General features: G+C 69.7%; 43 protein-coding genes and 2 riboswitches (1 of these 45 only partly in view). Of the genes, 26 read left to right on the forward strand and 17 right to left on the reverse strand.

Translation table 11 applies throughout. The annotated features are described in order from the left end of the window. A protein-coding gene (locus ACFC1K_RS18450; RefSeq protein WP_310291936.1) for a patatin-like phospholipase family protein crosses the window boundary here: on the reverse strand, positions 1-650 show its 5' portion. It extends 127 nt beyond the left edge of the window; only the first 650 of its 777 coding nucleotides appear in the window; the start codon lies at positions 648-650; its stop codon lies off the left edge, out of view. Between the two features lie 154 nt (positions 651-804). On the opposite strand from ACFC1K_RS18450, the gene ACFC1K_RS18455 reads away from it, so the two are divergent. Next, positions 805-1989: an aminotransferase class I/II-fold pyridoxal phosphate-dependent enzyme gene (locus ACFC1K_RS18455; protein WP_375872723.1), complete on the forward strand. Its 1185-nt coding sequence runs from the start codon at positions 805-807 to the stop codon at positions 1987-1989. 28 nt (positions 1990-2017) lie between these two features. Here the strand turns inward: ACFC1K_RS18455 and ACFC1K_RS18460 are convergent, their stop codons facing one another. Both ACFC1K_RS18460 and ACFC1K_RS18465 read right to left on the reverse strand, forming a co-directional pair. Then, entirely contained in the window at positions 2018-2770 is a 753-nt protein-coding gene (locus ACFC1K_RS18460) for an EI24 domain-containing protein (RefSeq protein ID WP_310291930.1), read from the reverse strand. Between the two features lie 147 nt (positions 2771-2917). Continuing rightward, the gene (locus ACFC1K_RS18465; RefSeq protein WP_375872724.1) at positions 2918-3397 is read right to left on the reverse strand and encodes a MarR family winged helix-turn-helix transcriptional regulator; all 480 of its coding nucleotides are present in this window, start codon (positions 3395-3397) and stop codon (positions 2918-2920) included. Positions 3398-3614: 217 nt separating this feature from the next. Here ACFC1K_RS18465 and ACFC1K_RS18470 point away from each other — a divergent pair, with 217 nt between their 5' ends. The 3 genes from ACFC1K_RS18470 to ACFC1K_RS18480 all read left to right on the forward strand — a co-directional run bounded on the left by ACFC1K_RS18470 (position 3615) and on the right by ACFC1K_RS18480 (position 5174). Then, on the forward strand, positions 3615-4454 hold the full coding sequence (locus tag ACFC1K_RS18470; RefSeq protein ID WP_375872725.1) for a DNA-formamidopyrimidine glycosylase family protein: 840 nt from the start codon (positions 3615-3617) through the stop codon (positions 4452-4454). 61 nt (positions 4455-4515) lie between these two features. After that, on the forward strand, positions 4516-4638 hold the full coding sequence (locus ACFC1K_RS18475) for a hypothetical protein (protein ID WP_375872726.1): 123 nt from the start codon (positions 4516-4518) through the stop codon (positions 4636-4638). Between the two features lie 32 nt (positions 4639-4670). Continuing rightward, positions 4671-5174, forward strand: a complete 504-nt coding sequence (locus ACFC1K_RS18480; RefSeq protein WP_375872727.1) for a hypothetical protein — start codon at positions 4671-4673, stop codon at positions 5172-5174. Here the strand turns inward: ACFC1K_RS18480 and ACFC1K_RS18485 are convergent. From ACFC1K_RS18485 to ACFC1K_RS18495, 3 genes are all read right to left on the reverse strand, one after another. Next, positions 5161-5763, reverse strand: a complete 603-nt coding sequence (locus ACFC1K_RS18485; RefSeq protein WP_310291917.1) for a carboxymuconolactone decarboxylase family protein — start codon at positions 5761-5763, stop codon at positions 5161-5163. The two genes, ACFC1K_RS18480 and ACFC1K_RS18485, sit on opposite strands and share 14 nt — an antisense overlap. A gap of 91 nt (positions 5764-5854) precedes the next feature. Continuing rightward, positions 5855-7384 (reverse strand): MDR family MFS transporter, encoded by a 1530-nt coding sequence (locus ACFC1K_RS18490; RefSeq protein WP_375872728.1) that lies wholly within the window; start codon positions 7382-7384, stop codon positions 5855-5857. Positions 7385-7518: 134 nt separating this feature from the next. Beyond that, entirely contained in the window at positions 7519-7728 is a 210-nt protein-coding gene (locus ACFC1K_RS18495; protein WP_375872729.1) for a hypothetical protein, read from the reverse strand. 47 nt (positions 7729-7775) lie between these two features. Here ACFC1K_RS18495 and ACFC1K_RS18500 point away from each other — a divergent pair, with 47 nt between their 5' ends. Further along, positions 7776-9788 (forward strand): ABC transporter ATP-binding protein, encoded by a 2013-nt coding sequence (locus ACFC1K_RS18500; RefSeq protein ID WP_375872759.1) that lies wholly within the window; start codon positions 7776-7778, stop codon positions 9786-9788. Between the two features lie 27 nt (positions 9789-9815). Here ACFC1K_RS18500 and ACFC1K_RS18505 read toward each other — a convergent pair whose 3' ends face one another. The 6 genes from ACFC1K_RS18505 to ACFC1K_RS18530 are packed head-to-tail and all read right to left on the reverse strand — an operon-like array spanning position 9816 to position 16732. Continuing rightward, positions 9816-10769 (reverse strand): glycosyltransferase family 2 protein, encoded by a 954-nt coding sequence (locus ACFC1K_RS18505; protein ID WP_375872730.1) that lies wholly within the window; start codon positions 10767-10769, stop codon positions 9816-9818. A gap of 43 nt (positions 10770-10812) precedes the next feature. Then, positions 10813-11967 carry a cysteine desulfurase family protein gene (locus tag ACFC1K_RS18510; protein WP_375872760.1) on the reverse strand — a complete coding sequence of 385 codons (1155 nt, stop codon included), beginning with the start codon at positions 11965-11967 and terminating at the stop codon, positions 10813-10815. A 24-nt stretch (positions 11968-11991) separates the two neighbouring features. Next, entirely contained in the window at positions 11992-12849 is an 858-nt protein-coding gene (gene nadC / locus ACFC1K_RS18515) for a carboxylating nicotinate-nucleotide diphosphorylase (protein ID WP_045296789.1), read from the reverse strand. Beyond that, positions 12843-14645, reverse strand: a complete 1803-nt coding sequence (locus tag ACFC1K_RS18520; RefSeq protein WP_375872731.1) for an L-aspartate oxidase — start codon at positions 14643-14645, stop codon at positions 12843-12845. The genes nadC and ACFC1K_RS18520 overlap by 7 nt, the downstream gene beginning before the upstream one ends. Further along, complete coding sequence (gene nadA, locus ACFC1K_RS18525; protein ID WP_375872732.1) at positions 14642-15994, reverse strand: quinolinate synthase NadA; 1353 nt, start codon at positions 15992-15994, stop codon at positions 14642-14644. The genes ACFC1K_RS18520 and nadA overlap by 4 nt, the downstream gene beginning before the upstream one ends. Positions 15995-16015: 21 nt before the next feature. Beyond that, complete coding sequence (locus ACFC1K_RS18530) at positions 16016-16732, reverse strand: NUDIX domain-containing protein (protein ID WP_310291901.1); 717 nt, start codon at positions 16730-16732, stop codon at positions 16016-16018. A 261-nt stretch (positions 16733-16993) separates the two neighbouring features. Here ACFC1K_RS18530 and ACFC1K_RS18535 point away from each other — a divergent pair, with 261 nt between their 5' ends. The 9 genes from ACFC1K_RS18535 (at position 16994) to gcvP (ending at position 28497) form a co-directional block, all read left to right on the forward strand. Next, a complete protein-coding gene (locus ACFC1K_RS18535; RefSeq protein ID WP_375872733.1) occupies positions 16994-18670 on the forward strand; it encodes an ABC transporter substrate-binding protein in 1677 nt (558 codons plus the stop codon). 43 nt (positions 18671-18713) lie between these two features. Continuing rightward, on the forward strand, positions 18714-19709 hold the full coding sequence (locus ACFC1K_RS18540) for an ABC transporter permease (protein ID WP_056367942.1): 996 nt from the start codon (positions 18714-18716) through the stop codon (positions 19707-19709). Positions 19710-19806: 97 nt separating this feature from the next. After that, positions 19807-20790, forward strand: coding sequence for an ABC transporter permease (locus ACFC1K_RS18545; protein WP_375872761.1), 984 nt, complete (start codon positions 19807-19809; stop codon positions 20788-20790). Continuing rightward, positions 20787-21674 (forward strand): ABC transporter ATP-binding protein, encoded by an 888-nt coding sequence (locus ACFC1K_RS18550; protein WP_375872734.1) that lies wholly within the window; start codon positions 20787-20789, stop codon positions 21672-21674. The genes ACFC1K_RS18545 and ACFC1K_RS18550 overlap by 4 nt, the downstream gene beginning before the upstream one ends. Next, complete coding sequence (locus ACFC1K_RS18555) at positions 21671-22537, forward strand: ATP-binding cassette domain-containing protein (RefSeq protein WP_310291896.1); 867 nt, start codon at positions 21671-21673, stop codon at positions 22535-22537. Before ACFC1K_RS18550 ends, ACFC1K_RS18555 begins: the two co-directional genes overlap by 4 nt. Before the next feature lie 109 nt (positions 22538-22646). Then, positions 22647-23819, forward strand: a complete 1173-nt coding sequence (locus ACFC1K_RS18560; RefSeq protein ID WP_375872735.1) for a MarP family serine protease — start codon at positions 22647-22649, stop codon at positions 23817-23819. Positions 23820-23862: 43 nt separating this feature from the next. After that, positions 23863-23959: riboswitch (glycine riboswitch) on the forward strand. After that, positions 23960-24064: riboswitch (glycine riboswitch) on the forward strand. A gap of 46 nt (positions 24065-24110) precedes the next feature. After that, positions 24111-25229 (forward strand): glycine cleavage system aminomethyltransferase GcvT, encoded by a 1119-nt coding sequence (gene gcvT, locus ACFC1K_RS18565; RefSeq protein WP_375872736.1) that lies wholly within the window; start codon positions 24111-24113, stop codon positions 25227-25229. Continuing rightward, positions 25226-25609, forward strand: coding sequence for a glycine cleavage system protein GcvH (gcvH, locus tag ACFC1K_RS18570; RefSeq protein WP_375872737.1), 384 nt, complete (start codon positions 25226-25228; stop codon positions 25607-25609). The genes gcvT and gcvH overlap by 4 nt, the downstream gene beginning before the upstream one ends. Beyond that, positions 25606-28497: an aminomethyl-transferring glycine dehydrogenase gene (gene gcvP, locus ACFC1K_RS18575; protein ID WP_375872738.1), complete on the forward strand. Its 2892-nt coding sequence runs from the start codon at positions 25606-25608 to the stop codon at positions 28495-28497. Before gcvH ends, gcvP begins: the two co-directional genes overlap by 4 nt. Before the next feature lie 274 nt (positions 28498-28771). Here the strand turns inward: gcvP and ACFC1K_RS18580 are convergent, their stop codons facing one another. Beyond that, positions 28772-29734 carry a hypothetical protein gene (locus ACFC1K_RS18580; RefSeq protein ID WP_375872739.1) on the reverse strand — a complete coding sequence of 321 codons (963 nt, stop codon included), beginning with the start codon at positions 29732-29734 and terminating at the stop codon, positions 28772-28774. A 348-nt stretch (positions 29735-30082) separates the two neighbouring features. Then, the gene (locus ACFC1K_RS18585) at positions 30083-30940 is read right to left on the reverse strand and encodes a CPBP family intramembrane glutamic endopeptidase (RefSeq protein ID WP_375872740.1); all 858 of its coding nucleotides are present in this window, start codon (positions 30938-30940) and stop codon (positions 30083-30085) included. Positions 30941-31103: 163 nt separating this feature from the next. On the opposite strand from ACFC1K_RS18585, the gene ACFC1K_RS18590 reads away from it, so the two are divergent. From ACFC1K_RS18590 to ACFC1K_RS18600, 3 genes are all read left to right on the forward strand, one after another. Further along, positions 31104-32882, forward strand: coding sequence for an ABC transporter family substrate-binding protein (locus ACFC1K_RS18590; RefSeq protein WP_310291878.1), 1779 nt, complete (start codon positions 31104-31106; stop codon positions 32880-32882). 160 nt (positions 32883-33042) lie between these two features. Next, positions 33043-34578, forward strand: a complete 1536-nt coding sequence (locus ACFC1K_RS18595) for an ABC transporter permease (protein ID WP_375872741.1) — start codon at positions 33043-33045, stop codon at positions 34576-34578. After that, entirely contained in the window at positions 34578-35732 is a 1155-nt protein-coding gene (locus tag ACFC1K_RS18600; protein WP_375872742.1) for an ABC transporter permease, read from the forward strand. The genes ACFC1K_RS18595 and ACFC1K_RS18600 overlap by 1 nt, the downstream gene beginning before the upstream one ends. A gap of 14 nt (positions 35733-35746) precedes the next feature. Here the strand turns inward: ACFC1K_RS18600 and ACFC1K_RS18605 are convergent, their stop codons facing one another. After that, positions 35747-36352, reverse strand: coding sequence for a PH domain-containing protein (locus ACFC1K_RS18605; protein WP_375872743.1), 606 nt, complete (start codon positions 36350-36352; stop codon positions 35747-35749). Positions 36353-36390: 38 nt separating this feature from the next. On the opposite strand from ACFC1K_RS18605, the gene ACFC1K_RS18610 reads away from it, so the two are divergent. From ACFC1K_RS18610 to ACFC1K_RS18645, 8 genes are all read left to right on the forward strand, one after another. Next, positions 36391-38148 carry an ABC transporter ATP-binding protein gene (locus ACFC1K_RS18610; protein WP_375872744.1) on the forward strand — a complete coding sequence of 586 codons (1758 nt, stop codon included), beginning with the start codon at positions 36391-36393 and terminating at the stop codon, positions 38146-38148. Between the two features lie 89 nt (positions 38149-38237). Then, on the forward strand, positions 38238-40151 hold the full coding sequence (typA, locus tag ACFC1K_RS18615; RefSeq protein WP_310291862.1) for a translational GTPase TypA: 1914 nt from the start codon (positions 38238-38240) through the stop codon (positions 40149-40151). Positions 40152-40912: 761 nt separating this feature from the next. Further along, entirely contained in the window at positions 40913-41674 is a 762-nt protein-coding gene (locus ACFC1K_RS18620) for an AzlC family ABC transporter permease (protein WP_310291858.1), read from the forward strand. Next, positions 41671-41985: an AzlD domain-containing protein gene (locus ACFC1K_RS18625; RefSeq protein WP_375872745.1), complete on the forward strand. Its 315-nt coding sequence runs from the start codon at positions 41671-41673 to the stop codon at positions 41983-41985. The genes ACFC1K_RS18620 and ACFC1K_RS18625 overlap by 4 nt, the downstream gene beginning before the upstream one ends. A gap of 68 nt (positions 41986-42053) precedes the next feature. Continuing rightward, positions 42054-42419, forward strand: a complete 366-nt coding sequence (locus tag ACFC1K_RS18630; RefSeq protein WP_375872746.1) for a DUF6113 family protein — start codon at positions 42054-42056, stop codon at positions 42417-42419. A 49-nt stretch (positions 42420-42468) separates the two neighbouring features. Further along, on the forward strand, positions 42469-42789 hold the full coding sequence (gene fdxA / locus ACFC1K_RS18635) for a ferredoxin (protein ID WP_018170155.1): 321 nt from the start codon (positions 42469-42471) through the stop codon (positions 42787-42789). A gap of 1 nt (position 42790) precedes the next feature. After that, entirely contained in the window at positions 42791-43912 is a 1122-nt protein-coding gene (gene dapC / locus ACFC1K_RS18640; RefSeq protein ID WP_375872747.1) for a succinyldiaminopimelate transaminase, read from the forward strand. 188 nt (positions 43913-44100) lie between these two features. Beyond that, the gene (locus ACFC1K_RS18645) at positions 44101-45399 is read left to right on the forward strand and encodes a citrate synthase (protein WP_310291849.1); all 1299 of its coding nucleotides are present in this window, start codon (positions 44101-44103) and stop codon (positions 45397-45399) included. A 78-nt stretch (positions 45400-45477) separates the two neighbouring features. On the opposite strand, the gene ACFC1K_RS18650 is transcribed toward ACFC1K_RS18645, so the two are convergent. Beyond that, complete coding sequence (locus ACFC1K_RS18650; protein ID WP_375872748.1) at positions 45478-46917, reverse strand: MFS transporter; 1440 nt, start codon at positions 46915-46917, stop codon at positions 45478-45480. 171 nt (positions 46918-47088) lie between these two features. Between ACFC1K_RS18650 and ACFC1K_RS18655 the strand changes: the two genes are divergently transcribed. Next, entirely contained in the window at positions 47089-47658 is a 570-nt protein-coding gene (locus ACFC1K_RS18655) for a TetR/AcrR family transcriptional regulator (RefSeq protein WP_375872749.1), read from the forward strand. Positions 47659-47753: 95 nt separating this feature from the next. Here the strand turns inward: ACFC1K_RS18655 and dapD are convergent, their stop codons facing one another. Beyond that, the gene (gene dapD / locus ACFC1K_RS18660; RefSeq protein ID WP_310291841.1) at positions 47754-48710 is read right to left on the reverse strand and encodes a 2,3,4,5-tetrahydropyridine-2,6-dicarboxylate N-succinyltransferase; all 957 of its coding nucleotides are present in this window, start codon (positions 48708-48710) and stop codon (positions 47754-47756) included. Positions 48711-49181 lie beyond the last annotated feature (471 nt).

The following is a 49181-nucleotide window of genomic DNA, read 5'->3' on the forward strand; positions in this document are numbered from 1 at the left end:
GCCATGCCCTCCATCTCGGGCTGGATCAGCACGACGGACGGGTCGGCGACGAGATCCGCGGTGCGGGTGACGGTGCGCATCATGCGCACGTTCTCCCACTTCGCGTGCAGCCGCACCACGATCACACGCGTGGCGCCGAGGGCGCGCGCCGCGGCGACCGGCACGTTGTCGATCATCCCGCCGTCCGCGAGCAGCGCATCGCCGCGGCGGATCGGGGGGAGAAGGCCCGGCACCGCGACCGTCGCGCGGAGGGCGGCGCTCAGCGGTCCCTCGTCGAGGATGATCCCGCGGCGCGTGCGCAGATCGGTGGCGTACGCGGCGAAGCGCCGGGGCAGATGCTCGATGCGAGGGTCCTCGCCGAGGGCACGCGGGACGGCGTCGACGATGGCGGTGGTGTCGAGCAGACCCCAGCGTGGCGTCATCGACCAGCGTGCGATCGCGCTCCAGCGGAAAGCGCGTGCGGCGCGCTCGATGGCGTGCGGCTCCAGGCCGGCGGCGTACGCGGCCGCGACGAGGGCGCCCGAACTCGTTCCGGTCGCGATGCCGGGACGGATGCCTCGCTCGGCGAGCACCTGCAGCACACCGACGTGGGCGGCGCCGAAGGCGCCACCACCACCGAGTACGAGCCCCAGCTCAGGGTCGTCGATCATCCGTCCTCCACTTGTCGCGCCCGGGCGAAGGTAGCACTGCGCGGTTGGGGAACGCCTGTGACGCGTGCCGATCGCGGAGGCGATTGACGCGCCACCTGTCAGTTGGGATCCTGGGCGGGATCACGGATCGGCACTGGGGCGAGAGGTGACTGCCATGGCGATGTCGACACGGGCGACGGCGGCGAAGGCGGCGGTGGATGTCGTCGGTTCCTACTTCTCCCGCATGCGGGTCGTCGCGTCCGACCCGGAGGCGCTGGTCTTCGCGTTCGGCAACCCGCACGAGATGGCGCTGCCCGGCCTCCCGGCGGCCATTCGCAGGAACGCCGAGCCGCGGACCGTCGACTGGTTCGCGTACAAGAGCAGTGAGCGTTCCGCGCAGGAGGTCGTGGCCGGCGCGCTGTCGGGAGAGCTGGGACTCGACTTCGAACCCGAAGACATCGCCATGACGCAGGGCGCCTTCGGTGCGATCTCGCTCGCGTTCGCTCTGCTGGCCGATGCCGGGGACGAGGTGGTGATCCCGGTGCCCGGCTGGTTCTGCTACGCGCCGATGCTGCACGCCGCGGACCTCGTCCCGGTCGGCGTGGACCTCGCCCCCGAGACATTCGACCTCGATGTCGACGCGATCGCCCGCGCGATCACCCCTCGCACGAGGATCGTCGTCGTCAACTCGCCCGCGAACCCCACCGGTCGCGTCTACCCGCCGTCGACATGGGAGGAGCTCGCCGCGGTGCTCGAGAAGGCGTCGCGTGCCCAGGGACGCCGGATCTGGCTGCTGTCGGACGAGCCGTACCGCCGCATCCGCTTCGACGGCGTCGCGTTCACGAGCCCCGCCGCCTACTACCCGTGGACGGTGATCGACTACAGCTACGGCAAGGTGCTGCTCGCGCCCGGGGCGCGGCTCGGCTACCTCGCGCTGTCGCCCCGGATCCCCATGGCGGAGCGGGAGGAGCTGCGCGCCGGGCTCTTCCCCCTGGGGCTGGCCATCGGCTGGGGGTTCCCAGACGCCGTCATGCAGTACTCGGTGCCGGAGCTCGAGACCCTGTCGCTCGACACGGCCGAGCTGACGCGCAAGCGCGACCGGATGTACGGCGCGCTCACCGATGCCGGCTACGAGGTCACCCGGCCGGAGGGCACCTTCTACCTGTGGGGCAAGGCGCCGGGCGGTGACGCCCAAGCGTTCTGCGACACCCTCGAGGAGCGGGGCGTGTACGTCATGCCCGGGTCGCTGTTCGAGCAGCCGCATCACTTCCGGATCTCGTTGACGGCGACCATGACGATGATCGACCGCGCGATCCCGCACCTCCTCGAAGCGGCCTCGGATCACGCCGGGTCTGATTGACTCGGATGCCGCGTCGCCCGCGTTCAGATCAGGCCCGAGTGTGCGCAGTCGGAGGGGTGGGATCGAGCAGCGACCGCGCGAGCAGCGTCGCCCCCGCCACGGCTGCCGGCATGGTGGCCACGGCGCCGAGCGGCACCAGGAAGCACAGCTGCGTCGCGACACCGAACCCCAGCACGCGGAAGCGTCTGCGGCGCAGCAACTTCTTTCGGTCGCGCCTCGTCAGTCCGCGGGCGGTCAGCGCGCGCGAGCTCAGCTCGTCGGCGATCAGCCATCCGGTGAAGACCACCGCGAAGATGGTGCTCGCCACGGCGCCGATCACCGGGATGAGGCCGATCAGCGCGGCGACCAGTGCGATGCCGACGCCGCGTGCGATGAGCGACAGCCCGTCCGCGACCGAGCGCCAGAACCCGTAGTCGCCCTCGAGCTGCGGGGTGCCGGCGTCTGCCTCGACCGCTCTCCAGATCCGCTCGTAGAACGGCTCGCCCACCAGCAGTGTGAGTGCCGTGAACGTGACGGCGACCAGCACGAGGGCGGCCCCGAGGAGTGCGGTACCGACCGCGATGCGGAAGACGGTCGCCCACACACCTGGCCAGCTGTCGGCGAACGGCGTCATCGCCTCGGTGAGCGCCGGCAGCGAGGCGCTGAGTGCGATGAGCCCGCCGAGGAACAGCAGGCCGACGATCGCCGCAGGAACGAGGCCGAGTGCCATGAGACCGGGCCTCTGCCGCCATTGCGCGAAGCCACGGCCGAGCAGCCCGACCCCTCCGAAGAACTCCCGCATCGGCATCAGCCTAAGACGCCCTCGGCGGCGCAGCGCCGCACTCAGATCGCGCGCCCGCCGTCAAGCCCCTCTTCCCGGGGTCTTTCGGCGACGCACTCGAGCAGATCGCAGAGCGACTCGCGCCCGTGGTGCTCTGACGCGGCGCCGTCAGTTCGCGGGGCTCGCAGTCCCCGAGACCATCGCCAGGACGTCCTCGAGGAAGCTGGCGACGACGCGCGCGTCGCGCGCCGGCAATCCGGACGCGAGACCGCGCAGCTTCATCGTGAGCGGGTCGAGGTGGTCCGGGTCGATGTTGCGATCCACGGGGCGGACGATCTTCTTGCGACGGTCGTGCGGGTGTCCTTCGACGACGACGAGTCCGCGTGCGACCAGACGATCGATGAGTGCGGTACCCGAGGCGGGGGAGAGGTGGAGTGCCCTCACGATCATGGAGGGGGTGATCTCCGCCGCGTCGACGCGCTCCAGGAGGTAGCGCATCGCTGCGCGGTCCGTCTCGTTCATGCCGGTCTGCTGCTCGCGCCGCCGGGCGAGCTTCGCTTCGGCCAGCCGCAGTCGTTCGAGCACGCCGGCCACATCGGGTCGGTCACCGTCGGTCGTCGCGGTGGACGGCATCGCTGTCTCCGTCACGAACTCACTCCCTCGTCCGTCCCCTCGCCCGAAACCGGCGAAGGGATTCATTTCAATCGATAACAAAACTCTCGAAAGCGAAACCTTCCGTCACCGAACTTCAATGTGCTGAACATTTGATGATGAACATCACACTATTTGAAAGTGCGATATCGAACTATCACGAGACAGCCTGCGCCACGGCCCGCGTGTCGGGGCTCGGTGGCAGGATGGGGCCATGCCTGAGTCGCCGGAGGTCGAGGCTCTCGCGCGGTTCCTCGCTGACGAGGCATCCGGGCGGGAGATCCGCGGAGTCGATGTGCTCGAGTTCCGCACGGTCAAGACCCGTGCCACGCCCCCGGCGAGCATCACCGGACGCACGATCACCGGTGCCCGCCGCCACGGCAAGCATGTGGAGCTCGTCCTCGACGGGGCGAGCCTCGTCGTCTCGCTGGGGCGCCATGGGTGGATCCGGTGGCTCGACGTCGCGCCCGACGACGAACCCGCCCCGCTCTCGGTGGACGCGCCGCCGGCCCTGGCGAGCCTCGAGCTGTCAGGCGACCGCAGTCTGGAGGTGACGGATGCCGGCAGCTGGGTGTCGCTCGGACTGTTCGTCGTCGGCGACGCCGGTGAGGTTCCCGCGATCGCGAAGCTCGGGCCCGATCCCGCCGACGCGGCCTTCACGCGCGACCAGTTCGACAGCGCGCTGGGCGGCCGCCGCAAGCAGATCAAGGCCATCCTGCAAGAGCAGGAATCGCTCGCCGGCATCGGCAACGCCTACTCCGACGAGATCCTGCACCTCGCCAAGGTATCGCCCGTGACCCACGCCGCCGTGCTCGACTCCGGCGCGGCGGACCGGCTGTTCGACGCGACGCTGACGACTGTGCGTGGCGCGATCGATGCCCGGCTCGGCGTCCCCATCGACCAGCTCAAGGCGCACAAGGTGGCCGCGATGCGCGTGCACGGGCGCACGGGCGAAGCCTGCCCGGCGTGCGGCGACACCATTCGCGATCTGACGTTCTCCGGCACGTCGGCGCAGTACTGCCCGACGTGCCAGAACGGGGGAGTGCCGCTCTGAGTCGGAGCCCTCAGCGACTCGGGCGGCCGACGTCGCTGTTCCCGTGGGTAGCATGGTCGCTATGACGACTTCGCAGCAGCCCGCCCCGATCACCCTCGCACCCATCGCCGACGAGAAGAACCTCCTCACGGTGGTCGAGTCCGCAGGTTCGTGCTGCGGCGGCGGCAGCTGCAGCATCGACTGACCCGCCTCCGTCCACTTCACGACGCGCCGGCGATGACCGACGAACAGCTTCACATCACCCCGCGGGTCGGCCGCATCCTCATGTCGGAGGAGGCGATCTACGGACTGATCCTCGTGTCGGGCATGATCGTCGTCTCGGCGCGGGGCACCTCGTGGGAGGCGTTCGCCACCGTCGCGGTCACGGTGATCGTGTTCTTCGCTGCTCACGTGTTCGCCGGCACTCTGGGTCGCCTGGCCGCCACCGATGGTCATGCCGGGCTCCGCGCCAGTCTCCGCGCGTCCGCGCATCAATCGGGCGGCATGCTCCTCGCTTCCGTGCCGCCGCTCATCATCCTGCTGCTCGGAGCGACGCGCGTCATCGAAGACTCCGCCGCGTTGTGGTCAGCGCTCATCACCAACACCGTGTTGCTCGGCGCGTTGGGGTGGATCGCCGTGGCGCGCTGGAGCACGCACTGGCTGCCGCGTATTCTGAGCGCCCTCATCACCGCCGCTTTCGGCGGAGTGCTCATCCTCCTGAAGGCAGTCATCCACCACTGACGTTGCCGCGGGCGGCCTGCGCCGGCGCGAGCAGGGCGGCGACCAGTGTGGGGCTGAGGCCCGGCACGTCGTCCACGGGCACCGCCAGGGCCAGCAGCGCCCGGCTGAAGTAGTTCCGCACGGCGGCGGCGAGCGTGATGTCGACGATCTGCCGATCGGTGAACCCGAGATCGCGAAGGCGCTGCGTGTCGGCGTCGGTCATGGTCGCGGCATCCGTCGAGAGCTTCTCGGCGTACGCGACCACCGCCATGTCCGTCCCATCGAGGCCGGCGTCCGCGCCCTCGCGTGCAAGCCGGGCGAGCTCGTCCTCATCGAGGAGGCCTGCGCGCAGGCTCTTTCGGCCGTGCGCGAGGAGGCAGTGATCCGACCCGATCGCGCGGGCGGCGCCGAGCGTGGCGAGTTCGTAGTTGCGCAGGCCGATCGACGGCACGATGCTGCGGATCAGTGTCTCGAAGGCCGCATGGGCCTCGGGGTTGATCGCCATCGCGCGCGTATGCCCGAAGACGAACCCGTCGCTGCGGAGGTCGCCGTCGTACATCTCGGCGACGTGGCCGGTGGCGCCGTCGAGGTCCGGAGTGCTCACGATCATGGTGCTGCCTTCCCGTCGGGTTTCGGGCGCATCCAGAATCGCGGATGCCCCACCCCTTGTCGAGGGGCGGGGCATCCGGGTGATACCTCGGTCAGTGACCGGCGGGCGCGCCCATCGGTGCGTCGGCCGGCTTGCGGATGAGGAACGCGCCGACCAGCAGCGGCAGCGACAGGAACGCCGCCGTGAGGAACGCGGCGTGCGTGCCGGCGGCTCCGGCGGCGACGGTGTCGGCACCCGACGACGTCGCCGCCGACGATGCCGCCGCCATGACGCCGAACATCAGAGCGATGCCCGCGGCGCCGGCGACCTGCTGGGCGGTGCCGACGACAGCGGAGCCGTAGGAGTAGAACTTCGGCTGGAGCGAGCCGAGCGACGCCGTGAAGAGCGGCGTGAACGACAGCGCCAGGCCGAACGACAGGATCGTCTGCGCCACGGCGATCAGCCACACCGGCGTCTCGGCGCCGAAGGTCGTGTAGAACCACAGCATGGCGCTCGTGATCACCGCGCCGGGAACCAGGAGCACGGTCGTGCCCCAGCGGTCGTAGATGCGGCCGATGACGGGGCCTGCGAGGCCCATCGCGAGAGCGCCGGGGAGCACGACGAGACCCGTGGTGAGCGGGTCGACGCCCACGACGTCCTGAAGGTACAGCGGCACCACGGTGATCGCACCGAAGAACGCCATCGACATGACCGACATCTGCGCGATCGACAGCGAGAAGTTCGCGCTGCGGAACACGCGCAGGTCGAGCAGCGCGTCATCCTTCCGCTGGAGCACGACCTGGCGCCAGCCGAAGAGGCCGAGCGCGACGACGCCGACAGCCAGGGACACGATGAGGGTCGTGGTCGAGGCGGCGCTCGCGGCCGCGGCATCCGCTCCGCTCCCGTGTCCGCCGGCGCCCAGCTGGCTGAGGCCGAAGACCAGGCCGCCGAAGCCGAGGGCCGAGAGGATGACCGACAGCACGTCGATCGGTGCGCGCGTGGTCTCGCCGAGGTTGTGGATCCAGCGCGCGCCGACGACGAGCGCCACAATCGCGATCGGCAGCACGATGCCGAAGATCCAGCGCCACTCGAAGTTGTTGAGGATCGCACCCGCGAGGGTCGGCCCGATCGCCGGGGCGAGCGACATCACGATGCTGACGCGCCCCATCATGCGGCCGCGGATGGCGGCGGGCACGACGGTCATGAGCGTCGTCATCAGCAGCGGCATCATGATCGCGGTGCCGGACGCCTGCACGACGCGTGCGGCGAGCAGCATCGGGAAGCCGGGCGACAGGAAGGCGATGAGCGTTCCCAGCGAGAACAGCCCCATCGCCGCGATGAACATCGCCCGCGTCGTGAAGCGACGCAGCAGGAAGCCGGTGATCGGGATGACCACCGCCATCGTCAGCATGAACGCGGTCGTCAGCCACTGCGCGGACAGCGCGGTGATGCCGAGGTCGGTGATGAGGTGCGGGATCGCCACGCCCATCGTCGTCTCGTTGAGGATGGCGACGAAGGCGGCCGCCAGCAGCAGCCAGATGACGCGGCTCTCTTCGGGGCGCAGCTTGGGCGCCGCACCCGCGGCGCTGCTCGGAACAGCGGGGAGGCTGCCGGTTCCGGGGGTCGTTTCGATGGCGGCCATAGGGCGTCTCCTCGAGGCTCGGATGGACAGCGATGTGCCACCCGAGGATGGCAAGCCTTCAAGATAACCACAGGTTCCGACATCCCATTCCCGCATGTCGGGACGGGATGCCGGAGATCAGGCGACCCGCGGGGTCAGTTGTCGGAGCGCTCGGGCTCCGCGTCGCCCCACTTCTCGGAGCCGATCGCGTCGGTCGGCTCGGCCTCGGGCTCGCGCTCTTCGAGGTTCTTCGGGAGGGGGTTCACGATCTCTTCGTGCGGGATGGCCTGGAGGGCGTCGATCTCTTCGCGGAGCTCCGCGAGGTCGCTGCCGTCGTGTGCGGGGAGGTCGGGCGTCGAGGTCATGGCACGAGCCTAGCGTCGGCGGCGCTGGTTAGGCTGGCCACGTGAGCATGCGCGGCGGTGGGGGCGGGGGCGGACACCCCGGCTTCCGCCCGGTCGACACCGAGGCCCAGCGGCGCGCGAACGCCGAGGCGCCCCAGATCCCGAATCTGGGGCGGCGGGTGGTCGCCCTCTTCCGGCCGTACAAGTGGTCGATCGCCATCACCGGCATCCTGGTGGTGGTCGGCGCCGGCATCGCGGTCATCCCGCCGCTGCTCGTGGAGCGGGTGTTCGACGACGCACTCTTCCCCGTCGACGGCTCGCCCCCGGACCTCTCGCTGCTGTGGAAGCTCGTGCTCGCGATGATCGCGCTCTTCCTGCTGTCCGCCGCGGTCGGCGTGGTGCAGACGTGGTTCACCTCCACCGTCGGCAACCGGGTCACCGGCGACCTCCGGGTGAAGCTGTTCGATCACCTGCAGTCGATGGAGCTGGGCTTCTTCACCCGCACCAAGACCGGCGTCATCCAATCGCGCCTGCAGAACGACGTGGGCGGCGTCTCGGGCGTGCTCACGAACACCGTGACGAGCATCCTCGGCAACACGGTCACGGTCGTCGCCTCGCTCGTCGCGATGATCCTCATCGACTGGCGGCTCACGATCATCGCCGTCGTGCTCATGCCGTTCCTCATCCTGGTGCAGCGCCGCGTCGGCCAGGTGCGGGCGCGCATCGCGGGCGAGACGCAGGAGTCGCTGTCGGAGCTGACCGCCATCACACAGGAGACGCTGAGCGTCTCGGGCATCCTGCTCTCGAAGTCGTTCAACCGCCAGCGCACCGAGTCGACGCGCTACGCCGACGAGAACGTCAATCAGGTGCGGCTGCAGGTGCGGCGCGCGATGAGCGGCCAGGGCTTCTTCGCCGTGGTCCAGGTCATCATGGCGAGCGTCCCCGCCATCATCTACCTCGTCTCGGGCTACCTCATCGGCGGCGGCACCGACGCCATCACGGCGGGCACGATCGTCGCGTTCACCACGGTGCAGGCGCGACTCCTCATGCCCCTCATGGGGCTCATGCGCGTCTCACTCGACCTGCAGACCTCGTCGGCGCTGTTCGCCCGCATCTTCGAGTACCTCGACCTCGTGCCGGCCATCCGCGAGGCCCCCGACGCCATCGCCGTCGCCGACGCCCCCGGCCCTCTCGGGCGCATCGAGTTCCGCGACGTGGAGTTCCGCTATCCGGATGCCGCCGCCGACACCCGCGCGACGCTGCAGGGCGTGTCGTTCACGGCCGAGCCCGGTCAGCACGTCGCGTTCGTCGGGCCCTCCGGTGCGGGCAAGACGACCGTGCTGTACCTGACGCCGCGGCTGTACGAGGCATCCGGCGGCTCCGTCCTCTTCGCCGGTGAGGACGTGCGGCGCCTCACGCAGGAGTCGATCATCGACAACGTGGGCATCGTGTCGCAGGAGACGTACCTGTTCCACGCCACGATCCGCGAGAACCTGCGGTATGCGAAGCCTGACGCGACGGATGCCGAGGTCGAGGCCGCGTGCCGCGCCGCGAACATTCATCACGTGATCGAGCGTTTCGAGAAGGGCTATGACACCGTCGTCGGCGAACGCGGTTATCGACTCTCGGGCGGGGAGAAGCAGCGGATCGCCATCGCGCGGGTGCTCCTGAAGGACCCGCCCGTGCTGCTCCTCGACGAGGCGACGTCGGCCCTCGACACCGTGTCGGAGCGGGTCGTCCAGGAGGCGCTGGATGCGGCGGCGCGGGGCCGCACGACGCTGTCGATCGCGCACCGCCTGTCCACGGTGATCGCGGCCGATGTCATCCACGTCGTCGAGGCCGGGCGCATCGTCGAGTCCGGGACGCATGCCTCGCTGCTCGCGGAGGGCGGGCTGTATGCCGAACTCGCGGCTCAGCAGCTCGCGACGACGCGGATCCTCGAGGCGGAGGACGCCGAGGCGCCTGCCGACCATCCCGAGCGGCGAGCCGACAGCCCGCCCGACGCGCCCGTCCTCACCTCGGAAGAGGTGATGGCCGCCGGTCGCGGCAGCGTCGGTGACCCGGAGTGGCGCGAGGACTGAGCTCCCGCACGGCAGGCGGTGGCGTCGTCACCAGAGCCGCGCGGCGGCCAGCGCCGTCGCGGCCGGCTCCGACAGCACGACCCCGTCCGCGCGTGACCCCAGCGTCCGTGCGAACGCGCCGAGCTCCCGCCGGTAGGCGTCGTCGGCGTGATCGCGGGCGAGGTCGACCAGGGGCGGCAGGTCCATCGCGAGGATGAGACGCACACGGGATGCCGCGGCCCGCGGCTGGCCCGCCGCATCCAGCACCGCGAGGCCGCCCGTGAGCGCCTCGAGGTAGTCGCGGAGCACGGGGAGCTCGCCCTTGTGCTGGGTGATCGAGGACCCGTCGGCGCGCTCGCGCCACTGGACGACGACGTCGGGGATGACGTCGAACGCGCGGGCGCGCGTGTACATCTGCTGTGCGACGATCTGGTCCTCGTAGGCCTTGCCCTCGGGGAACCGCAGACCGGTGCGCCGCCACAGATCGGTGCGGCTCACCTTCGACCACGCGACGATGTTGCCGGATGCCTCGGGGTGCTGGTCGAGGGTGACGCCGACGCGTGCGGGATCCGTCGCAGCCGCGACCCAGGGCTGCACGCTGCCGGCCTCGTACCCGCCGGCGCTGTCGGGGCGCAGGCGCACATATGCGCCGAGCGCGAAGTCGCTGCCGCTGTCGGCGACCGTGCCGACGAGCCGTTCGAGCGCGGTCGGGGTGAGGCGGTCGTCGGCGTCGAGGAACCCCAGGAACGGGGTGCGGACGAGGTCGAGGGCGGCGTTGCGCGCGGCACCGAGCCCGCTCTGCGCATCGTGGTGCACGACCTGGAACCGCTCGTCCGCCGCCGCGGCGGCGTCGAACAGCCGCCCGGTGGAGTCGGTCGACGCGTCGTCGACGAGGATCGCGACCCAGTCCTCGCGTGTCTGCGCGCGCAGGGAGTCGAGCGCCTCGGCGGCATAGAGAGCCACGTCGTAGCCCGGGACGATGACGGTCACGGCGGGGGTCACGTCCCGATCCTACGGGCGCTCCGCAGGGCCGGGCTCCGCTGTGTCAGTGCGGTGAACCGTTGACGGCGGCGACGGATGCCTCGACCGCGTCGGCGACGGCATCCAGCGGCGCGTTCAGCCAGCGCGGGAAGGTGAAGCGCACCGCGGTCTGCGCGACCTCCGGGGCGATGCCCATCGCGAGCAGCACGTGGGAGGGCTCGTCGCTGCCGGCCGCGCACGCCGAGCCGCTCGACGACACCACTCCGCGGCGCTCGAGCTCGAGCAGCACGGCCTCGCCGCTCGTCCCGGCGAACGTGAAGCTCGCGGTGCCGGCGAGGCGGTGCACCGCGTCGCCCGTGAGACGCGCCGACGGGATCCGCTCGAGCACGCGGGCGATGAAGCGGTCGCGGATGGCGGACACGCGAGCGGACGCCTCGACCCGTTCGGCTTCGGCGAGCTCCAGCGCGGTCGCGAAGCCGACGGCGCCGGCGACGTCCTCGGTGCCGCTGCGACGGCCGCGCTCCTGGCCGCCGCCGTGCATGAGGGGCTCCAGCGGGATCCTCCCGCGGACGCCCAGCGCCCCCGTGCCCTTCGGCGCGCCGAGCTTGTGCCCGGCGAGCGATATCGCGTCGTACCCGAGCTCGTCGGCCGACAGCGTGAGCCAGCCCGCCGCCTGGACGCCGTCCAGGTGCAGCGGGACGCGCCGTTCGCGGGCGACGACCGCCAGGGCCGCAGCATCCTGCACCGTCCCGACCTCGTTGTTCGCGTACCCGATGCTCACGAGCGCCGTGTCATCGCGAAGGCTCTGTGCGACAGCATCCGTCGACAGGCGCGCGTGGTCGTCGACGGGCACGCGCGTCGCCGCGAAGCCGTGCACGCGCTCGAGATAGTCGACCGATTCGAGCACCGACTCGTGCTCGATCGGCGTCGTGATGACGTGCGCGTGACGATCATCGCGCTGCTGGGCCGCCGCGATCGCGATGCCCTTGATCGCCAGATTGTTGGCCTCGGTGCCGCCGGACGTGAAGACGACGTCGCCGGCGCGGAGGCCGAGCACGCGCGCCACGCGCGCCCGGGCGTCGGCGAGGGCGTCGGCGGCCGCCTCGCCCACGGTGTGGTGGCTCGAGGCGTTGCCGTACCAGCGGGTCAGGTACGGCATCATCGCCTCGAGCACCTCTGGTCGCACCGGCGTGGTCGCGGCATTGTCGAGGTACAGCATGCTCATCGGATGCTCCCGGGTGGATCAGGCGGCGTCGATGCGCACGTCGAGCCCGAGATCGAGAGCGCGTGCCGAGTGTGTGAGGGCGCCGACCGAGATCACGTCGACGCCGGTCTCGGCGATCGCGCGCACCGTCTCGAGCGACACCCCGCCGGATGCCTCGACCGTCGCCCGGCCCGCGACCTGGGCGACCCCCGTCCGGAGGTCGGCGAGGGAGAAGTTGTCGAGCATGATCGTGCCGATGCCGGCGGCGAGCACGGGCTCGATCTGCTCCAGCCGGTCGACCTCGACCTCGATGTGCGCCGTGTGGGGGAGCAGGTCCTTCGCGGCGAGGAGCGCCGCCGTCGGCGAGACGCCCTTCTGCGCGAGGACCGCGAGGTGGTTGTCCTTCGCCATGACCGCGTCCGACAGCGAGTGGCGGTGGTTGCGGCCGCCGCCGTCGCGCACGGCCTTGCGCTCGAAGGCACGGAGGCCCGGGGTGGTCTTGCGCGTGTCGGCGATCCGCGTGCCGGTGTGCGCGACCTCGGCCACATAGGTGCCGGTGAGGGTCGCGATCCCCGACATCCGCTGCACGAAGTTGAGGCCGATCCGCTCGGCCGTGAGCACGCCGCGCGCCGGACCGGTGACGACCGCCAGCACGGCGCCGGGTTCGAACCACTCGCCGTCCTCGACGACGAGCTCGACGTCGATCGCCGGGTCGGTGAGCCGGAATGCCGCCTCGAACACCTCGCCACCCGAGAACACGCCGCGTTCGCGCGCGACGAGATCGGCGCGGGCGACCGCGTTCTCGGGGATCAGCGCTTCGCTGGTGAGATCGCCCCACGGCGCGTCCTCGTCGAGGGCGGCGGCGACGGCACGGTCGATCACGGCGCGGGTCAGCATGCGACGGGCTCCTTCGGATGGGCGGCAGAACTCCACGGATCTGGATCGGATGCTGTCGTTCGTACGACCTCCGCGTCGATCGCATCGCGATCCCGTGGAGTTTCGCCGGCGACGGCGCCGGCATCCGACCGGAAGTGCGCGCCGACCGACTCCCGGCGTGCGAGGGCGGCCGCGACGAGGTGCTCCGCGACGAGCAGCAGGTTCTCGTCCTCGAAGTCGTGCTCGGTGACCGGGGTGCGCTGCTGCACGCGCCAGGTCGAGATGACGGATGCTGCGTGCCCGAGGCCTGCTTCATCCCGCACGAGTCCGGCATCCGCCCACAGGAGTTCCTGCAGCGCCGCGCGGGAGAACGCCGGCCCCTCGACGCCTGCCGTCGGCTGCGGCATCCCGATGCTCTGCTGCTCACCTGTCACGACCTGCGGCGCGGATCGGCGCTTCGCGACAGGTGAGCCGTTTCTGTCGGCGGGGAAATGGGGAGTCGCGAAGGTTGGCCAGGAACCGGATGCTGCGTCCTCGGCGATGACGTCACCCGCACGCGCGCCGAACACGGCGCCCTCCAGCAGTGAGTTCGAGGCCAGGCGGTTCGCGCCGTGCACACCGGTGCGCGCGACCTCGCCCACGGCGTAGAGGCCGGGCAGGGTGGTGCGGCCGAACAGATCGGTGCCGACGCCGCCCATCAGATAGTGCGCGGCCGGCGTCACGGGGATCGGCTCGCGGGCCCAGTCGAGACCCCGCTCGCGCACGGCGCGGTCGATCGTGGGGAAGCGGCGCGCGAGGAACGCCGCGCGCTCAGCGGCGTCTTCCGAGTGGATGTGGGTCGCGTCGAGGAACACCGGGCGCCCGCCCTGGAGCTCCATCTGCCTCGCGATCGCGCGGGCGACCACGTCGCGAGGGGCCAGTTCGCCGTCCGGGTGCGCGTCGAACGCGAACCGGCGCGCGTGCTCGTCGATCAGCGTCGCACCCTCGCCCCGCACCGCCTCCGAGACGAGGAACGAGTCGCCGGTGCCGATGATCGTCGGGTGGAACTGGAAGAACTCGAGGTCGCGTACGTCTGCTCCGGCCCGGATCGCCGCAGCGATGCCGTCGCCGGTCGCCACCTCGGGGTTCGTCGAGTGGGCGTACAGCTCACCCGCGCCGCCGGTCGCCAGCACGACCGCGTCGGCCGTGACGATCTCGCGACGGCCGGCGTCAGCTGGGCCCACGCGCCCGGAGGCTCCGCGCAGCGCGCCAGCGGTGCGTGGAGAAGGCGTGGGGATCGTCTCCCCGACGATCAGTTCGACGCCGCTGACGCGACCGTCCGTCACCACCAGGTCGACGAGGAACGCGTGCTCGATCACCGCGACGTCGCTGGCGCGCAGCCGTGCGACAAGCGCCTTCTCGATGGCCGTGCCGGTGGCGTCGCCGCCGGCGTGGAGGATGCGCGGGTAGGAGTGCGCGGCCTCGAGGCCCTTCACGAAACCGCCGGTGTCGTCGCGGTCGAACGCGACGCCGAGCGCGATGAGCTCGCGGATCCGCGCGGGGCCCTCGTCGACGAGCACGCGCACCGCGGCCGGATCGCTGAGACCGGCGCCGGCGACCAGCGTGTCGCGCACGTGGTCGTCGGCGCGGTCGTCGTCGAACATCACACCCGCGATCCCGCCCTGTGCGAAGCGGGTGTTGGCGTGCTCGAGCACGTCCTTCGTCACGAGCGTGACGCGGCAGCCGTGCTCGACCGCGTGAAGGGCGGTGAGCAGCCCGGCGATGCCCGAGCCCACCACGATGGCACCCGGCCCGCCTTCGGTTTCGTGCACCGTCATGATGCGTTCTCCCACGCGGCCGCGGGTGCTGCCGGCGGCTTGGCCGCCAGCATCCGCTCCAGCGCCACGCGTGCCGGAGCCGCGACGGAGTCGGGAACGGTGATGCGGTTGCGCACCTCGCCCGCGACGAGTCCCTCGAGCACCCACGCGAGGTAGCCGGGGTGGATGCGGTACATCGTCGAGCAGGGGCACACGACCGGGTCGAGGCAGAAGATGGTGTGCTGCGGGTGGTCGGCGGCCAGTCGCTGCACGAGGTTCACCTCGGTGCCGATCGCGAACGTGGTCGGCTCGGTCGCGGCCTCGATCGCCTTGCGGATGTAGTCCGTCGAACCGGCCTCGTCGGCGGCGTCGACGACCTCCATCGGGCACTCGGGGTGCACGATGACGCGCACGCCGGGGTGTTCGGCGCGGGCCTTGTCGATCTGGTCGACCGAGAAGCGGCGGTGCACCGAGCAGAAGCCGTGCCACAGGATCACGCGGGCGTCGGCGAGCGTGTCGGCGTCGGAGCCGCCGAGCGGCTTCCGCGGATTCCACATCGGCATCTGCTCGAGCGGCACGCCCATCGCCTTGGCGGTGTTGCGGCCGAGGTGCTGGTCGGGGAAGAACAGCACGCGGCGTCCGCGCTGGAACGCCCATTCCAGCACCGTCCGCGCGTTCGACGACGTGCACACGATGCCGCCGTGGCGTCCGACGAACCCCTTGATCGCAGCCGAGGAGTTCATGTACGTCACGGGGACGACGGGCACGAGCCCGTCCTCGTCGACGGCGTCCATGTCGCCGTAGACCTCGGCGAGCTGCTCCCAGCACTCCTCGACCTGGTCGATGTCGGCCATGTCGGCCATCGAGCAGCCGGCCGCGAGGTTCGGGAGGATCACGGCCTGCTCGGGACGTGACAGCAGATCGGCGGTCTCGGCCATGAAGTGGACGCCACAGAACACGATGGCCTCGGCGTCGGGGTGCTCCAGTGCCGCGTTCGCGAGCTGGAACGAGTCGCCCACGTAGTCGGCGTGCGCCACGACCTCTTCGCGCTGGTAGAAGTGGCCGAGCACGACGACGCGGTCGCCGAGCGTCGCCTTCGCAGCGCGGATGCGCTCATCGAGCTCGGCCTCGGACGCCTCGCGGTACTCGCGGGGCAGCTCGCCCTGGCGCGGCGAGCCGGTGGGGATGACATCGCCCATCGACGAGCCGGGGCCGTAGCCGGGGCGGGTGTCGAAGTCCCAGGGACCGGCGGCGAGATCGGTGTTGCAGGTCTCGCCGACGACGGCGCCCGCGACGATCGCCTGGATGGCATGGTCGACCGAGGCGTCCAGTTCGGGGCGGGGCTGGAGTGTGATGTTCACGGCAGGCATGTCGGGTGCTCCGTTCGGGGATCAGTGGCGGGCGTCGAGCGGGCCGCGGTCGGCGAGCTCGACGTCCTGGTTGTAGCGGTAGAGCCGCGCGGGGCGGTGGCTTCCGGTGCGGAAGCGGTCGGTGGGGATGAGGGTGCCGGAGTTCTCCACCTGGCGGCGGAAGTTCGCCGGATCGAGACGCCGGCCGAGGACCGCCTCGTAGACCTCGCGCAGGTCGGCGAGTGTGAACTCGTCGGCGAGGAGGCCATGGGCGATGCGGCTGTAGCCGACCTTGTTGCGCAGGCGCCACAGCGCGTAGTCGACGATCTGGTTGTGGTCGAAGGCGAGCCGGGGGAGTTCGGCCGCGTCGAACCACTGGACGTTCTCGACGGTGTCGGTGATCTCGTCGGCGCGCAGGAGCGCCCAGTACACGATCGAGACCACCCGGGTGGGCGAGCGGTCGACGGCCCCGAACGCGTAGAGCTGCTCGAGATAGCTCGGTGCCAGCCCCGTCGTCTCGGCGAGTGTGCGGGATGCCGCGGCATCCAGTCCTTCCGTCGCGTCGAGCCATCCGCCGGGCAGCGCCCACTGGCCCTCGTGAGGATCGCGTGTGCGGCGCACGAGCGGGAGCACGATCTGCACGGCGTCGCTTCCGGGGAGCCGGCGGAGCGTGAAGATCACCGTCGACACCGCCACGCGGATCGTGTCGGTGTCGGCCGGGGCGCCGGGGGAGCGGGGGTCAGGTGCTGTTCTGGTCATGGTGACTCTAACTGTCTGGTCCGATCATAGTGTCACTCTGACCAGAAGCCAAACCCCCGCCGTAACACCCATCGCTCGGCTCGCCCGCGACACAACCGTTGCGAAGACGTGACGTACACAGCGCGTTCTCAGGATGCGCGGGAGGGGGAATGTTTGTTAGGTTTACTAACACACATTTGTTAAGGCTCAGTACTTAATGAATGCACCGGGTGCCCGCGCACTCCTCCTCCCTGCAAAGCCGCACGAGAGAAAGAACCAACGATGATTCGAAACGCGAAGCGCCGAGCGGCGCTCATCGCCGTCGCCGGGGCAGCGATCCTCGGTCTCGGCCTGTCGGGCTGCGCCACTGGCGGCGGCAACGACAGCGGCGACTCCGAGGGCCGCACGCTGCGGGTCTGGGCCGGAAGCCAGACTCCGATCGAGGCGAACTTCAACCCCTTCTCGCCGAGCGTGCTGCATGCCGCGCTCGGCCCGATCTACGAGCCGCTGTTCTTCTACAACAAGACCGCCGACGACGCGCCGGCCCCCATGCTCGGCGAGAGCTTCGAGTACAACGAGGACGGCACTGTCATCACGGTGACGCTCAAGGACGGCGTCAAGTGGAACGACGGCGAGGACTTCACCGCCGAGGACGCCGCGTTCACGTTCAACTACGAGCCGAACCACCGCGACGGGCTCGTCTCGGCCGAGGCCCGCGACGACACCACGCTCGTCCTGACGTACGAGACGCCGCAGTTCACGAACGAGTTCCAGATCCTCGGCACGACCTGGATGCTGCCCGAGCACATCTGGTCGGAGGTCGACGACTACACGACCTTCACCGACGAGGAGCCGGTGGGCACCGGCCCGTACGTCGTCGACAAGGTGACGGATGCCTCGTACACCGTCGTCGCGAACGAGAACTTCCGCGAGGAGGGCGTTCCGGCCATCAAGAAGGTGCAGTACATCGGCATCGACGCGAACCAGTCCGCCCAGGACCTGCTCACGGCCGGCGAGCTCGACTGGACCGGCATGTTCGTGCCGAACCCCGACTCGGTCACCTCGAACGGCGTCATCAGCATGCTGAACACGCCGCAGGACCCGACCGTCCTCTACACCTGCTCGAACGCGGAGCTCGGCTGCACCGGTCCGCAGACCGACGTCGCCGTGCGCCAGGCGCTCAACGTCGCGATCGACCGCGGCACCATCAAGGAGAAGGCGTTCGTCGGCCTCACCGGCGACATCTCGCCGACCTTCGCCCTGCTGCCGCGTGACCAGAAGTGGGTCGCCGACCCGGCCAACGAGGTCAGCCCGCAGTCGCCCGATGCGACGGCCGCCGGTGAGATCCTCGAGGCCGCCGGCTACACCAAGGGCGGCGACGGCTTCTACGGCAAGGACGGCGCCCCGATCGAGCTGAGCCTCATCTCGGTCGACGGGTGGACGGACTACAACGACGCCGCCAAGCTCATCAGCGAGCAGGCGGCCGAGGCCGGCATCAAGGTCAACGCCTCGACCGTGCAGTGGCAGGAGTTCTCGGACGCCCGCCAGACCGGCCAGTACCAGCTCATCATGGGTGGCGTCATCGGCACCTCGGTCGCCGACCCGTTCCAGATCTACAAGGACTGGTTCGCCGGTGAGTCGACCTCCGAGGTCGGCAAGGAGGTCCCCGCGGGCCGCTGGAACTTCAGCCGGTACGACAACGCCGTCGTGAACGAGGCGGTCGCCGCGGCCGCGGCCACGAACGACGAGGCCGTCAAGCAGGAGGCGTACGCCACCCTGCAGACCGAGATCGTGCGCGACCTGCCGTACATCCCGCTGGTGATCAACGCCACCCAGACGTTCTTCAACACGAAGGACTTCACGGGCTGGCCCACCGAGGACGACCTGTACGCCTTCCCGCCCGCCTGGGGCTCGGTGGCGGCCGGCTACGTCCTCCAGCACCTGGAGCCGGTGAAGTAATGCAGGACCGGGCAGAGGCCGTGGCACGGAGGAGCAGGCTGCGATGAAGTTCTACGCGCGGCGGATCGCGTTCTATGTGGTGACACTCTGGGCGACGATCTCCCTCAATTTCCTCCTGCCGAGGCTTCTGCCCGGTGACCCCGCCGACATCCTCCTCGCGAAGATGCAGCGTGCCGGCGGGGAACTCAGCGAGACCACGGTCCGCAACATCAAGACCCTCCTCGGCGGCGACACGTCGTCGATGTGGGACCAGTACGTCGCGTACTGGGGCCGGATGCTCCAGGGAGACCTGGGCGTCTCCATCACGAAGTACCCGGCCCCGGTCACCGACCTCATCGCCGCGGCGCTGCCGTGGACGGTGATCCTGGTGGGCCTGGCCACCGTCATCTCCTTCGTCCTGGGCGTCGGCATCGGCGCCTGGGTGGGCTGGCGCCGCGGCACGTGGGTCGACCACCTGGTGCCGTTCACGACGGTGCTGCAGTCCATCCCGTACTTCTGGCTCGCCCTCGTGCTCGTCGCGATCTTCTCGGTCGCGCTCGGCTGGTTCCCGATCTTCGGCGGCTACGACGTGTGGGCCTTCCCCGAGGGCCCGGAGTGGAGCTGGGCCTTCATCGGGAGCGCCGTCTACCACGGGTTCCTTCCCGCCCTGACGATCGTCCTGAGCTCGGTGGGCGGGTGGCTCCTCGGTATGCGCAACATGATGGTGTCCACGGTCTCGGAGGACTACATCGTCACGGCCGAGGCCAAGGGCCTGAAGCCCGTGCGCATCCTCCGCACCTATGCGACCCGCAACGCCGCGATCCCGTCGATCGCCGGGTTCGGCATCTCGCTCGGGTTCGTCGTGGCCGGCTCCATCGTCATGGAGCAGGTGTTCACCTATCCCGGCATCGGCAAGCTCATGATCCAGTCGGTGCAGAACAGCGACTACGCGCTGATGCAGGGTGTGTTCCTGGTGATCACGATCGCGGTTCTCGCGGCGAACTTCATCATGGACATCGTCTACGGATTCATCGACCCGAGGGCCCGCCACAATGTCTGAGAGGCTCGAAGTGACCGACACGTCGACCGACTACGAGAGCGTCCCCGAGACACTGTCGGACCGCACGATCGATCCCGCCATCATCGCGCCGGGCGCCATGATGTCGCCGCCCGTCGACGCCGACGTCCAGGCGGCACGTGACGAGGCGGGCGCCGCCCGCCGAGGCTTCCGTCAGCTGCTGCCGCGCATGTCGCTCAAGCTCGCCCTCGGCCTCACCATCGTCATCGGCATCGCCCTCTTCGGCATCCTCGGGCCGTTGTTCTGCCAGGATCCCACCGACTCCGACAACCCGGCGCTGTCGCCGCCGAGTGCCGAGCACTGGCTCGGCACGACCAAGCTCGGCTACGACGTGCTCGCCCAGCTCGCCTGGGGCACGCGCGGCTCCCTCATGGTGGGCATCGTCGCCGGCCTCATCGCCCTGATCCTGTCGATCGTGTTCGGCATCCTCGCCGGCTACAAGGGCGGCTGGTGGGACGAGATCCTGTCGCTCTTCACGAACATCATGCTGGTCATCCCGGGGCTGCCGTTGGTGATGGTGATCGCCACCTACATCCCCGGAAGAAGTTGGATGCTGGTGGCCCTCGTCCTCGGAATCACGGGGTGGGCGGGGTCCGCGGTCGTTCTGAGGGCGCAGGCGCGCTCGCTGCGGTCGCGCGACTACGTGGCCGCCAGCCGGGTCGCGGGAGAGAAGACGGCCCGCATCATCCGCGTCGAGATCCTCCCGAACCTGCTGCCGCTGCTGGCAGCCCAGTTCCTCTTCGCGATCATCTTCGCGATCCTCGGCGAGGCCGGCCTCTCCTACCTCGGGCTCGGGCCGACCGGCTCGATCACGTGGGGCACGATGCTCAACGACGCGCAGACCGGCCAGGCGCTCGGCACCGGCGCATGGTGGTGGTTCGTGCCGCCGGGCCTCATGATCGCGCTCCTCGGCGCGGGCCTGTCGCTCATCAACTTCTCTATCGACGAGATCATCAACCCGAAGCTGCGGCTCGCACCCGAGAACGCCCGGCGCGTGCGCCAGGCCAAGCGCGCAGGCCGGGGTGTCGAGTCGGTCCACGTCACGAACGGAGGCGAGGCATGAACGGCGACGCCGTCCTCACCGCGCGCAGCGTCTCGATCGAGTACGAGGTCGATCCGCCGGTCAAAGCAGTGCGCGACGTGTCGCTCACGCTCCACCGCGGCGAGATCCTGGGACTCGCCGGCGAGTCCGGGTGCGGCAAGTCGACCCTCGCGTACGGCATCAACCGGCTGCTCAAGCCGCCGGCGCTGATGACGGCAGGCGACGTCGTGTTCCACGACCGGTCGGGCGAAGACATCGACGTCGTCGGCCTCGCCGACGAGGAGCTGCGCCGGTTCCGGTGGGACAAGGTGTCGATGGTGTTCCAGGGCGCGATGAACTCGCTCAACCCCGTCATCAACGTCAGGGCGCAGCTGTTCGACGTCTTCACGACCCACCGCCCCGAGATGTCCAAGCGCGACAAGCAGCGGCGCAGCGAGGAGCTCCTCGAACTGGTCGGCGTCGACCCCGGACGCCTCACGAGCTTTCCGCACGAGCTGTCCGGCGGCATGCGACAGCGCGTCATGATCGCGATGGCGCTCGCGCTCGACCCGCAGGTCATGATCATGGACGAGCCGACCACGGCCCTCGACGTCGTGGTGCAGCGCGGTATCATCCGCGAGATCATGCGCCTGCGCGAGAAGCTCGGGTTCGCGGTCATCTTCATCACCCACGACCTGCCGATGCTGATCGAGATCTCCGACCGCATCGCGGTGATGCTGCAGGGTGAGATCGTCGAGCTCGGCACCGCGACCGACATCTACCGCACGCCGCAGCACGAGTACACGAAGAAGCTGCTGTCGAGCTTCCCGAGCCTGCGCGGCGACCGGGGCGACTTCGTGCGCACCGGCCATCAGCCCATCTCGGCGACGCTCGGCGCGGCCTCAGCAGAAGGAGGGGCCGCATGAGCGCCCAGAACCCGGTCGCGGGGTCACCGCGCACGCTCGAGGCACGGAACCTGGTCAAGGACTTCCGCCTGCGCAGCGGCCTGAAGTTCTCGACCCTCCACGCGGTGAAGGACGTGTCGTTCACGCTCGAGGCCGGCCGCACCATCGCGCTGGTGGGGGAGTCGGGCTCGGGCAAGTCGACGATCGCCAAGATGCTGGCCCGGCTCGAGACGCCGACGAGCGGGCAGATCCTGCTCGACGGCGCACCCGCCGGCCGCCGCAGCCGCGACGTCGCCGCGTATCGCGGCGACGTGCAGATGGTCTTCCAGGACCCGTTCGCGTCGCTGAACCCGTTCCATTCGATCGAGCACCATCTGGAGCGTCCGCTGCGCATCCACAACCCGGGGATCGGCCGCGACGAGGTGCGTCAGCGCGTGCTCGAGCTCCTCGAGAGGGTGCGGCTCACGCCGAGCGACAAGATGGCCGAGCGTCGTCCGCACGAGCTGTCGGGCGGTCAGCGCCAGCGCGTGGCGATCGCTCGGGCGCTCGCGCCCGGCGCGCAGTTCATCATCGCCGACGAGCCGGTCTCGATGCTCGACGTGTCGATCCGCCTGGGCGTGTTGAACCTGCTGGCGCAGCTGCAGCGCGAGGACCACCTCGGAGTGCTCTACATCACCCACGACCTCGCCACGGCCCGGCACTTCTCCGACGAGATCCTGGTGATGTACCGCGGCGACATCGTCGAGCGCGGCCGCGCCGACGACGTGATCCTCGATCCGCAGCACGAGTACACCCGCACCCTGCTGGGCGCTGCGCCGGATCCCGAGAACCAGGGGATGCTGCGCGACGAGGTGCGGAGGGAGCTCGCCGCCGAGCGCCGCTGACCCGCCTGTGCACGCGGGTCCTCCCGACACGCCCGGGCGGCCGATCGGGGTCCTCTCCCAGCCTCGATGCGTAGCCTGACGAGACGGGTCCCGTCGGGAAGGGGTGAGGATGATCGTCGTCGACGTGATCGTCGTCCTCCTCCTCATCGCCGCCTGCGTCGCCGGCGTCCAGCGCGGCTTCTTCGCCAGCATCGGCACCCTGGCGGGCCTCGCCGCGGGGGCTTTCGCGGCCTTCTGGCTGACCCCGCTGGTGAGTGCGTGGGTGCCGTCGCCGGTGTGGCGCGGCCCCGCCGTTCTCCTCACCGCTCTCGGGCTGGTCTTCGCCGGCGCGGCGGTGGGCTCGGCGATCGGCTCGGCGCTGCGCTCCGGCGCCGACCGGCTGAAGCTGCGGGGGATCGAGCGCTTCCTCGGCGGCATCGCCTCGGTCGTCGCGGCGATCCTCGCGCTGGCGCTCGTCGCCCCCGCGATCGCGGTCGCCGGCATCCCCGTCATCTCGTCGGCTGTGGCGTCGTCGGCCATCCTGCGCGGCATCGAGGCCGCCACCCCCGACCCCGTCGCCGCCGCCCTCGCACAGCTGCGCGGTGCCGTGCTCGACGACGGACTGCCGGGGCTCGGGCTGCTGCTCGGACCGGGGACCGCGGAGCCTGCGCCCCCGGTCGCCCTGGACGATCCCGAGCTGCAGCGGGCCGCAGCATCCGTCGCCCGCGTGTCGGGGAATGCGTACGCATGCGGGCGCGGATCGTCGGGCACCGGCTTCGTCGTCGCCGCGGACCGCGTCGTCACCAACGCCCACGTCGTCGCGGGCGTCGACACACCCATCGTCGAGCTGCCCGGAGTGCCTGCACGGGAGGGGCGCATCGTCTACTTCGACCCGATCGACGACCTCGCCGTCATCGCCGTGGACGACCTGGACGCCACCGCCCTGCCGTTCTCTCCGACGCTTGCGGCGGGCGCCGCCGCGGTCGTGCAGGGCTACCCGTACGGCGGCCCGTTCACGATGGTGTCGGCGAGCGTGCAGTCGGTGGGTGTGGCGAACGTGCCGGACGTTTACGACAGCTCGTGGAACCCGCGCGAGATCTATTCGCTGCAGGCTGTCGTGCGACCCGGCAATTCGGGTGGTCCGCTGCTGACGGGCGACGGCGAGGTCGCCGGCGTCGTGTTCGCGCGTGCCGAGAACGACGACACTGTCGGGTACGCCATGACGATGGCCGAGCTCACCCCGGTCGCCGACCGTGCGCCTTCGCTCACGAACACCGTGTCGACGGGCTCCTGCGTCGGCTGACGGCACCGACCGGTATGCTTGCTCCGCAAGTCAATAACGGCCCATCACCCGGGCGGGAGAGCCTCGGCAGCGCGATCGCCGAGCACCGAAGGAGCAAGCCTCCCCGCCAATCTCTCAGGTACGCGTACCGTTCGGGCAGGCCGACTCTGGAAAGTGATTCTCGCGCAGCGAGGATCCGCCGACGGTGAAAACCCGCTCCCTCGCAGGACGGGCGAAACTCTCAGGCCCATGACAGAGGGGGAGTTCACAGGCGTCGATCGGACGCCTGCCCGTCCGCGACCGGGAGAACTCATGACAGAACTCCGTACGACTGCCCTGCACGAGCGCCACGAGGCGCTCGGCGCCTCCTTCACCGACTTCGGCGGCTGGCTCATGCCCGTGCGCTACAGCTCCGACCTCGCCGAGCACCACGCCGTGCGCGGCGGCGCAGGCCTCTTCGACATCTCGCACATGGCCGAGTTCCTCGTCAGCGGGTCGGGCTCGGGCGCGTTCCTCGACTACGCGCTCGCCGGCGCCCTCTCGCCGATGCGCGTCGGCAAGGCGAAGTACTCGCTGGTGCTCGCCGAGTCCGGCGGCATCGTCGACGACGTCATCGTCTACCGCCTCGCCGAGGACCGCTTCCTCGTGATCGCCAACGCCGGGAATCGGGATGCCGTCGCCGCGGCGTTCGCCGACCGCATCGACGGCTTCGAGGTCGAGCTCGAGGACCAGACCGACGACATGTCCCTCATCGCCGTACAGGGACCCGCCGCGCGGGAGATCGTCGAAGCGACGGCGGGCATCGCCGGCGTCGCGCCCGCCTTCGCCGACCTCGGCTACTACGCGTGGTCGTCCGGGACGTTCGACGGCGAGCCTCTGTTCATCGCCCGCACCGGGTACACCGGCGAGGACGGCTTCGAGCTCCTCGTGCCGAACCGTGCCGCGGCCGCGCTCTGGGACGCCCTGCTCGCCGCCGGCGAGCCGCGGGGTCTCGTCCCCGCGGGCCTCGCCGCGAGGGACACGCTGCGCCTGGAGGCCGGCATGCCGCTGTACGGTCACGAGCTGTCGCTCGACATCGTCCCCGCCCAGGCGGGCCTGGGCCGCGTCGTGGCGGTCGACAAGGACGACTTCGTCGGCAAGGCGGGCCTGGCCGCCGTGGTCGCGTCCGACGCCCCGGTCCTCGTCGGCCTCGCCGGCGAGGGACGCCGCGCCGGTCGCGCCGGCTACGCCGTGTTCGACCGCGCCGACGCTGCCACCCCCGTGGGCGAGATCACGAGCGGCGCGCTCAGTCCGACCCTGGGGCATCCCATCGCCATGGCGTTCGTCTCGCCCGCCGCGAGCGCTCCCGGCACCGAGCTCTTCATCGACGTGCGGGGTACCCGCATCCCCGCGACCGTGACCGACCTGCCCTTCTACCGGAGGAACAAATGACCGATCTCACCGCCCTCAAGTACACCGCCGAGCACGAGTGGGTCGCCCTCGACGGCGACGTCGCGACCGTCGGCATCACCTCGTACGCCGCCGACAAGCTCGGTGACGTCGTGTTCGTCGAGCTGCCCGCCGTGGGCAGCTCGGTGACCGCGGCCACCGTGGTCGGCGAGATCGAGTCCACGAAGTCGGTCGGCGAGCTCTACGCGCCCCTGACCGGTGAGGTCGTGGCCGTCAACGCCGCCGTCGTCGACGACCCGTCCCTCGTGAACGCCGACCCGTTCGGCGCCGGATGGCTCGTCAAGATCACGGTCGACCCCGCGTCCGTGGCGGACCTCCTCGACCGCGACGCGTACATCTCGCTCACGGGCGGCGCCGAATGACGGGTCTGTTCGCCGACCGTCACATCGGGACGGATGCCGCGGCCCAGCGCACGATGCTCGACGCCCTGGGATACGACAGCGTCGACGCGCTCGTCGAGGCGGCGGTTCCGGCATCCATCCATGTGAAGCCCCGCGCCACGAGCGACATCCCGCCCGCAGCGACCGAGGCCGAGGCACTCTCGGAGCTGCGCGTGCTGGCGTCGCAGAACCGCACCGCGCGGCCGATGATCGGACTCGGCTACTACGACACGCTCACACCGTCGGTGATCGCCCGCAACGTGCTCGAGAACCCCTCCTGGTACACCGCCTACACGCCGTACCAGCCCGAGATCTCGCAGGGGCGCCTGGAGGCGCTCATCAACTTCCAGACGATGGTCACCGACCTCACCGGACTCGCGACGGCGAACGCGTCCATGCTCGACGAGTCGACCGCCGTCGTCGAGGGCATGCTCGTCGCCCGACGCGGTTCGAAGTCCGCCTCGAACGTGTTCGTGGTCGACGCCGACGCGCTGCCCCAGACGAAGGCCCTGCTCGCTCACCGCGCGGCCGCGGTCGGCATCGAGCTCGTCGAGCTGGACCTCGCCCGAGGTGCGACCCTGCCGGACGAGCTGTTCGGCGTGCTGGTGCAGTACCCCGGCGCGTCGGGCCACGTGTGGGACCCGTCCGGCGTCGTCGACGCGGCGCACGTCGCCGGTGCGCTCGTCGTCGTGGCCGCCGACCTCCTCGCCCTCACGCTGCTGCGTTCGCCGGGCTCGTTCGGCGCCGACGTCGCCGTGGGAACGACGCAGCGCTTCGGCGTGCCGCTCGGCTTCGGCGGTCCCCACGCCGGCTACATGGCCGTGCGGCAGGGACTCGAGCGGCAGCTGCCCGGCCGCCTCGTCGGCGTCTCGCAGGACGCCGCGGGCCACCCCGCCTACCGCCTCGCCCTCCAGACGCGCGAGCAGCACATCCGTCGCGAGAAGGCCACGTCCAACATCTGCACGTCGCAGGTGCTGCTAGCGGTCATGGCGTCGATGTACGCGGTCTACCACGGGCCCGACGGCCTCCGCGCGATCGCGACCGACGTCGCCAAGAAGGCCTCTGCGTTGGCGGACAGACTGCGCTCGTACGGCCTGTCGCTGCGGTCGGACGCGTTCTTCGACACGCTGCGTGTGGCGACGCCCGGTGCCTCGCGCCGCGTCATCGAGCGCGCACGCGAGCGTGGTTTCCAGCTCTTCTGGGTCGACGATGCGACCGTCGGAGTGTCGGTGGACGAGACCACGACGGCCGACGACCTCGCGGCCGTGGCGTGGGCCTTCGGCCTTCCCGAGAACGAGTTCCTCGGTGCGGGTGAGCAGGGCGAGCGGGTGCTTTCCTTCACGGATGCTGCGCCCCTGGCGGGCGTGCCGTCCGGGCTGCATCGCGTCGAGGAGTTCCTCACGCACCCGGTGTTCAACTCGCACCGGTCCGAGACGGCGATGATGCGCTACCTCAAGCAGCTGTCCGACCGCGACTACGCGCTCGACCGCGGCATGATCCCGCTCGGCTCGTGCACGATGAAGCTCAACGCGGCGACCGAGATGGCCGCCGTGTCGTGGCCGGAGTTCTCGCGCGTGCATCCGTTCGCGCCCGAGGACGACGTGCACGGCTACCTCGCGATGATCGAGCAGCTCGAGGTGTGGCTCGCCGAGGTCACCGGGTACGACGCGGTCTCGCTGCAGCCGAACGCCGGCTCGCAGGGCGAGCTCGCGGGGCTCATGGCGATCCGCGGCTACCACCGCGCGAACGGCGACCTCGCCCGCACGGTATGCCTCATCCCGTCGTCGGCGCACGGCACGAACGCGGCGTCCGCCGTGCTCGCGGGCATGCGCGTCGTCGTCGTCGCGTGCGACGAGGCCGGCAACGTCGACCTCGACGACCTGCGCGCGAAGATCGCGGCGCACGCCGACGAGCTCGCGGCGCTGATGATCACGTACCCGTCGACGCACGGCGTGTACGAGCACGACGTGCTCGACATCACGCAGGCCGTGCACGACGCCGGCGGCCAGGTGTACGTCGACGGCGCCAACCTCAACGCGCTCCTCGGCTACGCGCGCTTCGGCGACCTGGGCGGCGACGTCTCGCACCTCAACCTCCACAAGACGTTCGCCATCCCGCACGGCGGCGGCGGTCCGGGCGTCGGCCCGGTGGCGGCGAAGGCGCACCTCGCGCCCTACCTCCCGTCGCATCCGCTGTCGCAGCGCAAGGACCACGCCGGCGGCGTCTTCGACGGCGGACCGATCTCGGCCGCACCGCACGGGTCGGCCGGCATCCTCCCGATCTCGTGGGCGTACGTCCGCATGATGGGCGCCGAAGGACTGCGCAGCGCCACCGCGGCGGCCGTGCTCGCCGCGAACTACATCGCGGTGCGGCTGCGCGAGCACTACCCGGTGCTCTACACCGGCGAGGACGGGCTCGTGGCCCACGAGTGCATCCTCGATCTGCGTCCGCTCAAGGAAGCGACCGGCGTCTCGGTCGACGACGTCGCCAAGCGTCTCATCGACTACGGCTTCCACGCCCCGACGATGTCGTTCCCCGTGGCGGGCACGCTCATGGTCGAGCCCACGGAGTCCGAGGACCTCGGCGAGATCGAGCGCTTCATCGAGGCGATGATCGCGATCAAGGCCGAGGCCGATCGCGTCGGCGCGGGGGAGTGGCCGCAGGGCGACAACCCCCTCGCGAACGCCCCGCACACGGCCGAGTCGGTCGTCGCCGGGTCGTGGGACCACCCGTACTCGCGGGAGACCGCCGTGTACCCGGTCCACACGCTCGTCCGTACCAAGTACTGGCCCCCGGTCCGCCGCATCGACCAGGCCTACGGCGACCGCAACCTGGTGTGCGCCTGCCCGCCCATCGAGGCCTTCGCCTGACGATCCCCGAGCGACGGGATGCCGGTGCCCCCGGCATCCCGTCGCTCCGTCGTTCCCCCCGCCCGGGCTGGCTCCGGCACCGTCGCGCTCCGGCGCCCGTCGCACTCTGGCGCCTACGCCGCGCTCGGCACCCGCCCCCTCTGGCGCCTGCCCCTCGGGCGCCTGACCCACCGCCTGCGCTCGTCTCCTCGCCCCAGATCCGCGAGAGTGCACCTGGTCGCCGAGACGTGGGGAAGCAACCAGCATCTCGGCGATCAGCTGTACTCTCGCGATTTCAGCGGACCCGTGCCGCGGTGGATACGCCGATCAGGTGGGGCGCGTGCGGGGCCAGCTGGCGCCGGAGCGAGTGGAGATGCGCGGTCTGTTCGGGCGCGACCGCCCGCAGGCCAGCCCCTGTCAGGATGTCGCGCAAGGGAGTCACCGTGGTCGCATCCGTCCATCCCCAGTGAGCAACCGCGCGGAGGTGCGTTCGCAGCCTCCTGTCGCGGAGTGTCTGGCGACGCAACACCTCACGGGCGTCGCCGTAGCGTCCGTCGTACTTGAGGTCGCCATCGGCTTCGCCTCCGAGCCTGACGTGCTCCCAGACGAAGTCGGCACGGTCCTCCTTCCCGGACGACCGGAACACGACCTGGAGTTCGGGTGCGGGAAAGCCGAGCCACTCGATCACTGCTCGGCTGATGGCTTCGATGGCGGTCTCGGACTTGGCGGTCGCACGTGCGAGCGGCCACCGCGCGATATCGCGACCGCGACCGCTGATGCGCGCTTCGCTGATGCGGGTCAGTCCGTCGGCGGAGGAGTCGGGTGCAAGTCTGAGCGCAGAGTCTGCGGCAGCAAGTCCGATCGCCGGGTGCCGGAGACGAGCGAGATCCACTGCGGTGTCTTCCGGACCGGTCATCGCGAGTCCGCCGATCTCGACGATCGTCCGGTCTTCGCTCGACCGGTGCGTGCGCACGCCGGCAACGAGTCTCGATGAACGTGTCGCCGGCACGAGCACATGCACGTCGACCGGGTCACCGAAGATCGGCATCCCCAGCAGTGCGGCGGCGGACTCCAGACAGAAGATCGCGTCGGGGTGGACGAGCGCGGCAGCGTGGACGCGTGCGAGGTATCGATCCCACGGCGCCAGTGACTTCCACAGCGCGGCGGAGGCATAGGCGCCATGGCGGACCTTGACCAGTTCTCCCTTGGCGACCCCGCGCTCTGGATGGGACACGTCGACGTGCCGCAGCAACGCCAACGGACTCGCCTTGAGGGTTCGCGCAACACTGACCAGCGGCATCCGTCCACAATCGCGGTGTCAACCGGCCCGGATGTGTGTGTGCCACCCTTCTGTGGACCCCCCGCGTCGCGCTGCCGTTGTGGAGGAGGCGGCCCGGTGCCCCCTCAGCCGGACTTCCCGTCCCCCCGCGCTCTCCATCCGGCGAGAGTGCACCTGGTCGCCGAGAGGTAGGGAACCAACCAGCATCTCGGCGACCAGCTGTACTCTCGGCGATCAGGGACGCCGGTGGGTGCGAGGTCGGGCACCGCGCGCGATCGGCGTGTGGGGCGGGGATGGGTGCTGCGGCGCCGGGGCATCCGCGACCGGTCAGGCCGCGGGGGTCGGCGTCGGCGTGGGGGTGGGGGTCGGGATCGGGGCGAACACGGCGGGCCAGAGGGCCGCGGCCAGCGGATACCCCACGAACGCGACGACGTCGAGGAGCGTGTGCGCGATGACGAGTGGCATGACGCGACCCCACCGGCGGTAGCACCAGCCGAAGACCACGCCCATCACGAAGTTGCCGACGATCGCACCGATGCCCTGGTACGCGTGATACGCACCGCGCAAGCCGGCGGAGGTCAGGATGATGGCCCAGTCGTTCCAGCCGAACCGTCGCAGCCGGTCGAACAGGTAGCCGATGAAGATCACCTCTTCGGTCAGCCCCGCCCGCAGCGCCGACAGCACCAGCAGCGGCACGGTCCACCACGCCGCGTCGAGGGGGGAGGCGACGACCGCGACGGTGACCCCGAGCGCGCGTCCCGCGGCATACAGCGCGAGACCCGGCACGCCGATGACGGCGGCGAGAAGGATGCCTCGGCCGAGGTCTCCGCCGAACCGCGAGAAGTCCAGGCCGATGCGGCGCAGCGCGTTGCTGCCGGGCTCCCACAGCAGGTAGACGACGAGCGCCACGAGGGCGAGCGCGAAGAACACGGCGAGCACCTGGTACACGACGTCCCAGACCGCCTGCGCGTCCCGCGACGGGTTCACCTGGGTCTGCTGCTGGCCGAGCGGAACAGGCGCGAGGAGCTTGCGAACGAGGGAGAGCACCGAGTAGAGCGCGGATTGCCCGACCGTGATCGCGAGGACGATCCAGACCTCCCACGTGAGGCGTCGGCGGTCGTACGGCGTGAGGGGCGAAAGAGTAGTCGAATCCCTCTGACCTGTGGGCCGGTTCGGCGGCGTCATCTTGTCAGATTGTCACACTCCGCGTCGATTGAGTTAAGGCTCTGTAACGTTTTCGCCGATCGTTTTGACCATCTCACAACCGGTGCTTATCGTTTTCCCATCCGCGCGCAGGTCCGGCTTCCGGCTGGATTCGCGCGCATTACCCTGCACAGAGGAGACACAAGTGTCTGACAAGACGACGTGGCGCATGCGCGCACTCGGAGTCGCGGCGGGCGTCGGCGTGACCGCATTGGTCCTCGCCGGCTGCTCGACGACCCCACCGGCGACGGAGGAGACCGGGAACACCGCAGACACCGCGGTGACCATCGCCGAGGTGAACGAGTTCACGGGCACGAACTCGAACAGCGACAACGGCAACCTCGACATCAACGGCAAGGTCAACTACCTGACCCGCGCCGGGTTCTACTACGTCAGCGACACCTACGAGGTCGTCCCCGACGAGTCGTTCGGCAAGATGGAGATCGTCAGCGAAGACCCGCTCCAGGTCAAGTACACGCTGAACGACGGCCTCGAGTGGTCGGACGGCGAGCCGATCACGACCGACGACCTGATCTTCGGCTGGGCCGCGACGTCGGGCGTCTTCGACGACGCCACGCTGGACCCCGAGACCGGTGAGCCCACGAGCGGCACCAAGTACTTCGCGTACGCGGGCAGCACCGAGGGCGTCAAGACCTCGACCATCACGGATGTCGCCGACGACAAGCTGTCGCTCACGCTCGAGTACGACACCCCGTTCGTCGACTGGAACATCATCGGCCTCATCGACCAGCCGGTCCACGTCGTCGCCGAGAAGGCCGGCGTCGACCAGGCCGAGCTCGTCGACACGATCCTGACCAGCCCGCGCGGCGACGCCGCCGCTCCGGCTCCGGTCAACGAGACGCTCAAGGCCGCGGCCGACTTCTGGAACTCGGGCTTCGACATGACGTCGCTGCCGGACGACCCGTCGCTGTACCTCTCGAGCGGCCCGTGGATCATCGACTCGTGGGAGCCCACGCAGTCGATGACGCTGAAGCTCAACGACAAGTACACCGGTGACCTCAAGCCGCAGTTCTCCGAGATGGTCATCCGCTTCATCGGTGACGCTCAGGCTCAGGTGACCGCCCTCCAGAACGGCGAGGTCGACGTGATCGCCCCGCAGGCGAGCGGCGACACCCTCACCGCGCTGCAGGCGATCGACGGCGTCGAGGTCCTCCAGGGCGACGCGCTCAACTACGACCACCTCGACCTGACGTTCGCCGGGCCCTTCGCCGAGAAGAACGTCCGCGAGGCGTTCCTCAAGACGATCCCGCGTCAGCAGCTCGTCGACACGCTCATCAAGCCCGTCAACCCCGAGGCTGAGGTTCTCAACTCGAACCTCTTCATCCCGGCCCAGAAGCCGTACAAGGACGCTGTCGCGGCCAACGGTTCGGACGCGTACGCCGATGTCGACATCGAGGGCGCCAAGGAGCTTCTCGCCGGTGCGACCCCGACGATCCGCCTCATGTACAACATCAACAACCCGAACCGCGTCGCGGCGTTCGAGGCCATCCAGGCCTCGGCTTCGCAGGCCGGCTTCGTGATCGAGGATGTGGGCCGTGAGGACTGGAGCGCGCAGCTCGGTTCGGACATCTACGACGCCGTCATCTTCGGCTGGATCTCGCCCGGTGTCGGCAACGGCACCATCCCGCAGATCTTCGCCAGCTTCGGTGGCAGCAACTTCAACAAGTACGCCAACGACACCGTCGACGAGATCGCTCGCACGATCCCGCAGACGCTCGACACCGACAAGATCGACGAGATGACGATCGAGGCGGACACCGAGCTGTTCTCCGACGCGTACGGTCTGCCGCTCTTCCAGGGCCCCGGCCTCGAGGCGCACACCGACCGCGTCGAGGGCATCACCTTCATGGGCAACCAGACCGGTGTGTTCTGGAACTTCTGGGAGTGGACGGTCGCCGAGTAATTCGGTGACGATCTGAAACACCACGCCATGGGGCGTCGGGTGCTAAACAGCCCGGCGCCCCGTGCGTGTGTCTTCCCGTCCACAGCCGGCGAACCCGACGCCCGGCCTCTGCTGCCGCCGTCGCCCGCCTGCTACCTTTTCTGCATGAAGGGCCAGCCCAGTGCTTAGCTTCGTTCTGCGGCGCATCGGGGTCTCGATCCTGATCCTCATCGCCGCATCCTTCCTGATGTACACCCTCGTGGCTCTTGCCAAAGACCCGCTCGAGGACCTGTACGCCTCCAACAGCCCGAACCGCGACGCGCTGATCGCACAGCGCATCGCGTGGCTGAACCTCGACCAGCCCATCCCCGTCCGCTGGTTCAACTGGCTGCTCGGCGCCGCCCGCTGCGTCATCCCGTTCGGCGGCTGCGACCTCGGCGTCACCATCCAGAACCAGCCGGTGACGATCGTCCTCGCACGTGCGATGGGCGCGACGCTCCAGCTCGTCACCGCTTCGACGATCCTCGCCATCGTCCTCGGCGTCCTCGTCGGCATCGTGTCGGCGCTTCGCCAGTACAGCGCCATCGACTACTCGTTCACGTTCGCCAGCTTCCTGTTCTACTCGCTGCCGTCGTTCGTGATGGGTGTTCTCCTCAAGGTCTTCTTCGCCCTCGGCTTCAACGACTGGCTCGACAGCCCGGTGTTCACATGGCCGTGGATCATCGCACTCAGTCTCGTCTCCGGCGTCTTCTGGCAGGCGATCATCGGCGGACCCAGGCAGCGCCGCCTGATCGTCTTCGCCGCCTCCGTGGTGACCACCGGAGCGATGCTGTACGGCATGAGCGTGACGGCGTGGTTCCTCAACCCGTCGCTGGGACCGATCCTCACGCCGCTGCTGATCGCGGCGTTCGCGGCGGGCATGGTCCTCATCATCGCTGGACCGCGTGCGCGCTACGCGTGGCGCACCGCCGGCGTCACCGCGATCGTCCTCATCGCGGCGTACTTCGTGCTGCAGCCATTCCTCAAGTCGTTCAACGGATGGGGGGTCCTCGCCCTGTTCGTGGCTGCGGCTCTCGTCGGTGCGGCGGCGGGCTGGTTCCTCGGTGAGTACGACAAGGGCCAGGCGATCCGCATCGGCGTCCTCACGGGCCTGCTCGGCATGGGCGTGATCATCCTGGATCAGTTCATGCAGAACTGGAACTCCTACGTCAACAACCCGAAGGTGAACGGACGACCGATCGCGACGATCGGCTCTCAGACGCCGAATCTGCAGGGCGACTGGTGGATCCAGAGCATCGACACGTTCACGCACCTGCTGCTGCCGACGATCAGCCTCATGCTCATCTCGTTCGCCGCGTACACGCGGTACGCGCGCGGTGGCATGCTCGAGACGCTGAACCAGGACTACATCCGCACGGCTCGCGCGAAGGGTCTCCCTGAGCGAACGGTGGTCGTGCGCCATGCCTTCCGCAACTCGCTCATCCCGATCACGACGATCATCGCGGCCGACGTGGGAGCGCTGATCGGTGGTGCGATCATCACCGAGCGCATCTTCGCGTTCAGCGGCATGGGCGCCCTCTTCAATCAGGGCCTCAGCCACGCCGACCCGAACCCCGTCATGGCGTACTTCGTCGTCATCGCCGTGTTCGCCATCACGTTCAACTTCCTCGCCGACCTCGCGTACTCGGCGATCGACCCGAGAGTGAGGGTCAAGTAATGTCGATCCCCATCGATCCGGCCCTCGAGCCTCCCACCGCACCCTCCGACGGAGGCGTGCACGTCCAGACCGCTGACGAGCGCGGCATCAGCCAGGGACGCCTGACGTTCCGACGCTTCGTCGCCCACAAGCCCGCAGTGGTCAGCGCGATCCTCTTCGTCCTCATCGTCGGCTTCGCCATCTCGGCGACCGGCATCGGGCCCATCCCGGGCTGGTGGAAGTGGAACTACGAAGAGCTGATCCCGATCAGCGACGGCGGCAAGCCCACGCTGACGCTCTGGCCGTTCGCGCTCGGCGATCACCCGTTCGGCCAGAACACGGTCGGCAAGGACTACTTCGCGATGGTCATGCGCGGCCTCGTCAACTCGTCCTACATGATGTTCATCATCGGTCTCATCGGCGCCTTCCTCGGCGTCGTGGTCGGTGCCCTTGCGGGCTACTACCGTGGGTGGGTCGATTCGGTGCTGATGCGCCTGACCGACATCGTGATCGTGATCCCGGTCATCGTGATCGGCGCGGTCGTGGGTTCGGCGGTCGGAGGACTCGGCCCGCTGCTGCTGGCTCTCTTCCTCGGGTTCTTCGTGTGGACGGGCATCGCCCGACTGGTGCGGGCCGAGTTCCTCACGCTGCGCGAGCGCGAATTCGTCGAGGCGGCTCGCGTCGCGGGCGCGTCGGACGCGCGCATCATCTTCAAGCACATCCTCCCGAATGCGATCGGCGTGGTCATCGTCGCGACGACGCTGTTGATCGCGGCGGCGATCATCCTCGAGACGTCGTTGTCGTTCCTCGGGTACGGCGTGAAGTCGCCTGACGTGTCGCTCGGCCTGCTGATCTCGCAGAACGAGTCGGCGTTCCAGACGCGCCCGTGGCTGTTCTGGTGGCCGGCGGCGTTCATCGTGATCCTGTCGCTCCTCGTGAACTTCGTCGGCGACGGCCTGCGTGATGCGTTCGACCCGCGTCAGAAGCGCATCGTCTTCCGCAAGGTCAAGGATCTCCCGGAGGATGCGGTCATCGTGGCCGGCACGACCGCCGATGTGCCCGAGGGTGCGCTGGTCACGGCCGGCGGTGCGGCGATCGTCGAGGGCGTCACGAGCGACCGCCCCGACGATGTCCTCGACGACGAGATCGCGCCCGACCCGGATCGCCGCGGATGATGCGCGCCAGGCTCTCAGCCGGTGGCGACGATCAGCGCGATCGACGCCGCGGCGAGCACGATCGACGCGATGAGGAACGTCACGTGCCAGTGGCGCTTGACGGGCGTCTCATCGGCCACGCCGAGTTCCACCTGACCGGCATCGAGGCGGCTGCGCCACGACTCTCGCACCACGAGAGCCGCGTTGCCCGAGTCGGTGCCCATGCGGTCGCTCGGGCGGGCGTCGCCACCGGCGGCGCTCGCCTCGCGGCGGGCCCTCGCGTTGCCCATCATCGTGGTGAAGAAGCCGGGCGCCGGCGCCGACCAGGCAGTGAAGCTGCCGGACGGCGTGTGCAGCGTCAGGGCGCGTGCCGTCTCGACGTGCACGAGGGCCTCCCACGGCACATCGACGTCGTGGCTCACGTTCTCGATGTGCACACCGCGATCCGACACCTCGACACAGGGGCGCCACAGCGCCATCCAGCCGAGCAGAGCCGCCAGCGGGGCTGCGGCGTAGACCCACGTCAGCCGCGGGTCCGCGCTCCATACGGCGGTGATCACTGCGAGCGCCGCAAGACTCCAGACGATGACGGCAGCAATGCGGTTGAAACGGGAGTCGATGCGGATCGCACGGTCGGTCACCCCCTCATTCTCTCAATCGATCCCACAAGGACCATGAAATGAACGCGTCCCCCACTCCCGTGACCGGCAGTCCGCTGCTGGAAGTGAGCGGCCTGTCCGTGGACTTCGCCGTCGACAACTACTGGGTGCCGGCAGCGAAGAAGCTGAACTACTCCGTCGAGTCGGGCAAGGCCCTCGCGATCGTCGGCGAGTCCGGCTCCGGCAAGAGCGCGAGCTCGATGGCGATGCTCGGGCTCCTGCCGTCCAACGCCCGGGTGACCGGCAGCGTCAAGCTCGCCGGGCGCGAGATCCTCGGCCTCCGCAAGGACGACCTGCGTCGTGTGCGCGGCCGCGAGATCGCGGTGATCTTCCAGGAGCCGATGACCGCGCTGAACCCTGTGTTCACGGTCGGATTCCAGATCATCGAGACCTTGCGCATCCACCAGGGCATGACGCCGAGTGCCGCGCGCATCCGCGCGCTGGAGCTGCTCGACATGGTGGAGCTGCCCGATCCGCTGAAGGCGTTCAACTCGTATCCGCACCAGCTTTCGGGAGGTCAGCGTCAACGCGCCATGATCGCGCAGTCGATCTCGTGCGATCCTCAGCTGCTGATCGCCGACGAGCCGACCACGGCCCTCGACGTGACCGTGCAGGCCGAGATCCTCGACCTCATGCGGGACCTCCGGCACCGCCTCGACTCGGCGATCCTCATCATCACGCACGACATGGGCGTGGTGGCCGATATCGCCGACGACATCGTCGTGATGCGCAAGGGCGAGATCGTCGAGCGCGGCTCGGTCGATGCGGTGTTCAACCGCCCCACGCACCCGTACACGCAGCAGCTCCTCGCAGCGGTGCCCCGCATCGGCGACGCGCAGGGGGAGTCGATCGACACCACGGCCGCCCTCGCCGGCGACACGTCGGTGATCCGCCTGGCCGAGGTCGCCGCGCGCCAGGACGCTGAGCGCCGCCAGGGCCTGGGCGCCCCCGTGCTCGACTTCCAGGACGTTGCGATCGACTACCCGAAGCGCGGGCGCGTGCCCGCCTTCCGGGCGGTCGAGCATGCGAACTTCTCGATCTACCCGGGTGAGGTCACGGGTCTCGTGGGCGAGTCCGGCTCGGGCAAGACCACAGTCGGTCGCGCCGCCATCGGCCTGCTGCCGATCGCGGACGGCAGGGCCGAGGTCGTCGGCTCCGACATCTCCAAGGCCGACCGGCGCCTCCTGCACAAAGTGCACAAGGATGTCGGCATCGTCTTCCAGGACCCGTCGTCGTCGCTCAACCCGCGTCTTCCGATCGGCCAGTCGATCGGCGAGCCGATGCTGCTGGCCGGCGTCGCGAAGGGCCGCCAGCTGGACGTGCGTGTACAGGAGCTGCTGGACTCGGTCGAGCTCCCGCGTTCCTACCGCAACCGCTACCCGCACGAGCTGTCGGGCGGTCAGAAGCAGCGCGTCGGCATCGCGCGCGCCCTGTCGCTTCAGCCCAAGCTGCTCATCGCGGACGAGCCCACCTCGGCGCTCGACGTGTCGGTGCAGGCCACGGTGCTGCAGCTGCTCCGCCAGCTGCAGGCCGACATGGGCTTCGCGTGCCTCTTCATCAGCCACGACCTCGCGGTCGTCGACTCGCTTGCGGACCGCATCATCGTGATGCACCACGGAAAGATCGTCGAGCAGGGTGCGACCGGGCAGATCCTCCGCGCGCCCAAGGAGGACTACACGCGTCGCCTCATCGCCGCCATCCCGGTGCCCGACCCCGCGGAGCAGCGCGTGCGCCGCGAGGCGCGTGCAGCCCTGCTCGAAGCGGGCCTGGAGGGCTGATCCGCCGCCGAAAGGCGATACACAGCAGCGCCCAATAGAATGGGGATGCCGGCATTCCGGCATCCCCATTCTCTTTCAAGGATTCCCTCATGGCGCGCGCCCTCCGTCCGGACCTCCGCAACGTGGCTATCGTCGCTCACGTCGACCACGGCAAGACCACCCTCGTCGACGCGATGCTCCGCCAGACCGGCTCGTTCGGCGAGCACGCGCACGTCGAAGAGCGCGCGATGGACTCGAACGACCTCGAGCGCGAAAAAGGCATCACGATCCTCGCCAAGAACACGGCGATCACCTACAACGGCGCCCACACCGAGGTCCCCGTCACGATCAACGTGATCGACACCCCCGGCCACGCCGACTTCGGCGGCGAGGTCGAGCGCGGCCTGTCGATGGTCGACGGCGTCGTGCTCCTCGTCGACGCGAGCGAGGGCCCGCTCCCGCAGACCCGCTTCGTGCTGCGCAAGGCGCTCGAAGCGAAGCTGCCCGTCATCCTCCTGGTCAACAAGACCGACCGCCCCGACGCGCGCATCGCCGAGGTCGAGGAAGAGGCGCACGACCTGCTGCTCGGCCTCGCGTCCGACCTCCACGAGGACGTGCCCGACCTCGACATCGACGCCCTGCTCGACGTCCCCGTCGTGTACGCGAGCGGACGTGCGGGCGCGGCATCCCGCAACCGTCCCGCCAATGGCGAGCTGCCCGACAACGCCGACCTCGAGCCGCTGTTCGGCGCGATCCTCGAGCACGTCCCGGCTCCCGCGTACGACGACGGGGCGCCGCTGCAGGCCTGGGTCACGAACCTCGACTCGAGCCCGTTCCTCGGCCGCCTCGCGCTGCTGCGCGTCTTCAACGGCACCCTGAAGAAGGGCCAGACCGTCGCGTGGGTGCGTCACGACGGCACGCACTCGAACGCCCGCATCACCGAGCTCCTCAAGACCCGCGCCCTCGAGCGCTACCCCGCGGAGGAGGCCGGCCCCGGTGACATCGTCGCCATCGCCGGCATCGAGGAGATCACGATCGGCGAGACGATCGCCGACCCCGAGGACGTCCGCCCGCTCCCGGCGATCCACGTCGACGACCCCGCCATCTCGATGACGATCGGCACCAACACGTCGCCGCTGGTCGGCAAGGTCAAGGGCCACAAGGTCACCGCCCGTATGGTGAAGGACCGCCTCGACCGCGAGCTCATCGGCAACGTCTCGCTGAAGGTCGTCGACATCGGACGCCCCGACGCGTGGGAGGTGCAGGGCCGCGGCGAGCTCGCGCTCGCGATCCTCGTGGAGAACATGCGCCGCGAGGGCTTCGAGCTCACCGTCGGCAAGCCCCAGGTCGTCACGCGCAAGGGCGAGGACGGCAAGGTCAAGGAGCCCTTCGAGCACCTCACCATCGACGCCCCCGAGGAGTACCTCGGCGCGATCACGCAGCTCATGGCGTCCCGCAAGGGCCGCATGGAGACGATGGTCAACCACGGCACCGGCTGGGTGCGCATGGAGTTCATCGTCCCCTCGCGCGGCCTCATCGGGTTCCGCACCGAGTTCCTCTCGATGACGCGCGGCACCGGCATCGCCAACGCGATCTCGCACGGCTACGACGACTGGGCGGGCCACATCGTCGCCCGCCAGAACGGCTCGATCGTCGCCGACCGTTCGGGTGTCGTCACGCCGTTCGCCATGATCGCGCTGCAGGAGCGCATGAGCTTCTTCGTGCAGCCCACCGAAGAGGTCTACGAGGGCATGGTCGTCGGCGAGAACTCGCGCGCCGACGACATGGACGTCAACATCACCAAGGAGAAGAAGCTCACGAACATGCGGTCTTCGACCGCGGACGCGTTCGAGTCGATGACTCCGCCGCGCCTCCTCTCGCTGGAGGAGAGCCTCGAGTTCGCCCGCGACGACGAATGCGTCGAGGTGACGCCCGAGAAGGTGCGCATCCGCAAGGTGGTCCTCGACGCCACCGAGCGCGGCCGCGCCGCCTCGCGCCTCAAGCGCCAGGACGCCAACGCGTAAGCACGGACACGGATGCCGCGACCCGAACCCTGCGAAGGGCGCGGGTCGCGGCTGGGCCCACGCGTCCGGAGGGGACGTGGGGACTTTCGTATCCGAATGGTGCCACGGGCCGCAGTACGGCCCGGCGTGGAAAGTCGGGGCCGTCGGTAGCATGACGAGGTGACCCTCGGCTCGCAACGAGCGCACCTTTGGTACCGCTAAGTGTGTGTTTGCTGTCCTCCAAAGTGGGGACATTATGTCGAGTCCGAACTGGGTAGTTTGGATTCATGGCGATTGGAAACATTCAACGACGAATCATCGGCGGTATTAGCGCGGGACTATTGGCTGCCACGCTGGCGGTTGCGGGCCCCACGGCGGCCAACGCGCAGCAGGGGTACTTTGCAGTGATGTTGGCAACGTGCCCCACGAGTCAGGTCGTGGTCTTGCACTTCGACATCACAGGCAGCGCGGGACAGAACGTAGGAATTGGTTGGGGTGCTACTCCTGAACAGGCGGGCACCGCTGGGCTCGGCTACTACCGATATCTGACTCCTGGCGCAAACAGGTCCATCAATACTGGCGCACGCACGGTCTATTGGCAGAAATGGTCGTCGTCAGCCAGCGTGACTAGATATTGGACGACGTGCTCATACGCCGGGTTCTAATCAGGCCTCAACAGCGAGCGCTCGGACTTCGTCTCGGCGGGCACATTTCAAATGCCGACATTGAACAATCGTTCCGCCCCGGGACGGACGATGTCGCGCCGTCGGTAGCATGACGAGGTGACCCTCGACCCGCACTTCGACGACGCCCACAGCGCCGGCGAAGGCCGCAGGGCCGTCCGCGAGGGCCTCGGTGTCGCGCTGGCGACGAGTGCGTACGGCATCTCGTTCGGCGCTCTCGCGGTCGCGGCCGGGCTCGACGTCTGGCAGACGTGCGTCCTGAGTCTCGTGATGTTCACGGGCGGATCCCAGTTCGCCTTCGTCGGCATCGTGGGCGCCGGGGGACTGGCCGCCGTGCCGGCGGCGATCGCCTCCGCGGCGCTGCTCGGAGTGCGGAACGTGGCCTACGGCATCCGGATGTCCCCGGTGGTCGGCGCGGGCTTCTGGCGCCGCGCCGCGGCGGCGCAGTTCACCATCGACGAGTCGACCGCGGTGGCGCTCGCGCAGCGCTCACCGCACGCCCGGACGCTGGGGTTCTGGGTCACGGGCATCGGGATCTACGTCGGGTGGAATCTGTCGACGCTCGCCGGCGCGCTCCTCGGCGACGTGCTCGGCGACGTGCGGGCGTACGGACTCGACGCCGCCGCGGCGGCGGCGTTCCTCGCCCTCCTGTGGCCGCGCCTGCGCGCCCGCCAGCCCATCGTCGTCGGCGTGGCGGCGGCCGTCGTGGCGACGGTCCTCACGCCCGTGCTCATGCCCGGTCTCCCTGTCATCATCGCGGCCCTCGTCGCGATCGTGGTCGGCTGGACGAACTGGCTCGGCAAGGACGACCGGGTGAAGCCCGAACCTGACGACGTCGCCGAGAGGGAGGGGCTGCCGTGACCATGTGGACGGCCATCCTCGTGGCCTCGATCATCTGCGTCGCGCTCAAGACCGTGGGGTATCTCATCCCCGCGAAGTGGGTCGAGGCCCCGACGCCGATGCGCATCGCCGATCTGCTCACCGTGGCGCTGCTCGCCGCCCTCGTCGCTGTGCAGACCCTCGGCGCGGGGCAGGCGGTCGGGGTCGATGCGCGGGTCCCGGCCGTGCTCGTCGCCGCGGGTCTGCTGATGCTGCGGGCGCCCTTCCTCGTCGTGGTGGTCGCGGCAGCGCTCGTCGCGGCACTCCTGCGTCTGTGGGGCTGGGCGGCGTAGCCGACGGCTCAGCCCCGATCGCCGTCGAGCGGGGAGGACCGCACAGGTGCGGTCGGTACGATCGAGGCATGCGCCCTTCCGCCCCCGCCCGCATCGGCAGCTGGATCGTCGCCCTGCTGGTGGGACTGGTCTATGGCGTCGCCGGCACGGTGGCCCACGCTTACGCGATCGGCTGGTTCCCGCTCGGCCTGATCCTCGCCGTGATCGGCTCCGCCGCGCTGCTGCTGGCCGTGCGGCTGCTCACCTCCGATCGCTGGGCGACGCTGGCCACCGGTCTCGGCATGATGGTCTCGACCCTCGTCTTCTCGGGCAGCGGCCCCGGCGGCTCGGTCGTCGTGCCGCAGTCCGGGCTCGGCGTCGTGTGGACGATCGCGGTTCCGATCCTCGTCGCACTGGCCGTGGCCTGGCCGGATCGCATCCCCCGGATGGAGTGAGCGCGTCGCACGGCGGATCGTGATCGGAGGTCGCGGCTAGACTGGCCAGGTGACGTACGTGATCGCCCTTCCCTGCGTGGACGTCAAGGACCGCGCCTGCATCGACGAGTGTCCCGTGGACTGCATCTACGAGGGCGATCGATCGCTGTACATCCACCCCGACGAGTGCGTCGACTGCGGCGCCTGCGAGCCCGTGTGCCCGGTCGAGGCGATCTACTACGAGGACGACCTGCCCGACGAGTGGCAGGACTACTACAAGGCCAACGTCGAGTTCTTCGACGACATCGGCTCCCCGGGTGGCGCCGCCAAGGTCGGCGTCATCCACAAGGATCACCCGATCATCGAGGCGCTCCCGCCGCAGGAACACTGACGTGGGGGTCGCCGACCTCGCCGACTACCCCTGGGACGCGGTCGCGCCGTATGCCGCGCGCGCACGCTCCCACCCGGACGGCCTCGTCGATCTGTCGATCGGGTCACCGGTCGACGCGACGCCCGCCGTCGTCGCGGACGCGCTCCGCGCCGCGACCGACGCCCACGCGTACCCGCAGACTGTCGGCACCCCGAAACTGCGGGCGGCTATCGCGAGCTGGTACGACCGCCGCCGGGGCGTCGCCGGGCTGACCCCTGAGAACGTGCTCCCGACCGTCGGATCGAAGGAGCTCGTCGCCCTCCTCCCGCTGCTGTTGGGCCTCGGGCCCGGCGACGTCGTCGTGCACCCCCGCGCGGCCTATCCCACGTACGAGGTCGGAGCGCGCCTCGTCGGCGCGACGCCCGTCGCCGCCGACGACCCCGCGGACTGGCCCGAGGGCACCCGCCTGGTCTGGGTGAACTCCCCGGGTAACCCCGACGGCCGCGTGCTCGACGTCGACGCCCTGCGCGCGGCGGTGGAACGCGCCCGTGAGCTCGGTGCCGTGCTGGCGTCCGACGAGTGCTACGCGGAACTGGGGTGGGATGCCCCGTGGGACGCCGAACCGGTGCCGTCGGCACTGGACCCCCGCGTGACCGGAGGCGACCTCGGCGGCATCCTGTCGGTGTACTCGCTGAGCAAGCAGTCGAACCTCGCCGGCTACCGCGCGGCGTTCCTCGCCGGCGATCCCGCGGTGATCGCTCGCCTGCTCACGGCGCGCAAGCACCTCGGCCTCATGCTCCCGCTTCCGGTCCAGACGGCGATGACCGCCGCCCTCGAGGACGACGTCCACGTCGCGGCGCAGAAGGAGCTGTACCGCCGTCGGCGGGATGTGCTGCGCCCCGCCGTCGAGGCCGCCGGATTCCGCATCGACGCGAGCGAGGCGGGCCTGTACCTTTGGGCGACCGAGGGGCGCGACGCGTGGGAGAGCCTCGGGCGCCTCGCCGATCTCGGCATCCTCGCCGGTCCCGGCCACTTCTACGGCACGCACTTCCCGCAGCACATCCGGCTGTCGCTCACCGCGACCGACGAGCGCATCGCGGCCGCGGCCGCACGCCTGCGCGCGGCATCAGACATCTCGATCTGAGGATTCCTCTATCGGATGACGCGGGCCTTTGGTCGTGTCAACAGTAGGCGCGGCGGCGCACTAGGCTGTAAGAACGCGGCGACGCGGCATCCCCCGTCCCGCCCCTCCGTTCTGCTGCAGCCCTCTCCATGGCGCCGCACAGGACTGGACGACACCCCCGGTACGACCAGAAATCGCGAGGAGGCGCCGTGAGCGACGCGGGCACCCACCAGGAGAAGGCCACCCTCACGATCGGTGGCAGCACCGCCGAGTTCCCGCTCCTGCGGGGCACCGACGGCACACCGAGCGTGGACCTCTCCACCCTCACCCGCCAGACCGGCTATACGGCGCTCGACTACGGCTTCGTGAACACCGCGGCGACGAAATCCGCGATCACGTACATCGACGGCGACGAGGGCGTGCTGCGCTACCGCGGCTACCCGATCGAACAGCTCGCGAAGAACAGCACGTACCTCGAGGTCGCGTGGCTGCTCATCTACGGCGAGCTCCCGACCGCCGACGAGCTGGCCGAGTTCGATGAGAAGATCCGCCGGCACACGCTGCTGCACGAGGACCTCAAGCGGTTCTTCTCGGCGCTGCCGCACACCGCGCACCCGATGTCGGTGCTGTCGTCGGCCGTGTCCGCGCTCTCGACGTACTACGAGCACCAGTCCGACCCCAACAACCCCGAGCACGTCGAGCTGAACACGATCCGCATGCTCGCGAAGCTGCCCGTGATTGCGGCGTACGCGCACAAGAAGAGCATCGGCCAGGCGTTCCTGTACCCCGACAACTCGCTCGGGTTCGTCGACAACTTCCTCAAGCTCAACTTCGGCGTGCTGTCGGAGGTGTACGAGGTGAACCCCGTGATGTCGCGTGCTCTCGAGCGCCTGCTCATCCTCCACGAGGACCACGAGCAGAATGCGTCGACCTCGACCGTGCGCCTCGTCGGCTCGACCGGCGCGAACCAGTTCTCGTCGATCTCCGCCGGCATCAATGCGCTCTACGGACCGCTGCACGGTGGGGCGAACGAGGCCGTCCTCGACATGCTGGCGCGCATCCGCGACTCCGGCGAGAGCGTGCAGCGCTTCGTCGAGCGGGTCAAGAACAAGGAAGACGGCGTGAAGCTGATGGGCTTCGGGCACCGCGTCTACAAGAACTACGACCCGCGCGCGAAGCTGGTGAAGGAGTCGGCCGACGAGGTGCTGTCGGCCCTCGGTGTGAGCGACCCGCTCCTCGACCTCGCCAAGGAGCTCGAAGAGATCGCGCTGAACGACGCGTACTTCCAGGACCGCCGCCTGTACCCGAACGTCGATTTCTACACCGGCGTGATCTACAAGGCGATGGGGTTCCCGACCCGCATGTTCACGGTCCTGTTCGCCATCGGGCGTCTGCCCGGCTGGCTCGCGCAGTGGCGTGAGGCCGCGAGCGACCCGCAGACCAAGATCGGCCGCCCGCAGCAGCTGTACATCGGCGCCGCCGAGCGCAACTACCCCGGTCTGTCCTGACCCGGAAATGACGGATGCCGCGCCCCCGAGCGGGGGCGCGGCATCCGTCGTTGAGGGGGTTGTGCCCGCCGCGGCGAGTCAGCCGACTTCGGCTAGTGCTGCGTCGTCGGCGTTCTCGAGCGCGCCGTGGGTCGCAGCATCCGTCCGTCCACGCGGCCGGACGCTCAGCACCAGGATCGCGGCGACGACCGCCCCCGCGGCGAGCGTCAGCCAGGCGACGGCGTAGCCGTCGAGGGCAGGGGTGCCGCCGGGTTCGACCGCGCCGAACACGACAGCCGTCGTGAACGCGGAGCCGATCGCCGATCCGATGGTGCGCAGGTTGGCGTTGACGCCGGTCGCGATCCCGGTCCGGTCGGCGGGCACGCTCTCGACGATGATGCTCGCCGTCGACGCGTAGGCGAGGCCGATGCCCAGTCCGAAGACGCCGCCCGCGATCGCGAGGGTGACGAGGGTCTCGTGGTCGAGCACGGCGAACACGACGCCGCCCGCCATGAGCAGCGCACCGAGCCCCATCATGAGCCGCAGCGGGATGACGCGCGCGATCGCACCCGTCGCGAATCCGACGCTCGACATTCCGATGAGGAGCGGGAGCAGCGCCAGCCCGGCGGCCTGCACGCCGAGTCCGAGACCCCATCCGGAGTCGACGGGTGTCTCGAGGAACTGGGGAAGGTAGCCCCAGAACCCGAAGGCGGCGGCTCCGATGAGGAGCGCGGCGGCGTTGACGGGCCAGATCGCCCGCGAGGCCATGAGACGAAGATCGACGAGGGGGTCCGAAGACCGGAGCTCGGAGACCACCCACGCGATCATGAGCAGCACGGCGGCGCCGAACAGCGCGAGAGTGAGCGGGGCCGTCCAGCCCCAGCGCGCACCGGAGCTGAGCGGAACGAGCAGCGCGATGAGCCAGCCCGACAGGAGGACCGCCGAGAGGACGTTGACGCGGCCGACCGCGCGCAGACCTGCCGGCGGCACGAGCATCATCGTGAGCACGATGCCCGCGACCGCGGCCACGAAAGGGACGGCGAAGATCCCGTGCCACCCGAGGAGCTCGGCGAGGGGACCCGCGAGCACGCTGCCGGCCGCGCCGCCGATGCCGATGATGGCGCTGGTGGCGCCGATCGCGCCGGTGAGCTGGTGGCGGGGCATGACGTCGCGGAGCAGGCCGAACGCGAGCGGGAACAGCGCTCCACCCACGCCCTGCAGGACGCGGGCGAGGATGAGCACCTCGAGGGTCGGCGCGAAGGATGCGACGACGTCGCCGATCGCGACGACGGCGAGGACCGCCAGGAATGTGTTGCGGCGGCCGCGGAGGTCGCCGATGCGGCCGAGCAGGGGGGTGGCGACGGCGGCCGCGATGAGCCAGGACGTGTTGGTCCAGGATGCGGCATCCGCCGTGACGCCGAAGTCGGCGGCGATGAGGGGGATGACGGGGATGACGAGGTTCTGGAGCAGCGCGAGCGAGGCGACGCTGAGAGCGATCGCCGCGAACGCCGCGCGGGGTGTGAACGGGACAGTGGGCATCGACGGGCCTTCCGATGGGTGCGGATCCGGTGAATGCGGGATAAAGTGGAGGGAGGTCTCCGAACGGAGGATGCCTCCGCTTTGAGATTAGCGGAGGGTCCCTCCGTTTCGCAACCACAGGTTTCGCCGTCGCCGGAGAGCGCGGCTCGGGTACAGCGGAAGGGTGCGGTCATGGCGGTGGTCGAGCGGGTGTCTGCGCTGGATGCACGTCGTCCGCAAAGGGCTGACGCCGCGAGGAATTTCGACGCGCTCGTCGCCGCCGGACGTCTGGCGTTCGCCGAGGAGGGATCAGGAGCGTCCCTCGAGGACATCGCCCGCCGCGCCGGCGTGGGGATCGGCACTCTGTACCGCAACTTCCCGACCCGTGACGACCTCATCGAGACCCTCTACCTCGGGGAGGTCGACGCGCTCGCGCGCGCCGCGGACGAGGTCTCCGATCTCGAGCCGTGGGAGGCGCTGCGTGCGTGGCTCGACCGGTTCGTCGCCTACGTCGGAACCAAGCACGCGCTGCTCGATGGGCTGAACCGCCGTTCACCCGTGCTCGCGGAGTGCCGCACGATCATGCTGTCCGCGGGCGAGCCGCTGCTCGAGCGTGCCCAGGCGGCCGGCGACGTCGACCCCGACATCTCGATCGGCGACGTGGTCAAGCTCGTCTCCGGGGTCGCGGCGGTCGCCTCGTTCGACGATGAGGCTCAGCGCCGACGCGTTCTCAATCTCGCGATCAACGCCATCCGCCGCTGAGGCGTCGCGCTCACGCGCCGCTGCGCTCTCGACCGGTGGCCGCAACGACGAGACCGCCCCGTCGTGGATGACGGAGCGGTCTCGGTGCGCGGGACTCAGGCGTGGAGCGCCTCGTTGAGGGTGACGCCCACGCCGGCGCGGCGGACGGCCTCGACCGCTCCGGTGAGCGAGTTGCGGCGGAAGAGCAGGCCGGTGCTGCCGGAGAGGTCGGCTCCCTTCGCTGTGGGAAGCGTCCCGTCGGCCCGACGGGGCTCGTCCGCCAGGACGATCTTGGTGCCCGCGGTCACGTAGAGGCCGGCCTCGACGATGCAGTCGTCGCCGAGCGAGATGCCGATACCGGCGTTCGCACCGAGCAGCGTGCGGGCCCCGACCGACACCTTGTGGGTGCCGCCGCCGGAGAGGGTGCCCATGATCGAGGCGCCGCCGCCGATGTCGCTGCCGTCTCCCACGACCACGCCCTGAGAGATGCGGCCTTCGACCATGCTCTGGCCGAGGGTGCCGGCGTTGAAGTTCACGAAGCCCTCGTGCATGACGGTGGTGCCGGGCGACAGGTAGGCGCCGAGCCGCACACGGGACGCATCGGCGATGCGGACGCCGGCCGGCGAAACATAGTCGAGCAGTCGGGGGAACTTGTCGAGTCCCTGTACCTGGATGCCCTCCCGGACGAGGAACGGGCGCAGGCGGTTGAGCGCGTCGGGATGCATCGGGCCCGCGTTCGTCCACGCCACGTTCGGCAGGTGCGCGAAGATCCCGTCGAGGTTCACCTCATTGGGGCGCACGAGCAGGTGCGAGAGCGCGTGAAGGCGCAGATACGCGTCCGGAGTCGATGTCGGCGCCGCATCGAGGTCCGCCTCGATCGCGACGACCTCCACCGTGACGGCGCGCCGTTCGTCGGCGACCGCCAGGCGGTCGAGTTCGTCCGGCGGCATCTGAGGGTCGTAGCCCAGAGGGATGCGTCCGGCAGCAGGGGAGGGGAACCACGTGTCGAGCACGGTTCCGTCTTCGGCGGTCGTCGCGAGGCCGACGCCCCACACCCATCTTTCTTCGGTCATGCCTCAACGCTAGCGCGCGGGCTCCGCCGAAGTTCCGCGTGTTTCCGGGGCTGGAGCGTTGCGACACGCCCGGGGGGCGGGGTGGATTCGACGTGAGGGCGGGACCCACGTAATGTTCTTGTTGTTCGCCCCAAAGGGTAGAGCGGAGGCCTCAGGGTCTGGCTCCCGTCAAGTTGCGAACCACCCCATCCGATCTGCTCCTGGCGAGCAGGCCGGGTTCCGGTTTAGGATGGGTTTCTTCCACTTCTGTGACTGCTGGTCTCCGGCTGTGGTCAGGTCTTGCGCCTGACCGAGCCGACTTGACAAGCGAGAGCGGATGTGTAAGATGGTGAAGTTGCCCAGCCGGGGTAGCGGGTCGTGGGATTCGTTGCGGGTTGGTGCGTCCGATCTTTGAGAACTCAACAGCGTGCACTTGTCAAATGCCAATTTTTTTCTCTGTCGACCAGTTTTGCTGGTTGGTGGGGGTCTTTT

Source organism: Microbacterium sp. NPDC056057 (genome assembly GCF_042266945.1).
Lineage (GTDB): Bacteria > Actinomycetota > Actinomycetes > Actinomycetales > Microbacteriaceae > Microbacterium > Microbacterium trichothecenolyticum_C.

Bases quoted from the DNA above. Each gene is read 5' to 3' on its own strand.
- ACFC1K_RS18455 (WP_375872723.1), top strand. From the start codon at position 805: ATGGCGATGTCGACACGGGCGACGGCGGCGAAGGCGGCGGTGGATGTC.
- ACFC1K_RS18460 (WP_310291930.1), bottom strand. From the start codon at position 2,770: ATGCGGGAGTTCTTCGGAGGGGTCGGGCTGCTCGGCCGTGGCTTCGCG.
- ACFC1K_RS18470 (WP_375872725.1), top strand. From the start codon at position 3,615: ATGCCTGAGTCGCCGGAGGTCGAGGCTCTCGCGCGGTTCCTCGCTGAC.
- ACFC1K_RS18475 (WP_375872726.1), top strand. From the start codon at position 4,516: ATGACGACTTCGCAGCAGCCCGCCCCGATCACCCTCGCACCCATCGCC.
- ACFC1K_RS18480 (WP_375872727.1), top strand. From the start codon at position 4,671: ATGACCGACGAACAGCTTCACATCACCCCGCGGGTCGGCCGCATCCTC.
- ACFC1K_RS18485 (WP_310291917.1), bottom strand. From the start codon at position 5,763: ATGATCGTGAGCACTCCGGACCTCGACGGCGCCACCGGCCACGTCGCC.
- ACFC1K_RS18490 (WP_375872728.1), bottom strand. From the start codon at position 7,384: ATGGCCGCCATCGAAACGACCCCCGGAACCGGCAGCCTCCCCGCTGTT.
- ACFC1K_RS18495 (WP_375872729.1), bottom strand. From the start codon at position 7,728: ATGACCTCGACGCCCGACCTCCCCGCACACGACGGCAGCGACCTCGCG.
- ACFC1K_RS18500 (WP_375872759.1), top strand. From the start codon at position 7,776: ATGCGCGGCGGTGGGGGCGGGGGCGGACACCCCGGCTTCCGCCCGGTC.
- ACFC1K_RS18510 (WP_375872760.1), bottom strand. From the start codon at position 11,967: ATGCTGTACCTCGACAATGCCGCGACCACGCCGGTGCGACCAGAGGTG.
- nadC (WP_045296789.1), bottom strand. From the start codon at position 12,849: ATGCTGACCCGCGCCGTGATCGACCGTGCCGTCGCCGCCGCCCTCGAC.
- ACFC1K_RS18520 (WP_375872731.1), bottom strand. From the start codon at position 14,645: ATGACGGTGCACGAAACCGAAGGCGGGCCGGGTGCCATCGTGGTGGGC.
- nadA (WP_375872732.1), bottom strand. From the start codon at position 15,994: ATGCCTGCCGTGAACATCACACTCCAGCCCCGCCCCGAACTGGACGCC.
- ACFC1K_RS18530 (WP_310291901.1), bottom strand. From the start codon at position 16,732: ATGACCAGAACAGCACCTGACCCCCGCTCCCCCGGCGCCCCGGCCGAC.
- ACFC1K_RS18535 (WP_375872733.1), top strand. From the start codon at position 16,994: ATGATTCGAAACGCGAAGCGCCGAGCGGCGCTCATCGCCGTCGCCGGG.
- ACFC1K_RS18540 (WP_056367942.1), top strand. From the start codon at position 18,714: ATGAAGTTCTACGCGCGGCGGATCGCGTTCTATGTGGTGACACTCTGG.
- ACFC1K_RS18545 (WP_375872761.1), top strand. From the start codon at position 19,807: ATGATGTCGCCGCCCGTCGACGCCGACGTCCAGGCGGCACGTGACGAG.
- ACFC1K_RS18550 (WP_375872734.1), top strand. From the start codon at position 20,787: ATGAACGGCGACGCCGTCCTCACCGCGCGCAGCGTCTCGATCGAGTAC.
- ACFC1K_RS18555 (WP_310291896.1), top strand. From the start codon at position 21,671: ATGAGCGCCCAGAACCCGGTCGCGGGGTCACCGCGCACGCTCGAGGCA.
- ACFC1K_RS18560 (WP_375872735.1), top strand. From the start codon at position 22,647: ATGATCGTCGTCGACGTGATCGTCGTCCTCCTCCTCATCGCCGCCTGC.
- gcvT (WP_375872736.1), top strand. From the start codon at position 24,111: ATGACAGAACTCCGTACGACTGCCCTGCACGAGCGCCACGAGGCGCTC.
- gcvH (WP_375872737.1), top strand. From the start codon at position 25,226: ATGACCGATCTCACCGCCCTCAAGTACACCGCCGAGCACGAGTGGGTC.
- gcvP (WP_375872738.1), top strand. From the start codon at position 25,606: ATGACGGGTCTGTTCGCCGACCGTCACATCGGGACGGATGCCGCGGCC.
- ACFC1K_RS18585 (WP_375872740.1), bottom strand. From the start codon at position 30,940: ATGACGCCGCCGAACCGGCCCACAGGTCAGAGGGATTCGACTACTCTT.
- ACFC1K_RS18600 (WP_375872742.1), top strand. From the start codon at position 34,578: ATGTCGATCCCCATCGATCCGGCCCTCGAGCCTCCCACCGCACCCTCC.
- ACFC1K_RS18610 (WP_375872744.1), top strand. From the start codon at position 36,391: ATGAACGCGTCCCCCACTCCCGTGACCGGCAGTCCGCTGCTGGAAGTG.
- typA (WP_310291862.1), top strand. From the start codon at position 38,238: ATGGCGCGCGCCCTCCGTCCGGACCTCCGCAACGTGGCTATCGTCGCT.
- ACFC1K_RS18630 (WP_375872746.1), top strand. From the start codon at position 42,054: ATGCGCCCTTCCGCCCCCGCCCGCATCGGCAGCTGGATCGTCGCCCTG.
- ACFC1K_RS18650 (WP_375872748.1), bottom strand. From the start codon at position 46,917: ATGCCCACTGTCCCGTTCACACCCCGCGCGGCGTTCGCGGCGATCGCT.
- ACFC1K_RS18655 (WP_375872749.1), top strand. From the start codon at position 47,089: ATGGCGGTGGTCGAGCGGGTGTCTGCGCTGGATGCACGTCGTCCGCAA.
- dapD (WP_310291841.1), bottom strand. From the start codon at position 48,710: ATGACCGAAGAAAGATGGGTGTGGGGCGTCGGCCTCGCGACGACCGCC.